We start from the raw sequence: 57,671 nt of genomic DNA, 5'->3' as shown, positions 1-57,671 counted from the left end.
GCCACGTCCACTCGTGGTCTAACGGGCAGCACCCGCGACGAGTCACCGGCACGCGGTGCACTCGTCCGCGCAGGTCGCGGCCCGTCGACCATGACGTGTGGTCCCACGTTGGTCCCAAGAAGGCAGCTAGCGGCGGGCGTCCCCAACTGTCGCCGACCTCGTTCCAGACTGTGTCCACTGCGAAGACGATCTCCGCACAATCGTCGATCCAGCTTTCAAGGTGTCGTGTCGCCGCCGTCCGCGTCGAGGTAGCGGTTCGGGTCGAGCCTCGCTCGGGAGAACGAGTCGGTGCACTTCACCTCAAGCGTGATCAACACCCGTCGACCATCGACGGCCCGCACTACCGCCGCAATGTCGAACCCGCTCCGGTCCCCGGTGTGCTCGGCGCGGGGAGGCGCCCACTCGGCATGCACACCATCGAGCACGTATGGTCCGCCGCCGGCGTCGACGCGGTCGAAGTCGACCAACTCCCGTCCGGACAGATCGGACAGTACCGCGAGCGCCGCCTTCGGATGGGTGCGGAGCTCGCCGACGCTGCTGAACGCCAACGGCTGGCTCGACAGCATGTTGCGCCACAGCCGGTCGGTCTCGACCACACCCTGGGCGGCCTTGATGACCGGCACCCGTTCCCGCGCGGCCGATGGCGTGGTTGCTGACCACGCCCTGCAGGGTTCAGATCGCCGTGTGGTCGGGGCACGCCAGTGTGGCCGGTCGGCGGGGTGTCGGGTCGGGGTGGGCAGCGCGGGTCGCACGACGGGGTGCTCGCACGGCTACGGGGCCTCCACCACGACGACGCTGACCGGTAGGCCCTCGTACGTGCCCTTGGCGTCGCACCAGAGCTTGAGCTCGTGGTCCGCGGCGGCCTGGAGGTCCGCCCGCTCCTGAGACGCGAACGAGCTCAGGCCGGGTACTTCGACGTGGAGCAAGAGGCGAGCGGGATTCTGGAACACCGCCTGCTTGGTGGTGCCGTCGGGCTGCTTCCATTTCTTCGACGCGGACTCCCGGTTGCGGACGGGGTCGTAGAACTTCTTCATGGCGTCGGCGACGTTGCCTGTGACCCGTTCTGTCCAGGTCCCGCGGCCTTCGTGCTTGAGGCGCTTGTACTGGACCCAGGTGCCCCCCGTCACGACGGTCAACGCGTTCGGCCCCGTCGTGCGCGTCACGATGCCTCCGTCGACCGCGTCGGCGCCGGGCTGCTTGAACTCGCCCGGCTCCGCGTTCGGGTAGTAGCGGGCCCGCGTGTCGGGCTCCCGCAGCTCGTGCTCGCTGACATTGCCGGGTGTTCCCGGCGGCCGGGGCTTCGTGGCCGTGCCGGTGGCGGGGGTCGTCGTGGCCGGGATCTTGGCGGGCGGGGCCTTCGCGGGTGGGGGCGGCGGGGGCGTGACCTTGGCCGGAGGCAGCGGCCGCTGGGTCGTCCCGGTGTCGAGCTGGATCTCACCACTGCCGGTGGTGGTGACGTACTGACCGCTGCCGGCCGCGGGGGTCGGGGTGGTCTTCGCGACCGTCGGCGGACCCTTCACGGGCGGGGCCTTCGCCGGCGGTGGCGGCGGGGCCTTGCGGACCACCGTGGCGGCGGGCGCAGTGGAGCCGCTCATGCCCTTGGTGGAGCGCACCCCGCCGGCGGGCAGGCCAGCGGCGGCGGTGGCGAGACCCTCGGCCATCATGCGCCCGGCCTCGGCGTTCGCCTGCGCCTGGAGCTCGTCCAGCTCCGCCGCGGTGCCCCGCACGTACTTCGCGACGGTGCCGCCGTCGGGGTGGGTGAAGTAGATGATCCGCCCGACGATCGGCGGCCCGGTGTACGGGCCGGCCGACGGCCCCGGGTAGGGGGCTTCCTGCTCGGTGGCCGTGCCCGGGGGGACAAACATCTTGCGGTTCAGGAAGGCCACGAGCGTCTCGTCGGAGACGGGGCCCAGCAGGCGGAGCTTGAAGTCGTCCAGGTTGGCCGACTGCCTCCAGATCGCCGCGATCTGGTCCTGCGTCAGCGCCTCCTTCTCTGCGCTGAACCGCACCGCACCGGCCGGGGCCGGCTTGGCCTGCCGTGCGACGACGCCGGGTGCCAGCGTCGCGCCGATGCTGACCGCGCCGCCGCGGGCCACCGTCTCCGCGGCCCGGTGCGCCTCCTGTTCCCCTGCCGCGTCCCGGGACACCTTGCCCGCCCGCGCGCCGTCGGGCGTCGAGGGCCCCTGCTGGGCGACGTGGGCGAGCTCGTGGGCCAGCAGGGCCCGCCCGTCATTCCCCGACGGCCGACCCAGCACGACGTGGCGGCCGACCGTGTAGCCCACCGCGCCCACGCGGTCGGCGGCCTGCTCCGCGGCCGGCCCGTCGTGCACGCGGACGCCGCCGAAGTCGCGCCCGAACAGCGCCTCCATCTCCGTGCGCGTCGTGGTGTCGAGCGGACGGCCGGCGCTGCCACGGAGGTACTCGTCCACCGCCCGGTTGCCGGCGTGCCCCTGCAGGGACAGCATCGCGTCCACCGGGGACGCGACGGGCGACGGGCATAACTCCCGCCGCCGCACAGGGTCATCGACGACCGCCCGCCCCCGCACGCCCGACCTGGTCACGGGGCGATGATGCCGCGTCCTGGTCACCGTGTCGTCCTCCGTCCGCGGGAGACCGCCGTGCCGGATCCTCGCCCCGGCCCTACTCGGTCGTGAACCCCTGCCCGCGCAGGCCCCCGGTGATCCGCGCCGGGTCCTGGCGGAGCGATGTGGTCACGACGCGGTAGACACCGTGCTGCGCCAGGATGGTCCCGATCTCGGCCTGCAGCGCCGGGTCCGCCAGGTCGCCGTCGGGGTGGCCGGCCCGCCAGGCCGCGACGTGGTCGTCGACCGCGGTGCGTGCCGCCTCGATGCGGGGCACGACGACCTGGCCGATCTCCGGCGGCGCGCCGGGCACGGCCGCCGCCCGCCGGGCGTCGTCGACGGCCCGGTCGAGGTTGCTGCGCGGGTCCTTCCTCCCCGGGTTCCGCTTCACGAGGTTCTCCTGCAGCGCGGGGACCTCCCCCACCGGCGCGGCGTACTCCTTGTCGTCGAGGAGCTTGATGCGGTCGGTCACCTTGTCGTAGGCGACGAGGTCGATGCCGGAGCGGTTGGCCCCGCTGGGCGCCGTGATCATGATCTCGCGCTGCCCCCTGGCGAAAGCGTCGGTGTACTCGCCGAGCTCGGGCTTGTCGTTGCTGTCCATCCGCAACCGCACGTACTCCTCGAACGAGCCCGGTGGCCTGCCCTTGCTCGCTCGTTCGGCCGTTTTGGCTCGCCAGTCGGCCCAGAGTTCGCGGAGTCGTGCGGGGTGGTCGGCGGCAAGGTCGGCCAGCACGGACCGGCCGCCGGTCGACGGGGTCGACGACCGCACGGCCTCCTGCAGCGCGGGGTCGTCGGCGAGGGCCGTCACTGCGTCCTGCCGGCGTCGCGTGGCCATCCGCTGCTCGGCCTCGGCGCTGCGCTGCGCCGTCTCGGGGTCGACGGCCTTGGGTGGCGGTCGCTTCGGCAGGGGGCCGGGATCCCGTGACCCCAACTGCTGCCCGGTGACCGGTCCGGTGCCCTCGGGGACGTCCGCCAGCTCGGCCGTCAGCGCGGCGGCCAGGGCGTCGGACTCGTACGTCGACGGCTCCGTCGGCCCCGTCTCGGGCGGCTTGGGGGACTTCGGCTTGGGGGACTTCGGGGGCTTCGGCTTGACGGGCTTCGGTGTGGGCGGCTCCCGTGGACCTTCCAGCGCCGCGGCCTGAAGTGCAGACGGTGCGGCCGGAGCCTTTGGGGCGGGCGATGCCGTGGGGGCGACCGACTTCGGCGCGGCCGGCGCCTCCGGGGTCACCGCCTTCGGGGCAGTCGACACCTCCGAGGTCACCGCCTTCGGGGCAGTCGACACCTCCGAGGTCACCGCCTTCGGGGCAGTCGACACCTCCGAGGTCACCGCCTTCGGGGCAGCCGGCACCTCCGGCGTCACCGGCTTCGGCCCGGCCGGCGTCTCCGGGGCCGGCTGCGGGGCGCCGGCCTTGGGAGCCTTGGCCCCGCGCAGGCCGTGGCCGTGGGTGATCGCCGCGATGACGGCGCCGGCGACGAGTGTGAGCACTTCGTGCAGGTCGTGCGCGAGCACCGCCTCGCGGTTCGGGCCGTGCACCGTCGCGTAGTCGGCACGCAGCTTCTGGACCGCCGCGCCGGTGCCCCACAGGTGCACCCCGAGGTCGATCACCATCGTGACGATCTTGCGCGCGGCCGAGGCGCCGTTCAGGCCGAGCAGGAACACCACGCCCTGCGCCACGCCCCTCCAGAACTCGGCGCGCGTGGAGAAGTCGTCCGGGTGGCGGTCGATCTCCGGGAGGACCTGCTTGAGGATCCCGACGACGGCCACCGCGCGCAGCGCGAGCTGGACCTCCTCCACGCCCACGAAGGCGAGGCCGAGCTGCACGGCGATCGCCGTCTCCAGCTGCGCGATCTCCCGGTCGGTGAGCAGGCCCGTCTCCGGGGCCATCCCGACGAAGACGGTGGTGTCGAGGAATTGCTCGATCGCGTCGGCCCAGCCGGTCACGGCGCGGGCGGCGGCGTCGGTGACGGGGGCGTACGCCGGGGACGGTGCGGCGTCGGCCGGCTGGGCCGCGTCGCCGACCGCCGGACCCGTCCCGTCGACGCCCTCCCACCCGCTGGTCGGCCCGGCGTCGGCGGCCCCGGCCGGGGGCACCGCGCGGCGCGCGGCCCCGTAGGGGGTCGGCTCCTCCATGATCCCCTCGACGGCCCAGGCAATCGTGTCGACGATGTTCGCCGCCTCCAGCGCGACGCCCTCCGCCGTGCCGAGCTCGCGCTTCACCGCCGTCCGCACCGGGTCGAGCGGGCTCTGCGGGCGGCGTGGGAGCACCGTCGCCAGGACGTCCTCGGCCGGAGCTGCGTCGGTCGCCGGCTCGATGGACGGCGCCGCGCCGAGGGCGGGAGGCGGGGCGACATCGATCGTGGGCAACCGCGCGGGGTCCACGAACACCCGGACGTATCCGCGCGCCACGTCCGCGTCCGTGACCGGCGGTGGCAGGACGTCCCACCGCCACACCCCCTCCCGGATCCGGCGGGCGATCTCGGCGTCGTCGGTGAGGTGGTAGCACTGCTTGACGAACGCGAACAGCAGCTCGTCGGCGTCCAGCACCCGGTCCGTCGCGACGCGGAAGGCCCGCAGGTTCGACGGCGCGGCCGAAGTCGCCCCGGGCGTCGGCGCAGACGGCTTCGCCGGCGGCGTGGGCGGCTTCGCCGGTGATATGGGCGGCTTCGCCGGTGGCGCGACGCCCTGGAGGTGGTCGTCGACTGCCCGGTTCCCGGCATCGGCCTGCAGGGACGAGACCGCGTCCGGGGCGGAGCGCCCGGCCGGGGGGCGCCGCCGCGGCGGCGCAGCGCTGTGCGCGACCGGCTGCGCCCGGGCGCCCGACCTCGCCACGGCTCAAGGATGACCGGGCTGCGTCACCGTGCCGTCACGCCGGCCGGGCTACCGGACCCGCGCGCGGCGGGAGTGGAGGTTGCGGCGCAGCAGGCCCAGCAGGATCCGCTCGTCACCCTGGTCGAGGCCGAGCCGGTTGCAGGTCATGTGCACGAAGCTGCGGGCCAGCGTGGTGACCGGCAGGTGCCCCGACCCGTCGGCGTGGCGGCGTGCCAGCTCCGCGGCCGACGGCGCCACCGCGGCCGTCCGCTCGTCCAGGATCGCGCGCACCTCCTCGTCCACCCCGTCGACCCCGCCGTCGTCCACCGCGCCGCCCGGTGTTCCGTGCAGCAGCTCCTCGATCCGGGTGCCGTGCCGGCGGTGCGCCGCGGCCGACTCCTTCGGCGGCGGGGCGTGGCCGCTGTACCAGGACAGGCGCTGCCCCTCGTCGAGGCCGAGCGCGGCGAGCAGGGCGTCCACGCTCGCGGCGGTGAGCGGCAGCCGGGGTTCGCGGGCGGCCGCGGTACCCAGCAGGCGGGCGACGGCGTGGCTGTCGGCGCCGAACACGGCCTCGGCCAGCGCGATCGTCGCCGGTCCGCCGTACCGCTCCACCTCCCGGTCGTAGGTCTCCAGGCCGGCGCGCTGCAGCTCGCCCGCCGCGATCAGGTCGGCGGTCGCGGACACCACCACCGGGAGCACGGCCGCCCGCAGCGTCGCTGGGTCGCCGTGCAGCCGCAGGCGCAGGTGGTGGTCGGGGTCGCGGTAGCGCAGGAAGAACCAGCCGTCGACGTGCCCGCGGGCCACCAGGTCGTCGGTCAGCTCCCGCAGGGGTCCGGCGACGATTTCGTCCTGCCGGCCGACCGGGCCCGTCAGGGTGAGGTAGAGCCAGTCGCTGCCCGGCGGACGCAGCCGGTCGTCGTCGGTGGGCCGGACGGACGGCGCGGCCTCCGCGGGCGGCATGGCCACGGAGGCCGTCCGCGGCGGGCGGTCCGGGACCCGGCGCACCATCGGCACCACGAGCTCGCTCACGTACCGCCCGCCGGGCCCGGGCACCCAGGCGTGCTCCGGCGCGGGCAACGCCTCCTGCAGGACGAGCTCCGGCCCCCGTCCGCGCAGGGTGGTGCGCAGCAGGTCGGCCTGGTCGCGGTCGTCGAGGTCGAGCAGGAGCCGGTTGTCACCGGAGGCCAGGTAGACCCGGCGCGGCAACCCCCAGCGCTCCCGCCACCGCGGCAGCGCCGCCGCGAACCCGGCCGCGTCGCCGACCGGCAGCGCCTCGGCCGCCTGGTCGCGGCCGAACCGCCAGCGCGCGGGCCGCAGGACGATCCGGCCGTGGCGGACCCGCGGCAGGACGGGCAGGGCGTTGGCGGCGCCCCACTCGAAAGGGGCGAGCCCCGTCACGCCGTCCCCACTGACGTCGTGCAGGAACCGGCAGACGTCCGGGGCGGCCCGGGGGTTGAGCATGTGGCCCGCGGTCACCGCGATCTCCTCGCCGGTGCGGTCCCGGTAGACCCGCAGCCGGCCGTCCCGCACGCCGACGGACAGCTCGTCCGGGGCGACGACGCGGTCGGGCGGCACGCCGGGGCTCACCCCGACCGGGATCTCCAACCCGCGCACGGCCCCGCGGACGACGACGTTTGCCGAACGGTGGTGGCGCGGCAGGTAGACCAGCTCCGCGGCGGGCACGCCCGCCCGCAGCCGCTGCTCCCGCTCGCCGATCTCGGTCAGCAGGTCGGCGGCCGAGCGGCCGAGGAGGTCCGCGAAGCGGCCCAGCCCGCGGCCGGCCTCGTGGGCGCCCAGGTTCGGGCCGACCACCACGAGGTGCTCCCCGCGGTCGACGGCCTCGGCGGACTCCGCGACGACGAAGACGCTCAGCTCGACCGACACCGGCAGCGACCGCGGGTCCGGCGTCCACAGTGACAGCGCCGCGAGGTCGTCGTCGGTGAGCACGACCTCGCCGGCCTCGCCGGCAGCGTCCGTCGTGTTCACGGGACGACGGGTAGCCAACTCCCACAGCCGCTCGGCACGGCGCGCGGCCGCCCGCCGGTCCGGCTCGGGCGGGACCGAGTGCCCGGGGTGCCCGGCGTGACCCGCGTGCCCGGCGTGGCCCCGGCCCTGCCCGTGCGCGCCGCCGGACGCGTCGTGCGGGCCGAGCCCGAAGCGGGGGTCGAGCAGCTCCAGCAGCGGCACGCGCCGGTCTGGGCCATAGCGCTGAAGGAAGGCGGTCCGGTAGGCGCCGAGGTGGCGGGGGCCGCCCGGCGCGGGGTGCAGGCGGCACAGCAGGTCCGCGGCGCGGGCCGCGTCGGCCGCGACGGTCGCAGCGACCTTGCCGGCGGCCAGCGGGAGCACGGAGTCGACCTGCAGGACGTCGGCGACCGCGGAGCGCCGGTCCGGCCGGCGGCCGACGGCGCCCTCCCGCACCGACGCGGCCAGCCGCCCGGTCTCCGCGGCCACCGCCGCGAGCCGGGCCCGGAAGGCGGCGACGGCGTCCCGTCCGGCTGTGGCCCCGTCCGACACGACCCCGTCCGACACGGCCCCGTCCGACACGGCCCCGTCCGACACGGCCCCGCCCGCCGCGAGGTCGACGGCCCGGGTCAGCCGGACCACCTCGTCGAGCTGCGCGACGAGGTGGTTTGCCTCGCTGGTCGCGGCCAGCCGAGCGAGCACATGGTCGATCGGGTGACCCGTCATGGGCGGGCGGAGATCGGAGATCAGCAGGTCCTGCCGGCACAGCTCGTCGACCAGCCCGCGAACCATGCCAATGGTGGCCCCGGGCGTGGTGTCGAGCAGGTGAGTGACGAGGTCCTGGTAGGGGCGCGCGGTCCGGGTGGCCGCGAGCGCGCGCCGGACCACCCCGGTGGCACGCACCGAGACGTCCGGGCCGTTGGCCCCGCCGCCCGCCGTCCGATCAGACAGGTGCACCCGGCCGTCGCGCTCGAACGCACAGGTGTTGGCGACCAGGCCGAGCCGGGGCCGGATGAGATCCTCCAGGTCGAGGACGACACCGGTCAGCCAGCCCATGTCGGGCCGGGCGCGCACCGGGCGCGGGCCACCGGCGATCCGGACGTCGGTGGTCGCGCCCCACGCGCCCAGCGCGACGCCCGCGAACATGCCGTAGGGCGTCGGGCGGGTCGAGGAGCGGATGAGGTACCGCAGCAGGGCGGCGGTGGAGCGGGCACCGTCGCGCCCGCTGCGGTTGCGGTCCAGCTCCCCGGCCAGCGAGTCGCTCGCGACCTGCACGGCCAGCCGCACGAGCGGGTCGTCTGCGGGCGCTGCGCCTCCGCTGTCCGCACCGCTTCCGCCGATGGCGAGGTAGCGCTCCACCGGCAGCAGCGGCGCCCGGACCACGACGCCGTCCACCGGCTCGTACCAGCTACCACCCGTCCGGTGTGCCGTGTCGGTCATCGCCCCCGCTCCCGTCGTCCTCACCCCAGCAGGAACAGCCGCTCCCACGGCGGCCGTCCGGGATCGCGCTCACGGTCCGGCGCGGTGGCACCGAGCAGCGCCAGCGCCACGCCCGCGGCCCCGTCGAGCAGGGTGGGGTGGTCGACCGCCGCCCCGCTCGCCTCGACGTCCCGGTAGCCGAGCGCGGCCGCCGGGTCGCGCTGACCGGCGAGCTCGGCGGCAAGGCCCGCCGCGGCCGCGACCAGCTCGGGATGACCGGTGTCGCGCGCGAAGCCGGTGACGATCTGCAACAGCCCGGCGGTCCCGTGGCAGAACGTGGGCGTCGTGATCAGGCGTTCGGGGGCGGGCCGCGCGACGACCGCGCGCATCGTGTCGACGGACAGCGTGCACGTCGCCGGGTCGTCGAGGGCCGTCCCGGCCAGCCACAGCGCGCGCACCACGCCCGGCGTCCCGTAGCACCACGTCGCCCGGCTGGGCCGGTGGGTCGACGCGGGCGGCGGGACGGCGCCGCCGGCGCGGTCCAGGCCGACGGTGGTCGGCCAGTCCGGGCCGTCGACCCCGTCCGTCCGCTGGTCGACGAGCCAGCGGGTGGCGACCCGCAGGCCCTCCGTCGCGTGCGGGGCTGTCACGCCCTCCCGCTGCGCGATCGCGAGCAGAGCGATCGGGCCGGGCACGCCGTGGGCCAACCCGCAGTTGAGGTTGCCGTGCGGGTTCATCCGCTGCATCGACGGGCTCAGGAACCGGTGCGGGGTGTGCCACCGGCGGGGCACGCCCTCGTCACGGAGCAGCCGGCCCAGCGCGGAGAGCAGGCGTTCCAGAACGGCGCGGGCCGCCGGCTCGTCGCGGCGGGTGAGCAGGTATGCCCCGATACCGCTTAGCCCGGAGATGGCGTCGAACGCGCCGACCGACGTGCCGCTCGTGACCTCGAGGCGGTCGACGATCTCGTCGACCTGCCCGATCAGCTCCGCGTCGACCGCGGTGAGCAGCCGCCGGTAGCGGTCTCGGCCCCCGGCCAGCACCTGTGCGGCGAAGCCGATCCCGGCGAGCCCGGTGTAGAGCGACGGGTTGACGTGAGGCTGGGTCTCCGTCGCGGCCACGGCCGCGGCCAGGTGCCGGTGGCCGGCGCGGTCCCAGCCCTCGCCGGGCCACCGGGCGTCGGCGGCGCCGAACAGGATCGCCGTCCCCGCATAGCCGCCCGCGACGGTGTGCGGGCGCCACCGGACGTACTCCGCGGTGCTCTGGCGCGTCGACGCCTCGATCGCCGCCTCGAGGCAGCGCTCGGCGGCGATCCGACCGGCGACATCCCGGGCGGCGTCCCCCGCGCTGTCGCGGCTCAACACGACCCCGGAAGGCAGCTGATGAAGTCGGGATCGCTCGGGCAGTGCACACACGAGTCGGTGCACCCGACGAAGCAGGAGTCGGTGCACACCGCGAAGGGGCAGGTGTTCTGGCCGTCGCAGGTGTTGCACGTGTCGACGGGACAGGTGTTGCCCTCGCAGGTGTTGCACTGCGTGGGCGGACAGGTGTCGTCGGCCCCGCAGGTGAAGTCGTCGCCGCTGAAGCACTCGGCGTCCGGGCAGGTGAACTGGTTCCCACAGGTCGGTGGGCAGGTGAACTGGTCCCCGCAGGTGGGCGGACAGGTGAACTGGTCCCCGCAGGTGGGCGGACAGGTGTTCTGGTCCCCGCAGGTGGGCGGACAGGTGTTCTGGTCCCCGCAGGTGGGCGGGCACGTGTTCTGGTCCCCACAGGTGGGCGGGCACGTGTTCTGGTCCCCACAGGTGGGCGGGCAGGTGTGGCAGTCAGTGTTCGGGCAAGTGTCCTTGTTCCCGCAGGTCTGCGGGCAGGTGTCGTTCTGGGTGTCGCAGGTCTGCCCGTGTAGACCCCGGGTCGGGACGCCGATGGGGTCCGTCGCGGCGTCCACCGGCATCCGCCACCGGCCGCGGGTGAGCTCCCCGAGCCGCACGTCCAGGTCGAACTCGGCCAGCAGCGCCACGTCGACCGGACGCAGCGCCGGGCCCCTGGTGCGCAGCAGGCGCAGGTCGAGGTCGAACTCCTCGTCGACGACAGTCACGGCGTCGCCTCCGAGCGGCGGGCGGTCCCACCCGGTCTCGGGTCGGTCATCGGCTCGGCTCTCGTGTCCCCCGGTGGCTCAGCACGGGAAGGCGGGCGGGCGGGTCGGCCAGGTCGGACAGGTGTCGTCGGGACAGGTGCCGGCGCACGAGAACGCGCAGGTGTCGCGCAGGTCGTCGCAGGTCCGGAAGCAGGTGTCGTTGCGGGTGTCGCACGTCTGCCCGGGCAGGCCCCGGGTCGGGACGCCGAGGGGCTCGGTCGCGTCGTCCGCCGGCGGGCGCCCGGCGGTTGTGAGCACACCGAGCCGCACGTCCAGGTCGAACTCGGCCAGGAGCCCGGCCTCGACCGGGCCCGTCCCCGTCCGCCGGGGCCGCAGGTCGAGGTCGAACTCGTCGTCGATCATCGTCATGGCAGGCCCTCACGGTCGCCCGCGCCGGAGCTCGTCCATCACTCACCCGTCGCCCTCGGCAGCCTCGTCTTCGAGGACGGCGAGCCGCCGGGCGAGGTCGGCGTTGCGCGCGTCCAGCTCGTGCACGGCCGCGACGAGCACGCCCACGAAGCCGCCGTAGTCGACCGCCTTCATGTCGTCCGGGCCGGCGCTGACGACGAGCTCGGGGAACCCCGTCTCGACCTCCTGCGCGACGACGCCGACCCGCGTCCGGTCGTCGCCGTCGAGGGTGGAGCGGAACCGCACCCCGCGCACGGTCGCGAGCCGACCCAGGACGTCGTGCAGCGGCGCGACGTCGCTCTTGAGCCGGGCGTCCGACGGGTTGCAGTACGACTGCGCGCACACCACGCCCTGCACGTCGAGGGCGAAGTTGGGGGCGGCCGGGCCGATCCCGACCTTGCCGTCGGCGGCGACGACGATCCGGTCGACCGCCCCGGCCCCCGTCACCCCGGACAGCCGCCACCGGCCGTCGGTTCGCGACGACATCGTGAAGATGTTCCCGCCGCTGCTCGTGGTCCGCAGCTCGGCGTTCACCTCGACGGTGCGGGCCTTGACGTCCTGGTCCACGGTGAGGTTCCCCCCGGAGACCTTGAAACCCTTGGTCACCTCGAGCTGCGTCCCGGCCGGCGTGATCTGGTCCACGGCCAGGTCGCCCACCACCCGCAGACCCTTCTGCGCATCGAGCAGGCCCCCGGTGACCGCAACGCCCTTCGACACCGTCACCTGCGCGGCCGTCGGGGTGATCTCGTTGACGGTGAGCGCACCGCCGTTGACGGTGAGCGCCCCGGTGACCGTCAGCCCCTTCTGGGCCTCGACGACGCCCCCGCCGACCCGCAGCCCCTTCGCCACCTCCAGCTGCGCCCCGGCCGGCGTGATCTTGTCCACGGCCAGGTCGCCCACCACCCGCAGACCCTTCTGCGCATCGAGCAGGCCCCCGGTGACCGCAACGCCCTTCGACACCGTCACCTGCGCGGCCGTCGAGGTGATCTCGTTGACGGTGAGCGCACCGCCGTTGACGGTGAGCGCCCCGGTGACCGTCAGCCCCTTCTGGGCCTCGACGACGCCCCCGCCGACCCGCAGCCCCTTCGTCACCTCCAGCTGCGCCCCGGCCGGCGCGACCCGCTCCGCCTTCAGGTCGCCGGAGACCGACAGCGCGCCTGTGACCTGCGCCCCCTGCTGGGCGTCGAGGCTCCCCCCGGTGACCCGCAGCCCCTTCGACACCGTCAGCTGCCCGGCGGTCGGGGTGACGTCGTTGAGGGTGAGCGCGCCGCCGGTGACGGTGACCGCCCCGTCGAGCGTCAGCGGCCCGGTGAGCCGCAGGCCCGCCGTGGTGTCGGTCGGGCCGATCGCGGCGGCCGTGACCGTGCCCCCGGTGACGCGCAGTCCCTGCTGGGCGTCGAGGGCGCCGCCCTTGACCGCGAGCCCGTTCGCGACCTCGACCGAGCCCGCGAAGCCGAGCCGGCCCGGGGCGAGCGTCATGGTGCCCGACGGGCCGGTCAGCGCGAACGCCTCGGCCTCGACCGTGAACCGGCCGCCCGCGGTGAGGGTGAGCCCGCTGCCCGCGACGTGGCGCAGCGTGGCCGCGGCGTCGTCGGTGACGGCCAGGTCGGAACCGCTGGGCCCCACCTGCGACCGCGGCACCCTCGTCGTCCCGGCGGACGGTACGCGCTCCCCCACGTCCAGCGCGGTGACCGTCCCGCCGGCGAGGGTCACGCGGGCCAGCACGACCTCGTCCGGACCGGTGGGAGCCCCGCCGGCCGGCCGTAGCGTCAGCTCCGGGGTGTGGTCTTGGACCTGCCGCTCGCCGCCCTCGATAACGCGCACCTCGAAGGTCTCCTTCGGCGACACCCGGAGGACGTGGTCACCGTTGAGGCCCGTCGTCGGCACCGTGACGCCGGTCTCGGGGACCGGGACCCGGGTCCCGCCGACGACGGCCCGGCCGGGAGTCGCGGCCAGCACCACGTGGTCGCCGGTGGCGGTGACGGCGACGCCCGGCCGGACGCGTACCCCCGTCGCCCCCGGGGTCGCGCGCACCTCCAGGCCGCTCGCGACCCCGCGTGCGTGCAGCGCGGAGAGGTGGGCGCGCGTCCAGGGGCGCAGGTACTTCTCGTAGTCGACCAGGCTGTCCGGCATCGTCGTCTGCGTGAGCCGGGGGTCGTGGGTGGCCGGGTCGCGGTAGTCGATCCGCGTCAGCGGTTCCACGACGGTCACCCGGCCCGGACCGGGCCGGCGGCGGGGGTCGCGGCGGGGGTCATCGCCACCACGTCGGCGCACCCGTCGGCGTCCAGGACCTCGCGCAGCACCTGGGTCGCGCCCGCGATGCGCAGCAGGGTGGCCCGCAGTTCCGCGGCCTCGTCCTCCAGGGCCCGCAGCCGCTCCTGCCCGAGCGCAGTCTCCCGCGCCAGCGCGGCCAGCCGCTCGGCGATCCTCGCGCGGAGGTCATCCATCTGGTTGCTCCTGACTCACGTGTCGGTCGATGCCTGCGGTCGGGCGGCCACCACGGAGGCCGGCTTGTGGTGGTCGATGATCGACGCCACGTCGTGGGCGATCCGACGCCGGGTGAGCGCCGTGTCGGGGTCGGTCGGGCGCTGCCGGGAGAAGTGCACCGAGACCCCGAGGAATCCCGGCCGGTTGCGGACGATCGAGGCGTCGTCCCGATCGACGGCCTGCCCGGGGTCGCTGACGTAGACCGTGCCGTCGAGGACGACCATGCCGGTGGGCCTGTTCAGCCGGCCCGGCGCGGTGACCTCCTCGATCCCGGCCACCGCGAGCGTCGCCGCGTCGGCGGTGCCGGTCAGCCGCACCCGGTACACCGACGCCGGCTCGGCCCGCGCCTTGACGAACGGGTCCGCCTCCCGCGCGGTCCGCGGACGCAGGCCGAGGTCGAGCACGAGCAGGGAGTCCGGGCCGTCCACGGTGAGGGCGACCGGCGTCACCAGCGGGTTCGCCTCCGCCGGCAGCGTCGCAAGGAGCCGGCGCTCGGTCCAGGTGTCCGGGTCGGCAGGGTCGTCGCCGCGGTCGACGAGGACGAGGTCGGCCGGGCGGGCGTCGGTGGACTGCGGGTCCCGGGAGCGGAGGTCGACGACGACGAGGTGGTCGCCGAGCGCGACGAGAGGGCCGGGCACGAGGCCCTCGGTCCGGAACGGGTGACGGAACGCCTCGGTCGCGGGCGCGTCGGCGTTCACGGCGACGAGGGCGTCGCGGTCGACGACGAGGAGCCGGGCCGGGGCGTCGACGATCATCTCGTCGGACTCCAGCGGCGAGAGCCCGGTGCTCGCGAGGCCGAGGGCCGCCCGCGTCGCCAGCTGGGTGAGGGTCTCGGGGGTGCCCGAGGAGAGCCGGTATAGGGCGTCGACGTCGAGGACGAAGGCATGCCACCCGTTGCCCTCCACCTCGACCACGAGGGCGCGCGCACCCTTAAGCGGCGCCTCTGGTCTCGGTTCCTCGGCGGTCGGACGCGGACGACCGAGGGGCCGCGGCGTCGGCGGCGCCCCCTCGGTGTCGACGTAGGCCCCGGTGCGGGAGACCCGCCACAGCCCGCGCACCGTGCCCGGGGCGATGGCGCTCTCGCCGAGCAGGAGATCGCCGTCCGGCGTCGCGGCGAGGCAGCCGGGATCGGTGAGCCCCGGGTACACCACCTCGACGGGTCCCGTGTCCGACACGGGGGCGACACGGCCCTCGTCGGGGAGGTCGTCGCGGAACAGCTCGTCGGCGGGATCGTCGTCGGCAGGACCGTCGTCGGCGGGATCGTCGTCGTCCAGGGGCGCCGCCGGGCCGCGGCGCAGGAACGGTCCGTGGGCGAGCAGCGTGTGGAGCGGGGCGAGCCGGCCCGGTGTCGGCGTGCAGAACAGGATCCGTGACCCGTCGTCCAGGGCGATCCGCGGACGGGCGGCCGAGACGGCGTAGTGCTCCAGGCTGCGGAGCAGTCCCTCGAACGTCCCCTGCCCATCCAGGGCGGGCACCGCGGTGGCGACCGCCCGCCGCCGCTGGTGGTCGTCCCACACCGGGGATAGCTCGGTGCCCACCCAGCCGGCCAGCCACGGCAGGAAGCCGGCGGGCATCCGGTAGGGGTCGAACAGCAGGGGCAGCCGGTCGAGGACGGCCTCGATGCCGTCATGGGTGTGGGTCACCCCGTCGACGGTGTGCTCGAGCCCCCCGCCGCGGCGGTCGAGGATCGTCTCGGCGATCCGCAGCAGGACCTCGACTGAGATGCCCTCACCGCCCAAGGCCAGGACCTCGGGGAGGTAGCGCAGGTAGCCGCTGCGCCGGTCGTCACCGACGCTCACGGCGGGGGCACCTGGCCGGTCGGCCCGACCGTCACCCGTCCCGCGCAGACCAGCTCGTAGTCGACGACACGCACCTGGTTCCTGCTGGGGCGGTCACCGATGATGTCGCCGATGGGCCGCTGCTTCTCGAAGACAGTGCCGGAGACGTAAAACAGCCGCTCGGGCGCGAGCACCAGGGAGGTGAGGAACCCGACGGACTCCGGCGGGCGGACGGCCTGGTAGAGGTCGCTGATGAAGACGCTCTGGCCGATCTCCCAGCCGCGTCCGCCGCGGCCGTGCACCGGGTGCAGGTACTCGCGGATCGCCCGCTCGATCCGGTCCTGTTCGGCCTTCTCGTCGGCGACGAGACCCTGCGCTCTGGCCGTTGGGAAGACCTCCACCGTGGCGTGCACTCGGATCGAGATGTACTTCGGGCCGCTGATGTGCACGGCGGTGGCGAGCGAACGGCTGCGGTCGAGCGCCGCGAGGACCTGCTGCACCAGCGCCAGCGACGGCCGGGGGCGGGGGTCGTCGGGCCCGAGGTCGGGCACGACGATCACGTTGACCACGCCCGGGGCGCGCTGCAGGTTCGCGTACGTCCACGGGTCGCCCTCCTTGCCGCCCGGCTCGTCACGCTCGCGCAGGCGCGGCGGGAGGGCGCGGACGATGGCGATGCCGGGGGCGGCGGCTCGGGCGACGGCCTCGTAGTCCTCCGCCGTGACCGCCCGGCCGCGCTGCCGCAGCACCGCAGGCGCGCGCCGCTTGGCCTCCTCGATCGGCTCCTCGTCCACGCCGTGGCGGCCGGGCACCGGGTTGGTCACCCCGCACCCGACGTCGCGGGTCGGCACGAGCACGGTTCCGGCCGGCACGTTGCCACGGGCGCCGGTGGCGACATGCCGGTAGGACGCCAGGATCTCGGCGTCGGGGAGCGGGACGTCGCCGGGCGCCGGGTCGCCGAGGACGACCTCCCCGGTGACCGGGTCGAGCAGGTAGGAGCGCTCGAAGCCGGCGGCAAGGTACTCGACCCTGCTCCAGGGCCGCCCCGCAACGGTGATCCGGACGTGGTCGTAGGGCCGGTCGGCGCCCGGCACGGCGTGCACCGGCCACCGGGCCAGCCGGCCGACCGGCAGCGCGCCCGGGGTGGCCCCGGCGACCGGCTCGAGCCGCTCGTCGACGACTGCGCCTACCGTTGCTGCGGGGGCGGTGTTCGGGTCGAGCCGATTAAGGCGCAGCCGCAGGAAGCGCGGGGCCGCCGGCGGCGTCCCCGCGGGTGGGGCGGGCAGCGGTTCCGGGTCGTAGCCCACCCGCACCCCGACCCAGCGCGGGGCACGCGGGTCGGGGCGTTCCGGGTCGGCGGGCAGCACGACGCCCGGCGCGGGGTCCCGGCGCTCCCACTCCTCCTCCGCGCGCACCGCCAGCCGCACCACGCCGGGCCGGGTCAGGCCCGCGGTGCCGTCGTCGAGCATGTCGAAGGCGGTCCAGCCGCCCCAGTCCGTCAGGCGGTCGAACGGCTGCTCGGGATCCACCAGGCCGGACGACGAGTACACCCACTCGACCCGCTCCCCCGGCTGCCGGCCCTCGAGCCCGCGGAACGGCTCGACGTAGAGGTCGAGCGTGGCCGGCGGCGGGTCGTCCGTGGCCAGGGCGAGGGTGACCTGCGCTCCCGTGTCCTCGACGAGCTTCAGGTCGAGGTGCGCGGGCTCCGGTCCGGCGAACCGGGCGGAGGCGTCGGAGTGGGCCGCGCCGGCGACGACGTCGGTCCGCACCACCCCGATCCGGCGGGCGGCGACGACGGTCAGCGCCGTTTCTGTCGCGAAGATGACGGGTGCGTCGGCCGCGGTGCCAGTGGTCGCCGTGGCCCCGGTCTGGGCGGCGGTGCCGGCCGGGAGGGTCACCGGCGCGCCGGTGCGGGAGAACGTCAGCAGCGTCCACGCCGGCCGCTGCGGTGCGCGGGTGACGCCGAGCAGGTTCAGGAAGGCGACGTAGTGCTTCTCGGGCACCCGGTTCAGCCGGTAGATCAGGCTCTCGACCAGCCACGCGAAAAGCTCGATCAGCGTGATCCCGATGTCGCTGGGGTTGCGGTCCTTCCACTGCGGCGCGAAGCGGTCGATCAGCGCGGTGGCCTCGTCGACGAGGTCCTGCCAGCGGCGGTCGTCCAGGTCGGGGGCAAGGATCCGGCCGCGCTCGGACCGCTCCGGCGGGAGCACGTTGTCGAGGCGCGGCACCGGCCCGGTCATGACGGCCCCTCTAGCGGGACGGGCTGGAGCAGGCTGCGCACGTCGGCCGTGCCGACCAGCCGGTAGGTCACGACGACGAGGAGCGTCGCGTCGGCGACGACGTTGCGCACGTCGACGTCGAGCACCTCGATCCGCGGCTCCCACCGGGCCAGCGCGGACTCCACGAGGTGGCGAGCGAGGTTGGCCGTGGCGGGGGTGTTGGCCGAGAAGGCGAGGCTGCGCAGGTTCGCGCCGAAATCCGGGCGCATGACCCGCTCGCCGTGCTGGGTACGCAGGATCATGCGGATCGACTGCTCGACCAGCGCCACGCCCGCGGCCTCCGCCACGCCGCCGATGGGCGTGAGGGTGAGCGGGTGCGCCGCGCCGCGGCCGTAGAAGTCCCCGAGCATCGCGTCACTCCGCCTGCAGTCGGGTCTGCCCGGCGTCCACGTCGATCGGCACGGGTGGGGGCACCGGCGGCGACACCGGCATCGGCCTCACAGCCGGCGGCACGCCCGTGGTCGCCGCCGCGAACGTCGACGCCAGCAGCACCGGCACACCGTCCACGAACAGCCGAGACGCGGATCCGCCGGACACCGCGACGGGCGGCGGGCACGGCGCCGTCGGCGGGCTGGCCGCGCTCGGCTGCGCGCAGCCGGCGATCGTCGCGACCCCGGCGGCGGTGAGCACGCCCACTCCGCCGACGGTCAGCCGCGTCGACGCAGGGGTGATCGTGATCTTCCCGGGGCCCGGGTGCCCGCACGTGAGGGTGCTCGCCGCGGTGAGGACGGGGGTGGCGGGCATCAGGGGCTCACCCCCGTCACGTCCATCTGCGCGGTGGTGACGGTGACCTTGGACCCTCCCGCGTTCAGCGCGATCCCGGTCTTCGCGTTCACCGTGGCCTGGCCCGCCGTCGCGGTCAGCGTCAGGTCCTTGCCGGCCGTCACGGACACCCCGCCACCGCTGGCGCCGACGGTGACGTCCGTGCCGGCCGTGACGGTGACCCTGCCCGTCGCGCCCACGGTCACGTCCTTCGCCGCCTGCAGGTTCACGGTGCCGGCGAGCGACGTGAACGCGATGTCGCCCGCCGGGGCCTCGAACGTGAGGTCGCCGCCGGTGAGGCCGGCGGTGACCTTGACCGAGCCGTCGGCCGCCATCGTGATCGCCGCGCCGCCGGGGTGCTCGACGGCGATGGTGCGCTGGTTGTCGTCGAGGGTGATCGTGTGGCCGGCCCTGCTCCGCAGGCGCTGCACCCCGGGCAGCTGCGCCGGCTTCGGGCCCGCCCGCCACAGGCAGCCCAGCGCGTAGCCCCGCGTGATCTCGCCGTCGACGAAGGCGAGCAGGACCTGGTCGCCGATCTCGGGCAGGAAGTAGGCGCCACGGCCGTCGCCGGCCATGAACGTCGCGCACGACACCTTCACCTGGTCGGTCGGCGGCGTGTTCGGGAGGTTGACCCAGAGCTTGTAGAGGATCGGGTCGACGGCCCGCACCGTGCCGACTACCACCCCGTGGATGGGCTCGCGCTTGTGCGGCGAGGGGGTGTCGAACGTCGCCTTGCGCAGCAGGCCGAGCACGCTGGCCTCGGCGCGCTGGGTGACGTCGAAGTCCGTGCGGTAGCCCGACGCGTCGAGGGTGTGGCTGACGCGGCTGAGCCGGTAGCGCCCGCTGAACCGCTTACCCACCCCGCTGACCTCGATGAACTGGCCGGCGAGCAGCGCGGGCAGCCCGATGCACGACCCGCTCGCCTCGTACATCCCGTCGAGGATCTGCTGCAGCATCGCCTTCGCCAGCGCGAGCGCGTCGATCGGCGAGGTCACCTTGCCGGTGCTGATCGTGCGGGCGCCCAGCCGGGCGAGCGTCGCGATGCCGGCCTCGCCGAGCCGCTCGAGGACGTCGTCGAGGTCCAGCGTGGCGGCCGCCATCACCCCGACGATGTTCTGCGCGAGGTCGGCGTTGTATCCGCGGACGATCTGGACGCCGGCCAGTCCCGCGTAAGACAGCCGCGGGGAGAACGACGAGAGGTTGCGGCCCCATTCGAGCTCGACCATCTCCGTCTGGGGCCGGGGGAACCGGAAGAACAGCTTGTCCCAGCGGACGAAGACCTCGAAGTAGTTGGCGTAGGCGCGCTCCTTGAGGATCGTCATGTCGGGCGCGGTCCGCGGCAGGGCCTCCTCCGGCGGAAACGGGCTCGGGTCCACGATCGGGATCAGCCCCGCCTCGAGGGCGACCTGGGTGGCCATGAGGCTGTCGTTGGTGAACAGGAACGCGGGCCGGTCGGGGACGCTGTGGCGCAGCCGCTGCGACCGGTCGTAGCCGGACACGGTGATCGTCTGCGCGCCGGACTGCGGGAACGACGGCTCGATCGCGGCGATCTCGCCGAGCATCATCGGGTGCAGGTCGTCGCCGTAGCCCATGTGCAGCTCGACGTCCTTGCCGGGCGCGAACAGCGGCGAGTCGGTGAACCGGTTGCCGGCGTTGTCGAGCACGATCGTGAACATGTCGGCGAGCTCGACGTCGTTGTCGTAGCGCACCGACAGCACGTGCCGGCTGACGTCGGCGGCGAGCGTGACGCCGCTGATGTCGATGCGGGCCCGGGGGGCGAAGAAGGCGGTGGTCATCGGTCGCGCCGGTCCCGGGGCATCACCAGCGTCGCGCCGGGGAGCAGGGCGAGGGGGTCGTCGATGTCGTTGGCCTCGGCGACCTCGCGCCAGCGGCGCGGGTCGTTGAGGAAGGTGGCGGCCAGGTTCGGGAGGGTGTCGCGCGTGGTGACCTGGTGCAGTGCGGGCGGGCCGACGAACAGGCCGGAGCGGACCTCGACCTCCACCCGGACGAACTCCTGGAAGCGCACCGACAGCCGCGCCCGCACCGGGGTGCCGTCCGGCAGGAACATCGTGACCTGCTGGTTGGCCTCCAGCAGCACGCACTGGAAGGAGAACGTGCCCATCAGGAACAGCAGCACCGGCGGGGTGTGGGTCACGGGGTCCGGGTCGAGCAGCCGGATGATCCGGCCGGTGTGCGCGCGCACGTCGGCCCGCTGCTCGTAGGTGTCGTAGAACAGCTCCATGCGCAGCGTCCGGGCGCGGCCGCGGACGTACTGCACCGGGGAGGTCGCGAGGCCCGGGATCCCGATCTCGCTGATCTCGTTGCCCTGGTCGAGCGTGTACTCCTCGGGGTTGAACATCACCGGCACCCGGTCACCGGAACGGGTGTCCACGATGACGGCGCTGGTGACCTGGGCCCGGGCGCGGGGGGCGGGCTCGCGGACGGCGGCGCGGATCGCCCGGAAGGCCGCCGCAATCACCGGGGTGGTCATCACGCCCCCCGTTCGCGGTCGGTGCGGACCCGGCGCATCAGCGCGCGGAGCGCCGCCGCTGCTGAGTCGCCCGCCGGTGCGGCGGGCGGTGACGGCGCGGGCCCCTCGGCGGGCCGGTCCGCGGGGGCCGCCATCGGCGTCGCGGCGGCCGAGGTGGCCGGGGCGGGGGCCGCGGCCGCGGGGACGCTCGGTGCGGGGAGGGCGCCGGCGTGCCCCGGGGCCCCGTCCGCAGGGGACCGGTGCCCGACGGCCGTCGTCGCGGACGTGCCGTTCGGGAAGGCAGCCGGCGTGGACCGGCGCTGGTCGGCCGTCGAGGTCGGCCACGCGCGGCCGCCGACCGGCGGGGACGCGACGCCCGCGGGAGGCGCGGGCCGCCGCGGGTCGCCGCGGCCCACAAGCAGCCGCCGGGCACGGACCACGGGCTCGGCCGCGTCCTCGGCGGCGGGGTGGGCGGCGGGGTGGGCGGCAACGTCGCCGTTCGTCGCGGGAGCGGGCGCGAGCGGCGCCGGGAGGCCGGCCGGCGGCGGGATCGGCCCGTCGCCGCGGGGCGCGGGGACCGGCGCCGGGGCGTCGGGGGACGGCGGCGGCGCGGGCGGCACGGCGGCGGAGGCGCTGCCGGTGCGGTCCCGGTCGGCGATCGTGGCAGCGACTGCGGACGCCGCCCGCTCCTCCCCCGCCCGCCCGCTCGCCGTGGCGCGCCGCCAGGCCGTCCCCGGCCGCGTCGCCTCGGCGGCGTGCATCGCCTCGTGCGCGAGCAGCGCGCGGCCCTGCGGGGTGCGCGGCCGGAACCGGCCCTGCCGCAGGAAGATCTGCTGGCCGACGGTCAGCGCCGCGGCCCCGTGCGCCCGGGCGGCAGCGTCCGCGGCCGGGTCGGCGTCGCCGTCGTGCACCGCGACCCGCTCCAGGCCCGGACCGACCAGCGGCGCCAGCTGCCCGGCCAGGTCCGGGGGGAACACCACCGAGGGGGTGCCCGACGCGGCCGCGACCGGGTCCGGGATCGGCGGGGCGAACGGCGTGGGGGCGGCGGCGCGCGGCATGGGCGCGCGAGCGGTCGCCGTCGGGACCGGGCCCGCCGTGGGCCCTCCCGACGATGCCGGGGAGGCCGGGTCGCCGAGCCGGGCCGGCGCGTCGTCCCAGGCGGGCGGCACGTCGGCCTCGACGCGCAGCCGCCGGTCCGCGGGGGCGTCCCAACGGCGGGCGGGCCGCTCCCGCGCGGCGAGCCGTCGGGCGACTGCGTCGCGGCGGGCCAGCGTGGCGCGGGCCGTGACGTCGAGGCGCTGCCCGAGGGTGGTCGGCTCGGGGGTATCCGCATCGGGGATGTTCACGGGCTCACCTCGCCGGCGCCCGTCGGCCTCGTGCGCCGGGGCGGCCCGCTCACGATCCGTCCTGCGTGTACTGCACCGCCGCGAGCCAGCGGCGGCGCTCCCGGTGGTCGAGGTTCACGATCTCACCGTGGGTCCAGTGGACACGCTGTCCGAGGAGGGCGACCTCGTGGTAGACCCGGTCCACGGGGTAGCCGACGATTCCCCCGGCGGCGGCACCTCGGCCCGGTACGATGCCTGGCACTGCGGGCAGATGACGGCGACCTCCGGCGGGGCCAGCCCGTTGATCCGGTTGTACATCTCCTGCAGGTGGTCCAGATCGCGGGCGAAGAGGCGCTCGATCACGCCGGGATTGATCTGGGTGATCGTGCCGAGCCGCAGCACCACCCGGGCGAGCAGGATGACGATGAGGTACGCGGGCAGGGCCTGCACCCGCGGGTCCTTCATGGGCAGGATCTCGTCGGCCGCGGTCGCCAGGCGCATCACGCCGTGGCGGTGCAGGTTGCCGTCGTCGTCGACGTAGCCCTGGGGCAGCTCGAACTCGTGCTCGACGTTCAGCACGGCGTCACGCCCTCGAAATGCCCTCGTGCGCCAGCACGAGCGACTCCACCGCGACCTCGTTGCCTTGGGCGTTGAACGCCGGGCCCTCCCACTTCGTCGGCCATGCGTTGACGAAGTTCCACCGGACGACCTCCGTGCGGTTGGCGAGGTCGTACACGACGATCGAGCCGTTCTTGCGCTGCACCTGGCCGTCGATGACCTGGCGGCGCCACGTCCACAGCTCGGTGGAGTCGGTGAGCCCCCATTTGAGCATGATGTCGCCGAACGTCGTCTTGCCGGGCAGTTTGTAGACGGTGGTGTTGTCGCCGCCCTGACGGAAGTCGATGACCTCCGTCGTGGCCTCCAGGCCGCCGCACTCGCGGAAGCTGGCCTGGATGATGCCGTCGAGCTCCACGAGGAAGTTGAAGCTGACGTAGGGGTCGACCCGTGCTCCGGTCGTGGGCATCGATCAGCCTTCCTGTACCTGGCCACCGCCGGCCCAGATCCCGATCTGGACCACGACGAACTCGGCGGGCCGCACCGGCGCCACCCCGACCTCGACGACGACCTGACCGAGCTCCGGGTCCGGGTTGTTCGACTGGTCGACCTTGACGTAGAAGGCCTCCGCCGCGGTGGCCCCGAACAGCGCCCCCGAGCTCCACACCCGGGTGAGGAACTCGGTGATCGTGCGGTCCAGGCGCTTCCAGAGCGACAGGTCGTTGGGCTCGAAGACGGCCCAGCGGATGCCCTCCTGGATGGACTCCTCGATGAACAGGAACAGCCGCCGGACGTTGACGTAGCGCCAGTCGGTGTTGTTCGAGGTGGTGCGCGCGCCCCAGACCGTGGGGGTGGACCGGCCCGCGAAGACCCGTAGGACGTTGACGCCGCGGTCGTTGAGCCGGCCGTGCTCGACGTCGTCGAGCACGGCCTCGAGCCCGAGCGCGCCCGCGACCAGCTCGTTCGCCGGCGCCTTGTGCACGCCGCGCTGGGCGTCCACCCGTGTGAAGATCCCGGCGACGTGGCCGGAGGGGGGTACCGCGATCGTCTTGCCGCGGCGCGCGGGGTTCGGCACGGACAGCCAGGGGTGGTAGAGCGCGGCGAAACCCCTCGGCGACTCCAGCCGGGCGCGCTGCGTCAGCACCGCCGCCGCAGGCGCGCCCTTCTCGGCGTCGAGCACGGCGAACCGGTCCTGGGTGGTGATCTCGCAGTGGTCGATCAGGGCGCGCTGGACGTCGGGCGTGGTGACGCCGGGCGCGCAGACGATGCTGACCTCGTCGACCTTGGCCAATGCGCCGAGGGCCGCGGTCCACGCCTTGGCGTCGTCGCCGGCCTGGGCGTCCGCCCCGTCCTTCAGCGCGGTTGCCCCCGCCTTGGCGGGCGAGTCGCGCTCGTCGGGGTCGGCCAGCGTCACCTCCACCGGCGCGTCCTGCAGCACCGAGCCGACGAACCGTGGGTCGGCCGGGTCCATGGACAGGTTCTCGAACGTCTCGGTCTGGCCGTCGACCGGCCCGGTGACGACCAGCGCGAAGTGCGGGTCGTCGGCCGCGGCCGGGCGGGTGACCTCGACCTTGATCTTGTTGCCCCCGGCGCCCGCCCGGCGCGCGGTGACGTTGAGCACGGTGCGCGCCGGCGTGCCGCCCTTGAGCTCGGCGGACGCGCGCAGGGCCGTGGTCCCGACCCGGGTGACGAAGGCGACTGTCCCGCCGTTGTCGAAGAAGCCGGCCACCGCGCGCGCCAGGTTGAGCTGTTCAGGCTCGGTGGCGACCGGCGCGGCAAACCGCGCGGTGAACCGGGCCATGTCGGTGATCAGTGTGGGCTCGCCGATCGGGCCGTCGGCGGTGGCGCCGAGGAACCCCACCGCGCTCGTGCCGACCCCCGCGATCGGCCCGGTGGCGACTTTCTCGTCGATGTACACGCCGGGGGCCGTGAGGTTCACCATGGCAGCTCTCCTTCGTCACCCGCCCGCACTCGGGCGCAGCCTGGCAGCCCGTCGTCTCTCCCGTGTTGCCGCGCCGTCGTCGCGGCGTCACGGCCCCGTCACCGCCGCAAGCGGCGGGGCCGGCCCGGTGACGCCGCGGTGGCGCCCGCGTGACGCCTGTGCACTGTGCTGGTCCCCCGTCCACCGGGGGAGCCCGTCGCGATGATCGATCTGCTCGACCACGCCCTGCGCACCCTGCTGCTGCGCGGGCTGACCGACCTGGACGACGACCTGCGACGGATCGGCTTCCAACCCCCGGACGACGAGTGGCGGGCCGCCGTGGCCAGCGTGTCCGCGGTGGCGCTGAACGTCTACCTCGCCGAGGTCCGGCAGAACCGTGACCTGCGCTCGACCGCGCGGCACCGGTTCGTCCGCGACGACGTGCTCGTCGACCGGCCGGCGCCGACCTGGCTGGAGTGCCGCTACCTGATCAGCGCGTGGAGCCCGGCCGCCGCGCAGGTGGAGCCCACGCCGATCGAGCACGCCCTGCTGTACCGGGCCGTCGCGGTCCTGCAGGACGCTGCGCCGGTGAACCCGACCCACGCCCACGGCGCCGACACGGCCGCGATCGAGGCGTGGCCCGACGGGTTCCGCGACGTGGACCTGCCCACCCAGCTGATGCCGGTCGACGGTTTTGCCAAGCTGGCCGAATTCTGGGGGACGATGGGCACCAACCACCGGTGGCGGCCGGTGGTGGAGCTGGCGGTCGGGCTGCCGGTGCTGTTCACCGAGCCCGTCGTGCGCGGGCCCGCCGCCGTGACCCTCACCCTGCGGACCGGTCCCCGCACGGGAGAAGCGGACGAGCAGGATGTGCGGGTGCAACTCGGCGGTCAGGTGCGCGGCCCCGACGACCGCCCGCCCACCTCGCCCGTCGCGGTGACAGTGGTGGAGGTCGCGAGCGGGCTCGCGGTGCACACGACGACCATGGACCCCGCCACCGGGCGCTTCGTCGTCGACCTCCCGCTCGGCGCAGTCGCCGATCCCGACCGCTTCCGCCTGCGGGCCACCACGGCGGCCGGCATGACCGCCGAGGTCCCGGCGGACCCGCGGCTGCCCGGGCCCGTGATCCGGCTCGGACCGTGAGGGTCGGTGGGCACGCTGGGTACCGGGGGCACCGGGCGGCGCGACCGAACGGGCGTGTTGCTGATCAGGGTGTGGTGGGAGGCCGAGCCGTCGGTGTGGCGGGCCCGCATCACCCACCGGGTCGACGTGACTGGACCTGCCGAGACAGTAACGTTCGCCGCGAGCACGGACGACATCCACACCGCAGTGGGCGAGTGGCTCCGAACGTTCCTCGAGGCCGAAACCCCTGACGGCCCCGCGACGGCCCGGCGACCTCCGTCACCGGGCAGAACGGGTCCGGGCACCGTCGAACCGCACGGCCCGCTGGGAGCCCCATGACTACCTCTGCTCGCGTCGCGGAAGGTGCACGTCGTGGTGGAACGGACGCGGTGGGTCGGGTCGAGCTCAGCCTCATCCGCGGCTTCCGCGTCGTGCACGAGGGCACCATGGTGAGCCTGCCGCTGGGCGCCCAGCGGGTGCTGGCCTTCCTGGCGCTGCACGACCGGCCGGTACTGCGGGCGGCCGTGGCCGGCACGTTGTGGCAGGACGCCGCCGAGCGGCGCGCCTGCGCGAGCCTGCGGTCGGCGCTGTGGCGGCTCAACCAGCCCGGCCTGCGGCTGGTGGACGCGACGGTCACGTCGCTGTGCCTGGCCCCGCACGTCCGTGTCGACCTCCAGCGGGTCGAGGAGCTGGCCCACGACGTCCTCTCGCGGCGCGTCGCGTGCGAGGCGATGGGCCGCCCTGCGCAGTCGTTCCGTGGCGACTTCCTGCCTGACTGGCCGGACGACTGGGTGCTCATCGAGCGCGAGCGGTTCCGTCAGCTACGGCTGCACGTGTTGGAGGCGCTGTGCGACCAGCTCACCGAGGTCGGCCGGTTCGGGGAGGCCGTCGACGCGGGGCTCGCTGCCGTCGCGGCGGAGCCCCTGCGGGAAAGTGCGCACCGCGCCGTCATGCGCGCCTACCTGGCGGAGGGCAACCGCGGGGAGGCGCTGCGCCAGTACGACCTCTACCGCCAGCTCGCGCAGACCGAACTGGGCGTGGCGCCGTCGGCCGTCATGCGCGCGCTGGTCGCCAACACCGCCGCGCCGGACCCGCGCGATGGCTGAGCTGGACGGCTGCTGGGCCCGGCTCGACGAGCGGCTGCTCGGCGCGGTGGCCGCCGCCGAGCAGCGCCTCGGGCCGCCGGGCGGCGACCCGTTCCGGGGGCTGCACCTCTCGGCCCAGGACGTCACGAGCGCCTTCGGCCCGCCTGCCGGCGCCCCGCGGCTCGGGACCTCGCCGGCCGGGACGGTCGAGCCGCCGGCCGGGCTCGCCTGGCTCGTCGACGGCTACGGGCTCACCGCCTTCGACCTGGACGCCCTGCTGATCGGCCTCGCGCCGGAGGTCGACCTGCGCTACGGGCGCGTCTACGCCTACCTGCAGGACGACGTGCGGCGCCGGCGGCCGAGCGTCGACCTGGTGCTGGACCTGCTCTGCGGGTCGGCCGAGGAGAAGCGGCGCTGCCGGGCCCGGTTCGCCCCCCACGCGCCGCTGCTCCACCACCTGCTCGTGCACCTTGACGCGCCGGACGCTGACGCTCCGATGCTCGCCCGCCTCGTGCGGCCGGACCCGCAGGTCGTCGACGCCCTGCTCGGCGTCGGCGGAGTCGACCGCAGGCTGAGGGGCTGGTGCCGCCTGCTCCCTCCGGCGCCCGCGGACGACCCGCGAGTCGACGCGAGCGCGGTCACGGCCGTGACCGCGCTCGTCACCGAAGCCCGGGCGCGCGCTGTCCCGCTGCGCCTGCACCTGCAGGGCGCGCCCGTCGGCGCCCGTCGGCTCGTCGCCGCCGCTGCCGCCACGGCCGCGCGCGTCCCACTGCTCTGCGTCGACCTCGCCACTGCGGGCGAAGAGATCGCGCTGCTGCCGCTCGCCTGCCGGGAGGCCCGGCTGCATGGCGCGCTGCTCCTGCTCGACGGGACCGACGCCGTGGCCGACAATCCGGCCGTCTGGCGGCTGCTGGTGGACGCGGTGGCCCGCGACGGCGGGGTCACCCTGCTGACCGGAACACGGCCCTGGCCACCGACGGCCGACACCCTCGCCGGTGTGGTGACGGTGCCGGTCCCGGCGCCGGGGGCCGCGACGCGCCGGGCGTGCTGGACGGCGGCACTCGCGCGCCACGGCGTCGACCTGCCCGCGGACGAGCTGGACACGCTCGCCACGCGCTTCCACCTCGACGTCGCCCAGATCGACGACGCCGCCGCGGCCGCCGGCCCGACCGCCGCCCTGCGCGGCGCGCCGGCCGCGCGGCTCGCCGACGTCTCGGCCGCCGCCCGCGATCGGTCGGGGCACGCCCTGGCCGTGTTGGCCCGCCGCATCCGCCCGCGGGCCGGCTGGGCGGACCTGGTCCTGCCGCCGGACCCCACCGCGCAGCTGCGGGAGGTCTGCGACCGCGCCCGGCACCGGGAGCAGGTGGTGAACGGCTGGGGCTTCGACCGCGGCGGCACCCCCGGGCTGGGCACGAGCGTGCTGTTCACCGGCGGCTCGGGCACCGGCAAGACCACCGCGGCGCAGATCGTTGCCGGCGAGCTGGGCCTGGACCTCTACGCGATCGACCTGTCGCGGGTGGTAGACAAGTACGTCGGCGAGACCGAGAAGAACCTCGCCCGGATCTTCGACGCAGCCCGCGACACCGACGCCGTCCTCTTCTTCGACGAGGCGGACGCCCTGTTCGGCAAGCGCTCCGAGGTGCGCGACAGCCACGATCGCTACGCCAACATCGAGATCAGCTTCTTGCTCCAGCGCATCGAGCAGTTCGACGGCGTCGCCATCCTCGCCACCAACCTGCACCAGCACCTCGACGAGGCCCTGCTGCGGCGGCTGGCGTTCAGTGTCGCGTTCCCGTTCCCCGACGAGGCGCACCGGCGACGTCTCTGGGAGGTCGTCTGGCCGGAGGTGCCCCGTGCGTCCTGCGTGGACCTCGACCTGCTGGCCCGCCGGTTCCCCCTCAGCGGCGGCAACATCCGCAACATCGCCTTGGCCGCGTCGTTCCTCGCCGCTGCGGACGGGAAGGTGGTGCGCATGGAACACCTGATGCACGCCACCCGGCGGGAGTACCAGAAGCTCGGCAAGGCGCTCGGGGCCGCAGAGCTGGCACTGGTGTCCGGGTAGGGGCGGTGGAGCACCGGGCGCAGCTCGTGGCGGAGCGCCACGGACGAAAGCGTTGGTCAAAAGCACTGAGGGCGGCCCTCGACGACCGAGTATCGCCCTCGTTCGCCGTGTCGGGACGACAGGATCTGAACCTGCGACCCCTTGGCCCCCAGGCTCGGCCTCAGCGTCTGCCAAGCGCTGTATCAATGCGCTGAGCTGCAGAGACTGACTCGGCAGACGTCGGCACATCTCGTCGAATCCGGGGCCGTTGCGGTCAGCGTTGCTGTCATAGGGAGCCGGCAAGACGCCGTAGCTCCAAGCTGCCCTACGTGCAGTGCCTCAGATGCCAACCGGGATGTGCCCACCAGCGCGACGATCACCGCTGCAACGTCATGGCGGCCTCCAGCATCCATCAGCCAGCGATGCCACCGCGCCGTCTCCGCTACCTGCTGGTCGACACTGCTCCATACAGGGTCACTGCTCGACATCAGTGGCACCTCCACGTAGTGTCCGACATATGTCGGATAAGCGCATGACCGACTCCACCCTGCAGGTCCTGCACGCCCTGCTCGCCGACCCCACCCGCGAGCGCTACGGGCTCGAGCTAAGCAAGAGCTCCGGCATCGCCCACGGCACCATGTACGGAATCCTCGTCCGGCTCGAGGACTGGGGCTGGCTGGAGAACCGCCTCGACTACCTCCCGGACCGGGCCACTCCCCCACGCCGCTACTACCGGCTGACCAGCGACGGCGCCGTGCGGGCACGAGCAACCGTCGAACAGGCCGAGCAACGCGCGACCCGTGGGCGGCGACGAGGCTCGCCCCTGCTCGGCAAGAAGGCGGGGTACGCGACATGACCTCCCCCACCCTGCGGCTCCTCGACTGGGCACGCGCACACGGTCCCGAGGTTCTCGACGCCATCGGCCGCGCCCTGGTCGTCGCCCAACAGGCGCACCGCGACGAGCAACGCCGCAGCGGAGACCCCTACATCACCCACCCCGTCGAGGTCGCACTCATCCTCACCGAACAGGGCGCGGCACCCGAAACCGTGGTCACCGCGGTGCTGCACGACGTTCCCGACGCCAAGAGCCCACGATCTGTCCCCGAGCTGCGCGCACAGTTCGGCGACGTCGTCGCCGGCCTCCTCCTCGGCTACACCGGGCTCGACCGACACCCTCACAGCCCCGGACTGCGGCAAGCCGACCGGCGCGCACTGCAGGTCAAAGTCGCCGACCGCCTGCACAACATGCGCACCATCCGGCACCTGACCCTCGCATCACAGCGGCAGAAGGCGGAGCAGACCCGCGAACTCGTCGCGCCGATAGCCCGGTCCCTCGGCATGGTCGAACTCGGCCTCGAACTCGACAGATTGTCCTACGCGACCCTGCGATCAGTCGACGAAGCCACACGTCGCAACCGCGGCGGCACGTCCACACGAAGCATCCGCTGAGCACGACCGCACTGCGCCACACCCTTCACGTCGGCGCGATTGCCCTACCGCCGCACTGCCGCGACCGGTGGCGACAGGACTGGGACGGCGAACTCCACGCCTGCACGACCATCCACGAACGCCTCGCCTTCGCCCGCAACGTTCTCCTCGGCCTTCCGGCCATGGCCCTGCACACCCGACGAACGGATCGTCGATGAACACGACCCTGCTCCTCGCCATCTTCGTGGCGCTCCTCGGCCTCTGCGCGTTCGCAGCCGCTGCGGCCGCCGTCGAACACGCCACCCGCGCCACCGCATGGCGTCAGATCGCGCTCGCACGACGCTGGAACCAGGAGAAACGAGTCAGGTCGCGGCCGCGATCAGTCGTTCCTCAATCACTGACTCTTGCGCGCTGCCCCCCAGCAGCTGACCGAGCCGGATCATCCCGGCGAAGTGCTCCTCGCCTATGCCGGCAGGAGTGGCAGCAACGGCACGTCCGTGGCGTCGGGCGGCGTACGTGCCACGTTGAGGACCATGGACAGCATGGTGAAGTAGCCGATGAGACCGACCAGTTCGACGACGCCGCGCTCACCCAGAGCGGCCACGGCGTCCTCGTAGGTGGCGTCGCTAAGTCCGTGGTGGGCAAGCAGCTCGTGCACGAGGTCGACGACCCGGCGCTCATCGTCGGGCAGCGTGGGCGGGCGCCGGCCGTGGCGCAGCGCCTCGACGGTCTCGGGGGCGACGCCGGCCGCCACGGCGAGCGGGGCATGGACGCACCACTCGAACTGTTGGGTCCAGACGCGGGCGACCACGAGCGTGGCGAGCTCGGTGAGGCGGGCCGGCAGCACGCTGTGGAAGCGCAGCGTCTCACCGACCTTCTGCACGCGGGTCAGCAGCTCGGGGCTGCGCATCAGCGGAATGAACGGCCCCCGCACCGCCTTGCGCGGACCGGCGATCAGCTCGTCGGCGGCGGCCCGCTGGGCGGGATCCAACGTCTCTGGCGGCAGCGGGGGCATCCGTTCCGCGGGCAGGGTCGTCATGACGGTGGTGTCCTTCCGGTCGACGCGCGAGGGTGGCGGCGGTGACGAGCAAGACCGCGGCAGCGACCAAGCTGGGAACCGTGAGGTCATCGCTGCGGACCAGCAGGGGGCCGACGAGCTGCCCGACCGCGAACGCGGTCGTCATCGCGGCGACAAGTCGGGTGCCGCTGGCGGTGAGTTCGCGCGCGGCCCGCATCGCGGCCAGGGTGACGACCATGAAGGTGCCGCCGACGGTCACCGCCGCGACCACGACCCCGGGCAGGCCGGGTCGCAACACCGGCGCCAGCACGCCGACGGCCATCACCGCCTGGGCCAGCGCCCAGACCCGCAGCGGGCCGTGTCGGCGCAGCAGTGGCCCCGCGGCCAGGGTCGAGACGGCGGCGGCGACACCGAAGACCGGCCAGGCCCACCCGAACACGGCCGGGTCGGGTACCAGCGCCCGAGCCGCAGCGGGCAGGAACGTGGCGGGCAGGATGTAGCCCAGGCCCAGGGCGCCGTAGCAGACGACGAGCCGGCGCGGTGTCACGGCGATGTCGGGCCGGCCCGGCGAGGGCAGCGGCTCGACATCCGGCGGATCGGGGCGCAGCGGCGGCCCGCTCGCCGGCCGCCACGCGGCCACGGTCAGCACCGCAGCGAGGACCCCGAGCGCGATCCACGCCTCGGCCGGGACCCGGCCAACTGCCCCACCACCAGGACCAGCAGCCCGGCCACCGCGATGCCGGCACCGACGCCGGCGTAGCTGCCGGCGGCGACCGTGAGCGACGAGACCCCCACGAACACCGCCGCGCTCGCGACCCCGGCGCCGAATCGCAGTACCACCCAGCCGGTGAAGTTCGGCAGCAGGGCCATCGCGGCGGTGAGCACCGCCACCGCGGCGAGCCCGGCGCGCACCAGCACCTTCGGCTGCGGCCGCCCGAGCGTGCAGGCCAGCGCGCCTGCCAGGTAGCCGGCGTAGTTCGCGGCCGCCAGGACGCCACCCGCAGTCAGCGACAGGCCGAGCTGCTGCTGCATCAGCGGCAGTACCGGGGTGAACGCGAACCGGCCGATGCCCATTGCGGCGGCAAGGGCGAGGAAACCGGCGAGGGCGGCGGGCACGACACGATGCTAGGGGCGGGGAGCGGCGGCTCGGCTACTCCGACCGCACTCTCGATGCCGCCTGCGTCGCCGAGCTGCTCCGCCTCCTCCACGCTCGACCACCTGCCGGTGTTCACCGAGCCGGCCGAGTGCGTGTCGGCCTCCGGCCGACCGGCGCAGGTGCGGTGGGGCACCCTGAAGCGCATGAGGCTCGAGCTGGACCACGTGATGGTGTTCGTGCCGGACCCCGATGCGATCGAGCCAGGATGGTTCCCGGGCTGTACCTACGAGCCGGGGCAGCGGCACACCGGCCAGGGCACGCGCAACCGTCGAGTGGTCTTCCCGGACAACTACGTGGAGCTGGTCTGGATCGACGACGCGGACGCGCACGAGCGCACCGGTCTCCGGTTCGGACCGCGCTGTGCGCGCCGGGCGGGTGCCTGCCCGTTCGGCGTCGTCCTGCGCGGTGTGGTCCCGGAGCAGGACCGCGCGCGCTTCGCCGGCTACGTCGTCCCCGCGGGCGGCCCGTCGCTGCTCCTGCTGCGTGCCGCCCTGGACCGCCCGGAGCTTCCCTTCGTCGCGGTGGGGGAGTCCGACGGCGTCCCCACCCCCAGACCGCGCGACCGCTTCGACCCGGCATTCCTGCAGCAACCCGGCGGGGCCCGAGGAATCCGGCGGGCGACGATCCGCAACCAGGTGCTGCCGGACCTCGGCTCGCTGCGCTCGCACGAGGTCACCTTCGCGGACAGTGAGCCCGAGCTGCGGTTGGAGATCGACGGAGTCACCGAGCCGTGGTCGGTTGGAGCGTCGCACTGACCGGTCGACGGCTTCATCCGGGTGGCCGGGCCCTCGTTGGGTCGTGACGCGTAATGCGGCTGCACTGCTCGGCGAGTATCAGCACCACTACAACAGCCATCGGCCACACCGCGCGCTGTGCCAGCCGCTCCCCTACGACCACTTCCCAGCGGACGAGGAGCGAGACGAACATCATCCGACGACGCGACCGGCTCGGTGGACTGCTCCACGAGTATCAGCAGGTCGCGTGACCTGTGCCCCGTTTTCGGCACCCACAGGTTAGGCACGCAGGAAAGGGGCCCCGTCAACAATCTTGACGCGCGACACTCGGGCCGAACCGTCGTCCCCGTCCGACAAGTCATGTGTCGGGCACCGGCTCTGACCGGTCTTGATCGCCATCACGTGCGGGATAGAAGATTCGGCCTGGCGGACCATCCAATCGTTTGACAGACTGAGACCTGATGGACAGTATGCGACAGCGACATCTGAACCAGTCGTTCATGCGGATCCCTCGGCGAGCCGAGAACACTGACCGCAGTACTCTCGCCGCGACTTACGTGAACGCGGGGTCGTTTTCGGCGATGCTGCACTCGACTGATCACCAAATTTTGTACGGTCGGCGCGGTACCGGCAAGACTCACGCACTACAGCACCTAAGCGACCTGGTTGAGCGCACCGGCGATGTGTCCATCTATGTCGACTTGCGGACAATCGGCTCGACCGGTGGAACATACGCGATTGGCGATATGAGTGCTTCAATACGAGGGACTCAGTTACTCGTGGACGTTTTGGAGACTATTCACGACGAGTTGTTTGCGTTCGCGCTTGAGCAGGCAGACGACCTGCTGCAGTCACTTGATGCGCTTGCCGAAGCAGCCACGACCGTTGAGGTGGTGGGCGAGGTCGAGCGCGAGACTACAGTGGGAGATACGAGGCAGTCGAAGTTCGGCTTGGAGCTGAGCGGTGGCCCCTCAGCGAAGCTTACGTCTGAAGATAACACGTCGACGTCCGCTCAGAGCCGATTGCGCCGCACCGGCATTGAGCAGCTTCACATTGTGTTTGGGCCGCTCAACCGCGCGCTTCGCGCAATCAGTCGAGCGCTCGGCACACGAAGACTGTGGCTTCTTTTGGACGAATGGAGCAGTATACCGCTTGATCTTCAACCATTACTGGCCGACCTACTAAGACGGAGTGTTTTACCAGTATCGAAGATAACGGTGAAGATTGCCGCGATCGAGCGTCGCTGCAGATTTAGTATACCAACGGCACCAGGAGATTACGTTGGGATCGAGCTTGGAGCCGACGCTGCGACAGCCGTCAGCCTGGATGACGCGATGGTCTTCAGCGACGAAGGGAAGGGAGCGCAAGACTTCTTCGCCCAGCTATTTTACAACCATTCTCATGCAATGCTTCGCAGACTGGTCGATCCGCCGTGCGATGCCGCACAATTTATCTCGGAAGCCTTCCGGGGAGATGCGTTCTTAGAACTAGTCCGTGCAGCCGAGGGCGTACCCCGAGATGCGATCAATATTGCCGCACTCGCGGCTCAACTCGCTCATGAAGACCCCGTAGAGCCGCTACACATTCGCAGAGCGGCACGTGACTGGTATCTTCGGGACAAGCAGGCTGCCATAGATAGTGATGAAGAAGCTAGAATCATCTTGAGCAAGCTCGTGAACGAGGTGGTGGGCAAACGTCGGTCCCGCACCTTTCTTCTCGAGCACACCACCAGCGCGGCACACCAGGTGATCGATACGCTATACGACGCACGGCTACTCCATGTGCTGCGTCGAGGCATCGTGGACCGAGAGCAGCCCGGAACCCTCTATGACGGGTTTGCTATTGATTACGGCTGCTATGTTGCCCTCATGCTTGACGGTAAACTGCAATGTCGGCCACGACATCGCGTGGGTTGGCTAAACTCGGTACACGCCGTTCCGCCCGACGGCTTCGACTTCCACAAAGAGGCGATCGATTTGAATACCCTCAACTAACGCCGACGTCGAGGAGATCATCGCCATGGCCGCCGAGCGGATGAGCATTGCCGCGAGATCGCGCTCGCGTCAGAGAGCCTCGCCATTTGGGGGACGTCGACGTCGTGCGGCAATTCGTCTGCGACATCGAGCTCGAGGCAGAACCTGGAGGATGGAGTAGGACGCGAGCCGCTACCCGATCTATCGACCGGGCAGCGCTTTGATCTGCGTCTCAGGCAAGCGACTCAAGTATGAGGTGGCCAAGCTGCGCCGGACCAATGAGATCTTGAAGGCGGCTTCTGCTTTCCGCGGCCGAGCTCGACCGCCATCCCACGCTCGTGAGGTTCATCGCCTACACAGCCTTCTGGCTGTTGGTGGAGCTCCGGGCAAGGACGCTGTATGTCGCGGCCGACGATGCGATGTCGCGGCCGACGATGCGCTGCCGGGGTCAGCACCGGCGGTGCCGACTCCCGCGGTGGCACGGGCGTACCGCTGGGTTGCAACTGGTGAACGCGACGGCGCTTCGGTGAGCAGGCAGGAGCACGACACCGGGAAGACGATGTGGCCGAAGGCAGCCTCAGACCGCGCCGTGCGACCCGCTCCGCGATCAGGGAGATTATGAGTCGCCGGGAGATGATGATGTCGAGTGATGCCCCATGTCGTCGAATCCCATCCTGTGCAGGTCAACGGCAGGCGGGACAGGTGGCGCAGAATCCTGCCACCACGGCGGAGACTAACGGCCTCGTCGAAGCCGTTGTACCGCTGGTGATCCTATTCCTGGCCTATTACTGCGGCGGTTACGTGGCGGGGCGGACGGCCGGTTCAGCGGCGTCAAGCAGGGCGTGGCCGTCTGGGTATGGGCGGTCCTCGCCGCGGCGGCCGTCGCGATCTTAGCGGCGATCGCGGGCGCCCGGCTCGACGCGCTGACCGACCTCGGCGGTCTGCCCCGGCTCCCGATCGGCGGGGATCAGCTGACCAGCGGTGGGGTGGTCACCGCCCTGCTCGCGCTCGCCGCCGCCCTCGCTGGGGCCGTGCTCGGCGGACTGGCCGGGATGCGGTTCCACCGCAAGGTCGACCGCGTGGATGTTGGGGATGTTGGGGATCGAACCTAGCCCTTGCCCGAACGACGTATTCTGGCCGCCGGCTGGCGGCCGGCGGACGTGTCGACCTCGTCGTCCGCAGCGAGCCGCAGGTTTCGACCCTCGCTTCGATGCGCCGCGCGGACGTTGCGGGCGCCGCGCACTCGCCCGGAAGAGCCGGGCCGATCCGCAAAATTTGGCAGGACGAGGAGGGAAAGGGCCTTTTCGACCCGGGTCAGATCCGTGACCGTCGGCCCCGCGTCTGCGTCGCGATGTACACCGCCCACGCCAGTGCGGCGATCGCGGCGATGATGCCACCCCACATGAGCAGCATCGCGAGGGTGCCGTCGCCGACCCGGGGGGCGAGGAACAACCACGCCAGCAGGCCGACGACGAACAGGACAGCGGGACCGATGAACGCGCGCATCGCAGCCTCCTAGGCCAGCGTCAACCGCAGGATGCCGTTGACCTTCTCCAGGATCCCCCTAGTTCGCGGCTGTCAGGACGGCGATCTCGTAACACTTGACCGCCGGTCTCAGCGGCCCAGCCTTGGCGCGCCACCGCGAGCTTGGTCGTGTCCCGCCCTCGACCGTGTGCTTGACGCCGGGGCTACTTGGCCGCCCCGCCCGCGGCCTTGCCCCCTGAGATGCGCTCACGCTGCGACGTCGAGCGCAAACGGCACCGCAAACCCGGCTGGTCCCCCGACGACCAAGGCCTTTGGGTACTCGGGCCAGATTCTTGAAGTTGGCCACGTCGAGCGCCTTCGGCAGAAGTCGAACGACCGCTGGACGAACCAAACGGCGTGTCCCGCCACCGGGCCGGCATCGTGGACCTCGACCGCCCACCGTCAGCGCCGGGATGGACGGCGACGCAGGGGCGTCCGCGGGGAGCGGGCGTATCGGCTCAGCGTGGGCCGGTCGGGGTGAACGGCCGCGACGGGTGGTCCCGGCGGTAGCTGGTGGACCCCGCTGGCCTTCATGACCGACAGGTTCGCACCGGGATGGCGGCGGCGACGCCGGCGGTCTCGACCATCCGCCGGACCGGACCGTCGCCGGGGATGAGGAGCTCGCCGGCAATCTGAAGCGCCTTCAGATGTGTACCGAGCCGGTACAGCACCCACAGGCCGGCGCTGTCGATGTAACGCAGGCCGGTGAGATCGAGTGTGACCGCGGCGGGTTCTCCGGTGATCGCCGCCAGGATCTGCTGCTCGGCGACCGCGGCGTTCGCCAAGTCGACCTCACCGGTGATGGTGATACGGACTGTGTCACCGCAGCGCTCGACCTCGACGACGACCTCGGTCGCAGGTTCGTCGTCTCGTCGGGGTGATGCCGCGCCGTCCCCGCCCGCGGGCCGCATCCGACGCTCGTCCACGCGGACAGCCAACACCGAGTGCACCGTCCGGTACAGGTCGGTGGGCGGGGGATATTCGGCGGGAGCCGCGGCGTTGCTTCGTCGACGCCGGCGCAGTGGCCTGGGCAGGGCGGGCGCTTCATCGGCCGCTTGGTTCCAGTCCCGGAAACAGCTCGCCAAAAGTAGCGGTGCGCGGCCGGCATCGCAGGTGCTGTCCTCGCTCGCCTCGGGTGTCTCGCGGGTGCGAGCGCGGGTCAGGCGCGGTGGGCCCCCGCGGGCCGGGCACCACGGGTGGGTGGGCTCGGCGAGCGGTCCGGGGCGGGGCTGCGCATGGGATGGCGCAGCAGCACGTTGGTGCCGCGGTGATCGTGGTGGATCAGCACGCAGTCGATGAATCGACGCATCAGCACCAGGCCCAGGCCCTGCCCGCGTGGTCGCGGCCCGGGCGGCGGTTCGCGCCAGCGGCCCTGGTCGCGGATCTCGACGCACAGCGCGTCGGACTCGACCCAGTACGTCACGTCGATGACCCCGGGCTCCGGCTGATGTTGATAGGCGTGTTCGACCGCGTTCGCCGCCGCCTCGCCGACGGCCAGAACGACCTCGTCGCGGCGGTCCCGCGACAGCGGAAGCGGCCGGAGGTACTCGTGCATCGCGTGCCGCAACCGGCCGAGCTGCGCGGGTTCGGCCGGCAGCGTGAGACGAACGTACTCAGTGCGCTCCGAGCGCGGTGTGGTCACGGACCCTCTCCCCAGGCTGCGCAGCTGAGTCCCGGTACCCGAATGATACGAGGCAGCGGAAGCCCCAGCTCCAAGCCGAAACGGGCGGCAGCGCGGAAAGCGGGCGGCAACGCACGACGAGGCACCCGGCCCGTATCGCGTCGCTATCTGCCGATGGCCCGAACCCTGCGACCACCACCGCAGCCCACACACCCCATGTAGCGGACTGTGGCCAGGTTCGACGGATGCGGCCCGACCTCGGACCCTGGACTGCGGGGCCCCCGGAGGGCTTCAAACCCAGACCGGGACCTTCTAAGCTTGATCTTTAACCCGACCGCTTCTGATGCGCGGTGATGGTCATGTGGCGTTTGACGGTCTTGCCGACGTCGTAGCGGGGTGCGGGCTGCCGGTTGTGGGAGCCGGGTGGGCGTCCGGGGCCGGGTCGGCTGGGTTTCGGCGCCTTGGCCAGGAGGGCGGTGGTCGGGCGGAGGCTCGGAGAAGCCGCGGCGGGCCCGGGCCGGGGTCAGGCGGGCCGGCCGGGCGGGTTTCTCCCAGGGGCCGTCGCAAATCCTCGGCGAGCGGGCGGGCGAGACGCAGCTGCACGTTGCCCAGGTCGTAGGTGGCCCTGATCTGGGGAGCCGCCCGCATTTCCCGGCCGGGCGGGGCTGACGGGGCACAGGTCTGGGTCAGTCAGCTGTAGTAGTCGTTGCCTCGGGAGAACTCCACGAAGATGCACGGCTCGCCGCCGACGGTCCAGGCATCGTGACCGGGCGGCAGCAGCATCACTTGGTTCGGGCCGAACTCCTCCTCGCTGCCGTCGTCCATTACGACATGCAGGCGCCCACTGAGCACGAGCGCGACGTGCGGCAGCTCGCAGCTCTGCGTTCCCGCGTAGTCTTTTAGGTCGTTCGACCACTGGGCTCCGACGTCGAAGCGCACCCGAGTGACGGAGACACCGTCGAGTTCGGCGGTCTGCTTGCTGATCAGGCCATGGACGTTGGGCGACACGGTGTCCAGGTCGGCCTTCTGCATGGCCGGGGAAGCTGTCGAGGTCATGGATCCAGTCTTGCTCGCCACCGGAGGAGCAGGCGACCGCCGATCGGCGAAAGAAAGACGATCAAGTTGGGGTAGCCTCCGTCAGCGAACGATCGGTCACCGGCCGCGGGCGGCCCCCGACGACCCCGACGGCGCAGCCAACGGCCGCCAGGTCGGACCAGTTGCACCGGATCCAGTCCTGGTCACCGAACTCGATCGAGAACCAGCTCGGCCGCGTGCGTGATCAGGTCCGGTTGGGAGAACTGAATGTAGTGGCCGCTGCCAGTAGCGATGAGGTGCGGGGTCGTGGGCGCCAGAGTCACGAAGCTGCCTTGCGCGCGCTGGTACTCGTCGTTGAGCAGGGACGCGGGCAGTCCCGGGAGGTCGGAGAGACCGGCGAACGGCTCGGTCTTGGTAAGCACGGCGAGTGGGAGTTCGCGAGCGCGTCCTGTACCGGTGGCCCCGCCGGGGGTGGGGCCAGTGTCAGCACGTCGGTGCTGTTCCAGACGTCGGAGGAGTCGTGGTAACCGGAGACGAGGACCACTGTCGGCTCGCCCGGGGTGGCGGGGCCACGACAGTCGATGTAGATCGTCCGACCTGCGACGTCTACTGAATGGGCGAACGGCTCGGGCCCGGCGGCTGGCGAAGCAGTCGAGGATAGCGACGGCGTACTGTCGGCGGCCGAGCCTCGGACCGAGTCGGTCGAGCAGGCCGACGTGAGGAGCAGTGCACACGCCGCAACCGCGGCAGCGGTCCTCGCTCCACCCGCCATCTCCATGTCCCCGTCCCCGCTTCTCCTGCGCGGCTCGAGCAGCCACCCATCGCGGCCCAACTCGTCCATGCAGGCAGTGGTCGTCGCCGATGTATCGAGGGTGCAGCAAGAGGAGCCGCTTCGGTCCCGACAGCACGAAACCGGGCCGTCGTACCGCCGCGAGATGAACCGGTGCGGAGTTCTGGAACCAGGTGTAAGCACATCGGCTCGTCGCGACTGGAAACGGAGCGCGTCGCCTCCTCGCCGCGCACGTGCCACCGGGACACCTCAACTTGACAGGACAGCTAAATGGCCGTGTCGTTGAACGTGACAACCGCCCAGTTGCGGCGACTCGCGGGGCCGCTCTCGTGTCGCCATTGGTTGATGCCCGTATTGAGGGCGCGCGAAGGAGACGCGGTCTGCCGTGCCGCCGAGTCCGCATCCCCATATTTACGCGGTCTTGAAGGGCGGCGCTGTCACCGACCGCAGGCAGCTGTCGTCGTAGGCACTTTGGGGCTGGTTGAGGAAGTTCCGCATGATGGTGACTGCGCAGTCCGGGGACCAGATGAGCACGTCGTGCGCGGCTCCCGGGAAGACCAGGACGCGTGAGTTCGCGAGCCCGGACGCGGCGGCTTCGGCCCAGTTGGCCGGGGTGATGGCGTCGAAGCTGCCTGTGAGCAGGAGCGCCGGGACGTTACTGCGGGTCTGCGTCCTGAGCGACGCATCGGCGGGGGGCACGTTCCAGATGCCGCAGTCGCGGAAAATGGTCGGGACTTGAGGGACTAGTGCGAGCACGGCGTCGGGGAAATCGGGCAACGCCTTCTTTGCCTCTGCCTGGACGCGGTCCGGACTGGTGAACGGTGCCCATTCCCGGCATACCACACCAAACTGCAGGCCATAGCCGGTAAGCCCGGCCGGCGGCCGGGTGTCGAGCAGAGCGGCGGCCGCCTGCGTGCCGTCGCCAGTGGCCAGGTTGTGGACCCATGCCGGCACCGTGGACAGGTCACCCGGGCTGAGACTGCCGAGCACGATCAGGTTGGCCAGGGTGTAGCCGTCGAAGACAACGTTGATGTTCTGACCGCTCGTCGGGTCGGTGATCGGGATGGTGCGCGGCTGGGCGGTCAGCTGGTTAACCAGCGTTCGGAACTCGCTTTCGACATCCGGGAACGCGGTATGGCAGGCAGCGTCGGCGGCGCAGCCGTCGAACAACGCCCGGTAACCGGCAGCGGCGTTGGGCCAGAAACCATCGAGCAGGTTGAGTTGCGGTGGCACGACTGAGTCGAGCACGACGCTGCGGATTCCGTCCGGGTGATCGCGCAGGGTCTGCAGCACGAGGTCGGTGCCGTAGGAGACGCCATAGAGGTTCCACTCCGGGAGGCCGAGTGCGACCCGCAGGTCGGCGACGTCGGCCGCGTTCTCCGTGGTGTTGTAGGCAGACAGGTCCCACCCCTCGGCCATCAGGCGGTCGTGGCAGGCCTGCGTGGCGGCTGCGCTGCGGGCGGCGAACTCAGGACCGGTGGGAGCGAGGGTCACTGCCACCGCGTAGAAGGCGTCGATTTCGGGGCAAGCGAGCAACGGCTGCGCCTTGAGCGCTCCTCTCTGATCGATGAAGATCACATCGCGGTCGGCGTTCCATCCGGCCCGGACGCGGGCGACGGCTGAGGCAAGCCCGGTCCCACCCGGGCCTCCCGCCAGGTAGACGAGGGGGTCGGGAGCGGGATTGGACGATGTGGCCTTGGCACGCGCGACCGGGATCCTGACGGTACGACCGTCCGGCTTCGCTCGGTTCTCCGGTGCGATGAGCGAGCCGCATTCGAAGTCGGGGCCGAGGTCAATCTGCGGCACGCCCTCCACGATCGGGTTCGGGCACGGACCTACCTCGTATCGGGAGCCGCCAACCGCTGGGGAGCCGGTCGCGCTCATGGTTCCGGGTTGCGCACCGGTGGGCGCTGTCGAGGTACTCGGTCCGCAAGCGCTCAACAGGACGGTCGTGATGGCCAGGCCGACGAGGACCCCTCGGTGGGCACGACGGTGTCCCCTCATGGTGTTGCCCCTTGCTGTTGTCGGCCGCGATGCGGCCGTGGGAACCGCAACCTCGGGATGACGTCGACGATCCTGGCCCGTTGACCGCATGTCAACGACCAATGTCGGCCCCCGCTCGGTCACGACACGCCTACTCAAGTCGAAGCATCAAACCGACCTGTTGATACGGATTCGAATGAAGTCTCTATGTATTCATCAGGCATAGGCGATCAGCCACGAGCATTAGCTTACCGACCAACATCGGCAAGACGATCAAGGCCTGTCCGTGAGGCCACTGGATCACCGTAGACAGCGCTGGAGCGGCCGTCGGAGTGCGATTCTTTATAGACAGGGACGGCGCGTCAGAGAGGACCACACGAGCTCTGACTCGTAAACTGAATCAGCGCGATGCTGCGACGTCGGTCACAGCCTACTGGCTGCGGCAAGATCGAGAGCTGATCATCCTACAGCTGCCAACTTTGCCCTACGCGAGTACCTGACGTGCAAAGACGCAGGTCAGCACAGCGCTGCAAGCGATCCTCCTCTTAATCAGCGGGTTATAGGTTCGGTTCGATTCCTACGCGGCACTACGCGGAGCACCAGTTCTCGCAGGCTAGAGCGTTGGCGACCAGCGGAGCGAGCTCTCAGGCCTGATCGAACTACCGGATTGGTGAGCGGAAACCTGGAGCACGTGGCGCCTCAATGCGTCGGCGGTAGCCGCGGGTGAGGATGCTGCAGCGGTTTGAGACTGGCGGTGGATCTGATTATCGGCTGCGGCAGCCCCACGGCTCGGCAACCTGGCCGCCACCTCGCTGACGCCGACACCTGGGTCTGGCAAACCAACCCAGCTCGCGGATCTCGGCGTAGTGAAGCGGATCAAGGCGCGGTACCGGTCGGAGGGGCGGGAGCGGCCACCACCGGTCCGCCCCGTTTGGCTACGTCGGCGAGGATTGTTGGAAGCTGCTCACTAGGATTCGATCATCTGCGGGGTGTACGGTCCGGGCCCGGCGTGTCGAGACGACGTGCCTCCGTTGCCGGAGGGCTGGGCGTGCTTGTCCTCAATCGTGCGCAGGTCGAGTCCCTGCTGGACCTCGATGCGTTGATCGATGCGCTGGCCGCGGCGATGGCCGACCTCAGCGCCGGGCGCGCGTCGGTCCCCGATCGGACCGCGGCGATGGTCCCGGAGCGAGATGGGTTCCTGGCCGCGATGCCGGGATATGCGCCGTCCACCGGCGTGCTGATGAGCAAGCTGGTCTCGCTGTATCCGCAGAATGCGGGCGGCCCGCTGCCGACCCACCAGGGGGTGATCGTCGCGTTTGATCCCGACAATGGTCGTCCACTGGCGTTGCTCGATGGGACCTGGATCACCGCCATCCGCACCGGGGCATGCTCGGCGCTGTCCGCGCGGTTACTGGGGCGGGAGGACGCGGTGACCCTGGCCGTGCTCGGCACGGGTGTCCAGGCGCGAACGCATGCCCGCGCGATGTGCCGGGTACGACCGATCCGCCGGATCCGAGTCGCCGGGCGCGACCCGAGCAGGGCAGCCGCGCTGGCCGCCGAGTTGGCCGCGGTCCTCGCCGTGGAGGTCGAGGCCGCTTCGTCGTATCAGGAAGCGCTGGACGGCGCGGACATCGCCTGTGCGACCACGCACGCAGTCGAGCCGGTCGTGCGCCGCGCCTGGCTCACCCCGGGGGTCCACGTCACGTCCGTCGGATACAACCGATCTGGCCGGGAAGTCGACGATGCGACGGTGGCCGACGCACTGGTATTCGTTGAGTCCCGGCACGCCGCCCTTGCACCGTTCCCGGCTGGCAGCAACGACCTGACGATCCCCATCCGGGACGGCGTCATCGGTCCGGAACACATCCGCGCCGAGCTCGGCGAACTCGTCGCGAACACCAAGCCAGGACGCAGCTCCCCCGAGCAGATCACGCTCTACAAATCGGTCGGCGTGGCCGTGCCGGACGCCGCCGCCGCCGCCCTGGTCATCCGCGCTGCCCATGTTCAGGGCGTGGGCCAGGAGGTGCAGGTGTAGCAGGACGCGCGGGACGCCCGCCGGTTGGTCAGCGGGCCCGGAGCCAATCTGCGGGTCGTCGGCGACACCACCCGAATGATCATCAGCGTGCCCAGGGCGTCCTCCACCCGCGCCACGGTCATCACACCGGGCGGCTGGATCGTTGCCGCCATCTCCGCCGCCCCGCCCCGCGACGGCACACGCCACCGCCTCCAGCGGCCCCGTCATCACTACACCTCGTCCGGGCGCCGGTGCTCCAGGCGGGGTCGCGTCCCGCAGAGTGGTGTAGCTCGGTCAGGGTGAGGCTCTGCGGTTCAGATCATGCCGTCATCAGTTCCGGGGTGGCCACTCCTTCCGCAGATGGGGTCGGAGTCGTGGGCAGTGCCATGGTGGCTTCGCCGAGGTAGCGACGGTCGGTGGCCTGCCATTCGTCGTGGGCCTCGACCAGGACGGCGCCGGCCAGGCGGAGCAGGGCTTCGGGGTTGGGGAATACCCCGACGACGTCGGTGCGGCGTTTGACCTCCTTGTTCAGTCGTTCCAGCGGGTTGGTTGACCAGATCTTCTTCCAATGCCGGGCGGGAAGCTGGTGAACGCGAGGAGGTCGTCGGCGGCGTCACGCAGCATCGACTCGACCTTCGTCGACTGGCGGCCGAGCATCCCGGCGATGACCCCGAGCTGTTCACGGACGTGCGCGGCGTCGGGTTGAGCGAAGATCGTGCGGATCGCCGCAGCGACCATCTCCGCAGAGCCTTTCGGAACCTGCGCCAGGACGTTGCACAGGAAATGCACCCGACCGCTGCCAGGCCGCGCCGAGCAGCACCGCGGCAATGGCCTGCTTGAGCCCGGTATGGGCGTCGGAGATGACCAGCTGCACCCCACCGAGCCCACGCGCCTTGAGCGAGCGCAGGATCGCGGTCCAGAACGCGCCGTCCTCCGAGTCGCCGACGGCGAAGCCGAGGACTTCGCGCCAGCCGTCGGTGCGCACCCCGGTGGCGATCACCACGGCTTGGGACACGACGCGGTGGTTGACCCGGCCCTTGCAGTAGGTGGCGTCGAGGAACACGTAGGGGAACTGCTGGTCGACCAGCGACCGGTCGCGGAACGCGCCCACCTCTGAAACAGCCGGTGGTAGGCGCCGATCACGAACTCCGCGACCGCGTTCGGGTTTCGGTTCCTCGTCCGCGATCGGGCCGGGCAGTTCGCGGCCTCGTTCGACGCGGTCCTGGCGGACGCGGGCATCGAGGTAGTCAAGATCCCGCCCCGGTGTCCTCGCGCGAACTGCTTCGCCGAACGCTTCGTGTTGACCGTCCGCACCGAGATCACCGACCGGATGCTGATCTTCGGCGAGCAGCAGCTGCGCCGGGTGCTTGCCGGGGTACGCCGCCCACTACAACGCCCAGCGGCCGCATCGGGCACTGCGGCTGCGCCCGCCGCGCCCGACATCACCGGTCCCCGAGCCGGTTCACGGCAGGATCCGGCGGCGACCGATCCTCGGCGGGCTCATCAACGAGTACGAGGCGGCGGCTTGAAACCGCTGATCAGGCGGTATGACCGTGTTCTGGAACCCGACAGCCCTTGGCGCCAGCGATACGGGCCAACTCGCGGTTGGCGAAAAAGCCACCGGTGCGCCCTTCTTGCCGCCGATCGCGCCGATCCTTCCGTAGAAGTCCGCCCCATACTTAGCTTTGTTCGTTGCAGCAGCGCTCTTCGCGCCCTCTTTCGTCCCGGCCATATGGCTTATCCTTGTTTACTGCAATAAGCATAACGTAAACGGGTAACATGAAGGTCCGCAATGCGATGGCGTTATAGCTGATGCAGGATCTACACAGTCTTAGGTGCAGCGTTCAGTCGTCTAACAGGTGCACCTTCATTTCCACCAGCCTCTTCAGCACCAAGTGCGCTTCTTCGCGCATAAACGCAACGCCGGATACCGTCGCGTCTGGCCGTCCCTCGTATTCCGTGACTAGCTGCTGCAGCTGAATAGCAGCGGTTTGAATGATCGCGTTCAGTCTAGCTTCGACAGTACCCCGTGCTTCGATATCATCCACCATGGGGCCAGTTAGTCGTCAGCCTGACGCCCTCGTCGGTCTTCGTCACGGGTGGAGTCTACCTCCGCCAACCTGGCGGCGTTATTAGCGATAGGACCAGGATGGCACTCAAGCCTCACCTAGGAGCCGCCTCTTCTCCTCCGAGAGCGTCTCCAGCGTCACTATCGCCGGCTCACCTAAATGTGCCAGACCTGCCACCGTCGCACTGGGGCTGTTCTGATACTCGTTGATGAGCTGCTGCGCCTGCACCGCGGTAGTCCGGATGAGAGCGTTCAGGCGGACCGCCATGTCTTCTCGCCCTTCAAGCTCGTCCACTAGTTTGCCACCAACCCCGCCACGAACGCACGCAGCTGCTCGTTGCCGCATAGCTCCTCGGCCAGGGCCTCCAGGACTTCCTCCGGCGTCACCTGCAGCTCGAACACCGCCCAGCCGGTTAGCATCTCCGCGACGTACGGTGGCAACGACAGTTTGACTCTGGTCGCGCGGTCGGTCTGCAGCATGCCGGGAGCGTCGCTACGGACGGGTGAATGACGAAGCCCCGCCACGGCGTGTCTGCTGTTACGGGGCTTTGATCTTTTTGCGGTGCTTCTGACGACGGCCGTCCTGCTTATTCAAGTGGCCGGTCGTTTCCCAGTTGCTGCCACTGCCAGCGGATAAACTCGTCCGTAATATCGAGTAGCTGGCGCATCCTCGCCTCGGCCTCGTGCCGGTCCGCCGCGCACTCCCGTCGCATCTGCTCGAGGATCGCCGCCACGCGCTCGTTCCAGGTGCGCTCGTCCATCAATCGGGAACCAGCCCAGCTACGTAGGCCGGAAGCTGCCCGTTACTGCATAGCTCTTCATCAAGCGCTGCCAGCACTGCATCCGACTCTTCGTTGAGGTCACTCAGTGCCCAGCTCGTGGCGGTATCGCGGACGTGCGCAGGCACAGTGAGTTTGATCGTTGCTTCCTGCTTGGTCAGCATGGGCGGAGGCTACTGCGCCACCGTGATCCTGACTAGCTACGCGCGGCCGCTTCAGCAACGAGAGTCCAAGCGACGTGACGGATGCGGCGAATGCTGCCGTGATCCAGTTCGCCGGCCAACCCTTAGCATCGTTGTATGCGAGGACCCTGAAGGCAACAAATGATGCTGTAACCAGGTACGCGATGACAATTAGCATCGTCACGCGCTGCAGCACGTCGGTGCCGGCGTGGTATTCGCTCCGCTTCTCAATTGCAAAGCCAACGACAGCACGGGCAAGGCTTGTGCCGCGGCTTTATAGTACTCGATGTCCACATCGTGGTCAGCCCTCAAGGTCACCACAGCCCCATGACGCTGACGGCGACGAACTGTACCCGGCTATTACCACCATCGAGCAAACTCGTCGGCGATACGCCACGCCAGGTCCCTGAAACGCATTAGAGTCGCCGATCGTCAGCGCGAGTCAGTACTGCGGCGGCCCGCCCAGCCACTCCGCTGCCGCGTCGACGAGCTCGGGAGGCATCGAGGCGAGGCCGTCGGTGCCGTCTGCCACACCAACGACATCTGTGACGTCAGGGCCGACGTCGATGATCCAGCTCTGCCCGGAGGGTCCCTGCAGCGCGTCGAACTGGTTCAGAAGCCATGCGATCTGATCGGGTGGGACCTGGGTTTTCGAGAAGACGCTCACCGTGGTCGGCACGATTCGACCATATGCAGCAGCCGTTCGTGATCGCAGCCTCCGGGAAGGCAGCGGCGGGCACAGGTGCCACCACCGCTGCCACCGGCTCAGTTGGCGGCCTGGTACGCCTCCATCACCGACTTCGAGATGCGCCCGCGGTCGCTCACCTCATGACCGTTCTGCCGGGCCCACTCGCGGATCGCGTGCGTCTCCTCGCGGTTCGAGCGAACGGGCGTCTCGGTCATCGGCGCCTGCCCCTGGGTGCGGCCTCGCCCACCGGAACGTCCGCCGGCCTTCCGACCGTGCTCGATGAAGGGAGCCAGGGCCTCGTGGAGCTTGTCGGTGTTCTCGTCCGACAGGTCGATCTCGTAGGCACGGTTGTCCAGCGAGAAGGTCACCGTCCCGACCGCTTCCGAGCCATCGATGTCGTCGATGAACCTCACGGTCGTCTGCTGTGCCATTGCGCACTTCCATCCATGGTGGAGAGGTTGAAGGAGTCACGACCGATTCTCCGGGCGATGCTGAGCATCCGCAACTTTCCTGCCAAGAATCGCCGAACAAGGTACGGGCGGTCACGCACCGCCACGCCTCCGCAACCGCAACGCCTGGACGAGTGCCCGAGCCGCAGCGCGTCGCTTCGGGTCCCTGGAAAGCATCGCAAGCAGCCCGGCGATACACAGCAGCAAAGCGTGCACGACGGGCAAAATGAGGGTTGCGCAGGCAGCGGGAACCACAAGCAGAACCAGGTCGAGCAACAGACACACTCGTCCTTGTGCCACACATACCCGCGCCTGCCGTTCTCGACACGGGCCCGAGTCGGCAAACCCGCGGCGACTGCCGGAGCGTGCAGCGCGGTGATCAATGGTCCGAGGGCCAGGTCGTACTCCCCCGGCCCCGTTGAGGCGGGCTGCCAGGCGGCGTCGAGCCCGTCCCACGAGGCGATCACCCGCGGCGCCCGATGCTCCTCAGCTGTGCCTGGGCCGAGCAGGTAGGCCAACAAACCGGCCGGGCGCCACCCGTGCACCACCTTGGTGATCACGACTGGCCCGAGCGCCCCGCGGGTGAGGAACGCCGCGCACCAGACGACATCGCCTCCACGACCGCTGCGGTCACCGCGTCGATCCGGCGCAACACCTCGACCACAGCTGCCCGGTCCGACAAACCCGGAATGCCGAAGAAAGACTGGCCGGGCAACTCCTTGGCCGCAGGCGCAGCGGCATCGACCTCCACGACCGGCACGCGCCGCAGGGCGGCGACCTCTGCGCGCAACGCCACCAGCGCCGCGACCAGCTCCCGCCCCGACCACAGCCCTGCCCCGCCGACCTCATCGAGTTCGTCTCCGACCGCTTCCATGCGGGCCCGGCCGACCGCGGTGTCCCCCACCCACGCCCCCACCGACATTCCTGCTCGAGCCGCCGCCTCACCGATGACCGTCGCTTCGTCCAAGGTCAACGGCACCCGCACCGACTTGCTACGCGCCACCCCGGCCCGAGCTCGCCGCCGCGCATGGGACGCACCAGTCGGAACCGGGTCGCTGCTCGACACGACCCCGAGCCTCACCCACGTCGATGCCGACCCCGTTCCCCGCCGCTCCCTGCCTGCCCTCCCGTCGCGGCGATACACGCCAGGCACCGGCCGCCAGACGGCTCGTCCAGCAACGACACCACCTGCACCCGCCGTCCACACACCGCCATCGGCCCGTCCTCCTCCGGAGGCAGCTCCCACACCGACACCGCATGAAACAGCCGGTCAGTCCCATCGCGTAGCCACACCCACCGCGACGGCTCAACCGGCGACACAACCCACCACCCCGACCACGACTGCCCTCCGCCCGTCCGTTCTACGAGCTCGAAGCGCAGCAGGAATGACCGGCCCGTGGGGCCGAGGATCGGAATCTGTGGACAACACGCGCGAGAAACGCGCCGGTGTGGACAACAAACGGAACCCCCCGGTTCCGCACCACCTCGACAGCGGGAAGTTCCACTTCCCGCATATCTTGCTCCGCCGGGGGCACAGCAGGGCACAGCCCGTTCGAGCAGCGGAAACGGTGGTGAACCGGCTCGAGGGGGAACGACTCGGGACCACCGGTCGATGGCGAGTCGCGATCCACAGCCAAACGCCGATGGCCATCTGATCCACAGATTGCTGCCCGGGCCACTTCGGGCCGAGGAACTGTGCCCAAGCTGAGTCATGCAGACGAACGTGAAGGCGCGAAGCGCGCGGGGTAAACTGCCAAACCCGCCGTGGGGGGAACGGCAGGGAACGGGGCAGGCACTGGCGCCTCTGCAGCGTGAGCAATGGAGCACGTCGCCCGGACGGCTTCACGACGTTCACCGATGCGGAGACACAACCATGGCCGAGCGCTGGTACTCCACCGAGGAACTCGCCGAACTCCTCGGCCTCGATCCCTCCTCCCTGCGCCGCTGGCGCACCGCCCAGCCGCTGCAGGGACCCCCGTTTGTGCGGCTCTCGGCCCGCAAGACGATCTACAGCGCGACCGATGTCGACCAGTGGCTGCGCACCCGCCGCACCGACCCCTCGACGGCGGCGTAGATGCCACCCGTCGATCCTTCGAAGCCGGTCGTGCTCCACACCGACATCGAGGAACGCCGCGGTCCACGAGTCACAAGCCACCGTGCTCGCGTCCGCTGGTACGACGAGGCCGGTCGACGCCACTCCCAGTCACGCAGCTTCGCCGACCGGCAGACCGCACTCGACTGGCTCACCGAACTGACCGACGCCGCGGAACAAGGTCTCAACCCTGACCGGTTCGCCCAAACCCTCGCGGACTACGGCGAATCGGCACTCGAGCTCGCCCTTCGCGGGCTGGAACCCAAGACGACCGTCCCCTATCTGGCTGGCTGGCGCCACCGGATCGTCCCTTCGCTGGGACACCTCCCCACCCGGCTCATCAGAGCCGGAGAGGTCGACCGCGCTGTCGCCGGCTGGATCGCCGATGGCGCGAGCCGCTCCACGGTCAAGAACACCCTGGCCATGCTCGTACGCATCATGGAACAGGCGCTGCGCGACGGCATCGTCGATCGCAATCCCGCCCGCATCAGCGGCTGGCAGCACGAGTACCAACGCATCGAGGACGAGCTCGACGACCCTCGCAGCCTCGCCCTGCCCGACTGGAGCGCGCTGCAGACCCTCGCCGACGCCCTCGTCGCCCGCTCGGCCGACCAGTACCGCGGCTGGGGCGACATCGTCATGTTCGCCGCCGCCACCGCCGCCCGCATCGGCGAGGTCTCCGGCTGCCGCGCAGTCGACATCGACACCAAGCGCTGGTTCTGGACCGTCCGCCGCCAGACCACCACCTCGCCCGGCGGGCTGGTCGACAAAGGCACCAAGGGCAAGCGCGCCCGCGTCGTGCCCCTGATCCCCGAGGTCCGGCCGTTGATCGAACGCCGCCTCGCCCTGGCCGCCGCCCGGCCCGACGGCCGGCTCTTCGTCGGTCCGCGGGCGGGTCTCCACCGCGATCCTGCGCGTCGCCACCCACTGGGACGACGTCGTCGCCTCGCTGGGCTTCGACCGGCTCCGCCGCCACGACCTGCGCCACACCGGGCTGACCTGGATGGCCGACGCCGGCGTCCCCCTGCACCACCTCCGCAAGATCGCCGGACACGGCTCGCTCACCACCACCCAGCGCTACCTGCACCCCGACCACGAGTCGATCACCGCAGCCGGTCACCTGCTGTCCACGCACCTGAACGTTGGTCCCGACCGTGCACGGCTCCGCGTGGTCTAGCAGCGCCTGGTCCCAAATTGGGTCCCAAGCAGCCTTCAGAGATCATCTAGGACGATCTTGCCCGAGATATCGGTGGCCGGACCCACGGTCAGCTCCGGCGACATAACCGCTGGTAGAACGACTGAAGCCGGCGCCACGAAGATCGCGACACCGGCTTCAGAACTCTGTCGGGACGACAGGATTTGAACCTGCGACCCCTTGACCCCCAGATGACTCCTCGGCGTCCACCTGGTGTTCCCGACTGCTGTTTCAGCAGCTCAAGGCGGGTGCAGTGTCCAACGAATAGTGGCCAGTCCCGGGTGATGCCGGGTGTCGTGCGACCACCATGCGACCACCGATGTCACTGTCTATAGGACGGTAAGATCTGCTTTTGGCGTCGAAGGTGCTCGTCCTGGACCCCAGCGCGGCTGCCCGCCCCGTCTCCCATCGGTGCGGCACCGGTTCAGGGCACGGCAATCTCTGTCATCTGTGGCGGCAATACCTGGTTCGCATCACCGATACCGTGCGTGAAGGCAACAGACGGGAAGAGGCGATGGACCCCGCTACGCTCGCTGTCGTCGGCACGCTCTCCGGTGTAGTGATCACCGCCGTAGCCGCACTGCTAGGGAACCTCCTGGCCGCCCGACATCAACGTGCAACTACCGAACGCCAACTCCTCCACGCCGTCAGCGAACGCCTCCGCACCGAACGGCGAACAACGTTCGTCGACTACCTCAGCGCCTACAGCGACCTTCGCGAGAAGATCAATGCCAACGCCGGGAGCCGCCCCGCCGAAACGGCTGCTGCGCTCCCCCACACCGCGCAAGCGGCGAGCGGGCGGCGACGGGCATCTCGCGTCGACGAGTACGCCGCAGAGGAGGCGGCCCGGTTCAGCAGGGCCTATCACACCCTTCGCATCACCGGTAATAACGCCGTCGGCGAGGCCGCCCACCGCTGCACATCCGACCTTTGGGTACTCGCCGACCTCGCCGCTATCGGTGATCCGCGCGAGTTCGAGGAGGGCTGGCAGACAGCACAACGCTCACGTCGCGACCTACGCGAAGCGATGCGCGCCGAACTTGGAGTCACGGAACCACAACTTCGACTGCCAGGAGCAGGTTGACGCGGTGTTGACGCCGGACGCGTCCACGCGGATGTAGTTCACCAGCCGGTCGAGCCGAGTCCAGACCGAGCCACATGTCCGTGCCAGGCCCGGTCTAACGTTGCATGAACTCGTTGGGTGTCTCTGAGCACGCTCGCTCGTCGGCGCGGAACTGGGAGACCGTCGAGTGCTGTCTACCCTCCTCACCCATGGAGTGGTTCACGCTGGTGAGCACGGCCGTCGGTGTGGTCCTTGGCATCGGCGCGACGAACGTCAACGAGCGCGTGAAGTGGAAACGCGATCGTAGGAAGGCGCTCTACGAGTCGCGCAGCAAGCTCTACGCCGAGTACCTGTCAGGCTTGACGAAAACACGGGACGCTATCCGCATCGTCGCCCGAGGTTCTTACCCGGCCGGCGCCACTCGAAGCGAGGCAGCTGACGCCGCGTTCGCCTCCCAGAGCATCTACGCCGGCCGGTATCAAATTCGGATCATTGCGTCGGGCGATGTAGCCGAAGCGGCGGCGCAGGCGCTGCGTCGACTAAGAGATATGCGGTCCGTCATCAGCTACCCCGCTCATACCCACCTCACGTTTGGCGGCCCGGCCGCCGGCCACGGCGCTTTCGATGGACACCTTCCGTTACTACCGTCGGACACAGAGAAACCTTCCTTAGCCGCATGCCGACTCCCTCACCCCCCGACGGTGCCCGTCGCAACCCCACCAGATACCTGCGCTCCTGCAGGTAGGCGACGAATCCGTCGACGTCGGTCGCGGCCTGGGGGAACGGCAGGAACGACAGGGAACGGCAACGGAACTGCACTGCACGAACTCTGACGGCATCCGCAGCAGCGATACCGTGCGCCACGACAACAGCTGGGAACAGGTAATGGACCCCGCCGTGCTTGCTGTGCCCGCCGGCTCGGCGACGAGCCCGGCCCAATTGCCAACCCTGATCTCACCAGGCCGCTTCCAGGAGTTCTTCGAGGCTGTAGTTCGCGAGGGCGACGAGCAACTCTTGGCCGGCCCGGGCCGGCTGATCGCACTCGCCTGTAGATTCGGCTCGGACACCCTGGGCGACATCCCGGCCTGTAGGAACAGCCCAGCGAGCTAACGAAGCACGCGGAACGGGGAACGTCGGTCGGATCGGCGTGGCGGGTCAGGGAACAGCCTGTGCCGAGTCGGCGCTGATCTGCAGCCGGATGGTGTCGCGGACCCAGCACCTGTACTGGTCGGGCGACCACCCTCGTTCAATGACGAGGTTCCGGTAGGTCCCGATGTTCATCAGGCCCCACAACATGTCCGCGAACAGCCCGACCGGCATCGTCGGCGGCAACTCGCCCTCCCGCTCAAGCCGCCGGCCCACCTCGAGCAGCCCGTCGTAGTGCTCCTCCTCGCGCGGGAGCAGGGTCCGATCGACCTCCGGATGCTGCCGTCGGGCCGTCGTGAGGGACTCGTGTATCCGCCACACCCTGGCCACGATCTCGACGTCCGCAGCGATCGTCGCGTCGAGCACCTCCAGGGCGGTCATCGCATCGGTCACTGGATGTCGCCGGAGGGCCGGGACGACGTCGGTGTCGAAGACGTGCAGATGCAGAGCGGTCAGCAATTCGACCTTGGACGGGAAGTGCAGGTAGATCGCCTGGCGAGAGACCCCGGCCTTCTTCGCGACGGCCCCGAGGCCTGCCCCGTAGTAACCGAGCTCCTCGAACATCGCGCGCGCCGCCTCGAGGATCTGGCTCCGCGTCTCCGCACGTCCACTGCTTGACACCCTGTAAACCCTAGCCTACTTTACAGGCTGTCAAGTTCCGCATGACGGGGAGGGGTGCCCCATGAGTCGCTACCTGATCGCAACCTGGGACGGCGCAGGCAACCTCGCACCGACTCTGGGGATCGCCCGCACACTCGTCGAGCGTGGCCACGACGTCCGGCTGATGGGGCACCGCACCATCGCCCAGCGGTGCGGCGACGTGGGCACCCGCTTCATCGCGTTGAACCAGGGCAAACTGTGGGACGCGATGGACGACCCGGGCGACTTCGAGGACGAGATCCGGCTCCTGATCGACGAGCTGTGCTTCAGCTCGACCATCGCCGCGGACCTCGCGAAGGAACTGGACCGCGAGCCCGCGGACGCGGTGCTGGTCGACTGCATGCTGTTCACCACGATCGACGTCGCGCTGGCGTCCGGCAGCCCGACCGCCGCGTTGTTCCACACCGCATACACGATCTTCCGAGGTGGACCGCTGGTGGAGATGTTCGCCCCGGGCGTGGCGATCGCGAACCGGCGCCGCGCGAAGCTCGGCCTTCCCGCGGTCGAGACGCTCGGCGACATCCACGACTCCTGCGCATGCGCGATCGTCGCGGTGCCGAAGGAGTTCGAGCCAGACGTGCCGGATGCGGCCAACGTCCTGCGCATCGGACCCGTGCTCGACGCTCCCCCGCTGTGCTGCGAGACCGACGAGGTCGACGTCCCCGCCGGGTCGACACCGCTCGTCCTGGTCAGCCTCAGTACCAGCGAGCAGGGCCAGACCGACCTGCTGCAGCGGTGCGTCGACGCCGTCGGACAGTTGCCGGTGAACGCCATCGTGACGACCGGACCGTCGATCGATCCGAAGTCGGTGACCGCGGCGGCCAACACGCAGGTAGCGCGGTACGTACCGCACACCGAGATCCTCCCGTCGGCATCACTGGTGATCACCCACGGCGGTCTCGGCACCACAATGGCCGCCCTCGGCCACGGTGTGCCGCTGCTGTGCACCCCGCTCGGCCGAGACCAGTTCTTCAACGCCGAACGGGTCCAGGACCTCGGCGCGGGCCAGATGCTGATGCCCGACGTCGACAGCGATGCGATCGCGCTCGCCGCAAAGGACATCCTCGGCGACAGCCGCTTCACCACGGAGGCCAAGCACATGGCCGACGCAATAAGCGGCTACGGCGGCGCGACACAAGCCGCCACAGCGCTCGAAGCCCTCGCCTGACGAGCGAAACGCGCCAACGATTGCCACGCCGTCTCGCGGTCGGCGATCCTCAATAAACGGGCGAGGCAGGACTCCGAGGTCCCGAAGCGGCACGCCACCGCGCGAGACTGGTCGCCCTGGTCAGCTACCGCGACGACGTCACGGCGGAACTCCTCGGATGCGGCGTGAGCACCATGTCCATCCTTCCAAGTGAGGACGCATCCTCACCGGAAGGAGTCAACCAAAGCCGGGCCAGACCCCCAAGCCGATTACCGCGGCAGGTTCACCGGCAGCATCGGCTGGTCCGGTCAGCGCAGCTCATTGGTGGACGTCGCAAAGTGGGCGAGGGTGCCGGCCAGTGCTCGCAGATAGTGGTTGAGCACCTCTTGGTTGACGTTGTCGATGCGGTCACAGGCCTGGTGGTAGCACCCGTCATAGGGTTGGCCAGCTTGTCCGCCCCAGGCATTGGCCTGCCCGACCGTCTTCTCTTCAGCGTCGCCGTTCTCGGCGCCGCCGACCGGGATTCCGGCCTCGATGAACGGAGATTCGTCGTCGCCGACGAACTCGACGATCTCCGGGGCGGTCACGCCGGCAGTAGCCAGCTGGGCGACGAGCACCTGCGCGATGTCGGCTGAGCCATCCGGGCCAGCCATCTCCGAGTCGCCACCTTTTCCACCTTGGACGAAGTAGCCGGCGTTCGGGGATGCCACCATGTCGACATTCAGGTACATCTGGATTTTCTGGCGGTCATCGTCGGACAGGCCCTCGACGTACCCGGTCGAACCGAGGGCCCCAGCTTCTTCGTTGCCGAAGAACGCGAACCGTACCGAGTTCTGCACCGAAGGGTCGGGACCGAGCCGTGTGGCGATCTCGAGCAGGCTTGCCACGCCGGACCCGTTGTCGACGATGCCGGGTCCTTCTGGCACCGAATCCAGGTGAGCTCCGATCATGACGACACGGCCGGGGTCGCCAGTACGGGTCTGCGCCAGGACGTTGCGGTCCGTCCCGGGCGCGAACCCGTCTTCGTCGTCTCCCGATGTCTGATAGGTCGGAGTGTTGACCTCGAAGCCTGCACCTCGAAGCACGCCGACCACGTAGTCGACACTGGCGTTGTAGCCGGGGGTTCCGACTGCCCGATTCCCGCCATTCGCGTCGGCGATCTTCTGCAACGCTTGCAAATGCTCTAGAGCCCCGCTGTCGGTCACTGTGCCGGCAAGCTCTCGGACCAACGGCGCACTCGACATCGTGACCGAGGGGCCAGGCACACCCGCGACGAGCGGAGATGCCGGCGTCTCCACCGCTCCAGATCCGCATGCCGCCACGGCGAGCACCACTGGAATTCCCATAGCTGCACGTGTTATCCGGCATCGAGCCAGCGTTGACGCCAACTTCATTCAGGAACCTTTCAACTTAGCTTCGCCTGCCGTGCACCGCGGCTCGTATATGCCTGCCCTCGTCCGACCGAATGGCCTAGCGGCCGGGAGCGATGCAGCCACCGAGCTCACCACCGGCACTCCTTCATGCCCGCAGTCAGGTCACGCGAGGTCATGGTTCCAGGCTGATGCTGTGGTGACGCTGAGTTCGAAGTTTGTGGCCGCTCGCACGAACACAACCGGGACAGCCATCGACTCACGACGAGTCCGATCGGTGAGTTGAATGGAATGGCTGTCAATGGCCAGTTCGTTCTCCCCGCTGGCGGCCAGGAGTTGTCCCCACTGGTGGCCAGATAGTTCTCCCCGACGGCGGCCAGATAGTTCCCCGCCTCGGGTCGTTCGGGGTCAGGTCAAGGCCGT

52 protein-coding genes and 1 pseudogene are annotated in these 57,671 nt (G+C 71.1%); 13 read left to right on the top strand and 40 right to left on the bottom strand.

The annotated features are described in order from the left end of the window. Nucleotides 1-215 precede the first annotated feature (215 nt). From RM445_RS26900 to RM445_RS26810, 19 genes are all read right to left on the bottom strand, one after another. Entirely contained in the window at nucleotides 216-752 is a 537-nt protein-coding gene (locus tag RM445_RS26900; RefSeq protein ID WP_397469407.1) for a hypothetical protein, read from the bottom strand. Between the two features lie 18 nt (nucleotides 753-770). Further along, nucleotides 771-2,561 carry an eCIS core domain-containing protein gene (locus RM445_RS26895; RefSeq protein ID WP_311559660.1) on the bottom strand — a complete coding sequence of 597 codons (1,791 nt, stop codon included), beginning with the start codon at nucleotides 2,559-2,561 and terminating at the stop codon, nucleotides 771-773. A 79-nt stretch (nucleotides 2,562-2,640) separates the two neighbouring features. Next, complete coding sequence (locus tag RM445_RS26890; RefSeq protein WP_311559659.1) at nucleotides 2,641-5,412, bottom strand: hypothetical protein; 2,772 nt, start codon at nucleotides 5,410-5,412, stop codon at nucleotides 2,641-2,643. A gap of 48 nt (nucleotides 5,413-5,460) precedes the next feature. Then, complete coding sequence (locus RM445_RS26885) at nucleotides 5,461-8,793, bottom strand: lantibiotic dehydratase (RefSeq protein WP_311559658.1); 3,333 nt, start codon at nucleotides 8,791-8,793, stop codon at nucleotides 5,461-5,463. Nucleotides 8,794-8,813: 20 nt separating this feature from the next. Then, nucleotides 8,814-10,133: a lanthionine synthetase C family protein gene (locus tag RM445_RS26880; protein WP_311559657.1), complete on the bottom strand. Its 1,320-nt coding sequence runs from the start codon at nucleotides 10,131-10,133 to the stop codon at nucleotides 8,814-8,816. Next, the gene (locus RM445_RS26875) at nucleotides 10,127-10,864 is read right to left on the bottom strand and encodes a hypothetical protein (protein WP_311559656.1); all 738 of its coding nucleotides are present in this window, start codon (nucleotides 10,862-10,864) and stop codon (nucleotides 10,127-10,129) included. Before RM445_RS26875 ends, RM445_RS26880 begins: the two co-directional genes overlap by 7 nt. A 78-nt stretch (nucleotides 10,865-10,942) precedes the next feature. Then, the gene (locus RM445_RS26870) at nucleotides 10,943-11,272 is read right to left on the bottom strand and encodes a hypothetical protein (RefSeq protein WP_311559655.1); all 330 of its coding nucleotides are present in this window, start codon (nucleotides 11,270-11,272) and stop codon (nucleotides 10,943-10,945) included. Between the two features lie 42 nt (nucleotides 11,273-11,314). Then, nucleotides 11,315-13,513, bottom strand: a complete 2,199-nt coding sequence (locus tag RM445_RS26865) for a tail fiber domain-containing protein (protein ID WP_311559654.1) — start codon at nucleotides 13,511-13,513, stop codon at nucleotides 11,315-11,317. 5 nt (nucleotides 13,514-13,518) lie between these two features. Next, nucleotides 13,519-13,758: a hypothetical protein gene (locus tag RM445_RS26860; protein WP_311559653.1), complete on the bottom strand. Its 240-nt coding sequence runs from the start codon at nucleotides 13,756-13,758 to the stop codon at nucleotides 13,519-13,521. Nucleotides 13,759-13,773: 15 nt separating this feature from the next. Then, nucleotides 13,774-15,597, bottom strand: a complete 1,824-nt coding sequence (locus tag RM445_RS26855) for a phage tail protein (protein ID WP_311559652.1) — start codon at nucleotides 15,595-15,597, stop codon at nucleotides 13,774-13,776. After that, nucleotides 15,594-17,813, bottom strand: a complete 2,220-nt coding sequence (locus RM445_RS26850) for a baseplate J/gp47 family protein (protein ID WP_311559651.1) — start codon at nucleotides 17,811-17,813, stop codon at nucleotides 15,594-15,596. Before RM445_RS26850 ends, RM445_RS26855 begins: the two co-directional genes overlap by 4 nt. Next, nucleotides 17,810-18,202 carry a GPW/gp25 family protein gene (locus RM445_RS26845; RefSeq protein ID WP_311559650.1) on the bottom strand — a complete coding sequence of 131 codons (393 nt, stop codon included), beginning with the start codon at nucleotides 18,200-18,202 and terminating at the stop codon, nucleotides 17,810-17,812. The genes RM445_RS26850 and RM445_RS26845 overlap by 4 nt, the downstream gene beginning before the upstream one ends. 4 nt (nucleotides 18,203-18,206) lie before the next feature. Continuing rightward, the gene (locus tag RM445_RS26840; protein ID WP_311559649.1) at nucleotides 18,207-18,596 is read right to left on the bottom strand and encodes a hypothetical protein; all 390 of its coding nucleotides are present in this window, start codon (nucleotides 18,594-18,596) and stop codon (nucleotides 18,207-18,209) included. Next, nucleotides 18,596-20,410 (bottom strand): phage baseplate assembly protein V, encoded by a 1,815-nt coding sequence (locus tag RM445_RS26835; protein ID WP_311559648.1) that lies wholly within the window; start codon nucleotides 20,408-20,410, stop codon nucleotides 18,596-18,598. The genes RM445_RS26840 and RM445_RS26835 overlap by 1 nt, the downstream gene beginning before the upstream one ends. Beyond that, a complete protein-coding gene (locus RM445_RS26830; protein ID WP_311559647.1) occupies nucleotides 20,407-21,105 on the bottom strand; it encodes a CIS tube protein in 699 nt (232 codons plus the stop codon). The genes RM445_RS26835 and RM445_RS26830 overlap by 4 nt, the downstream gene beginning before the upstream one ends. Then, nucleotides 21,105-22,430 carry an eCIS core domain-containing protein gene (locus RM445_RS26825; RefSeq protein WP_311559646.1) on the bottom strand — a complete coding sequence of 442 codons (1,326 nt, stop codon included), beginning with the start codon at nucleotides 22,428-22,430 and terminating at the stop codon, nucleotides 21,105-21,107. The genes RM445_RS26830 and RM445_RS26825 overlap by 1 nt, the downstream gene beginning before the upstream one ends. A gap of 114 nt (nucleotides 22,431-22,544) precedes the next feature. After that, nucleotides 22,545-22,988 carry a hypothetical protein gene (locus tag RM445_RS26820; protein WP_311559645.1) on the bottom strand — a complete coding sequence of 148 codons (444 nt, stop codon included), beginning with the start codon at nucleotides 22,986-22,988 and terminating at the stop codon, nucleotides 22,545-22,547. A gap of 4 nt (nucleotides 22,989-22,992) precedes the next feature. Beyond that, a complete protein-coding gene (locus RM445_RS26815; protein WP_311559644.1) occupies nucleotides 22,993-23,433 on the bottom strand; it encodes a phage tail protein in 441 nt (146 codons plus the stop codon). A 3-nt stretch (nucleotides 23,434-23,436) separates the two neighbouring features. Beyond that, nucleotides 23,437-24,906 carry a phage tail sheath family protein gene (locus RM445_RS26810; RefSeq protein ID WP_311559643.1) on the bottom strand — a complete coding sequence of 490 codons (1,470 nt, stop codon included), beginning with the start codon at nucleotides 24,904-24,906 and terminating at the stop codon, nucleotides 23,437-23,439. 201 nt (nucleotides 24,907-25,107) lie between these two features. Between RM445_RS26810 and RM445_RS26805 the strand changes: the two genes are divergently transcribed. From RM445_RS26805 to RM445_RS26785, 5 genes are all read left to right on the top strand, one after another. After that, nucleotides 25,108-26,028, top strand: a complete 921-nt coding sequence (locus tag RM445_RS26805) for a Pvc16 family protein (RefSeq protein WP_311559642.1) — start codon at nucleotides 25,108-25,110, stop codon at nucleotides 26,026-26,028. 314 nt (nucleotides 26,029-26,342) lie between these two features. Then, nucleotides 26,343-27,113, top strand: a complete 771-nt coding sequence (locus RM445_RS26800) for an AfsR/SARP family transcriptional regulator (protein ID WP_311559641.1) — start codon at nucleotides 26,343-26,345, stop codon at nucleotides 27,111-27,113. Beyond that, the gene (locus RM445_RS26795) at nucleotides 27,106-29,154 is read left to right on the top strand and encodes an ATP-binding protein (protein WP_311559640.1); all 2,049 of its coding nucleotides are present in this window, start codon (nucleotides 27,106-27,108) and stop codon (nucleotides 29,152-29,154) included. Before RM445_RS26800 ends, RM445_RS26795 begins: the two co-directional genes overlap by 8 nt. 511 nt (nucleotides 29,155-29,665) lie before the next feature. Beyond that, the gene (locus tag RM445_RS26790; protein ID WP_311559638.1) at nucleotides 29,666-29,989 is read left to right on the top strand and encodes a PadR family transcriptional regulator; all 324 of its coding nucleotides are present in this window, start codon (nucleotides 29,666-29,668) and stop codon (nucleotides 29,987-29,989) included. Further along, nucleotides 29,986-30,582: an HD domain-containing protein gene (locus tag RM445_RS26785; RefSeq protein WP_311559637.1), complete on the top strand. Its 597-nt coding sequence runs from the start codon at nucleotides 29,986-29,988 to the stop codon at nucleotides 30,580-30,582. The genes RM445_RS26790 and RM445_RS26785 overlap by 4 nt, the downstream gene beginning before the upstream one ends. A gap of 442 nt (nucleotides 30,583-31,024) precedes the next feature. Here the strand turns inward: RM445_RS26785 and RM445_RS26780 are convergent, their stop codons facing one another. Genes RM445_RS26780 through RM445_RS26770 form a run of 3 tightly spaced genes read right to left on the bottom strand, consistent with a single transcriptional unit; the run spans nucleotide 31,025 to nucleotide 32,695 of the window. Continuing rightward, entirely contained in the window at nucleotides 31,025-31,471 is a 447-nt protein-coding gene (locus RM445_RS26780; protein WP_311559636.1) for a carboxymuconolactone decarboxylase family protein, read from the bottom strand. Then, the gene (locus tag RM445_RS26775) at nucleotides 31,428-32,219 is read right to left on the bottom strand and encodes a YbfB/YjiJ family MFS transporter (protein ID WP_311559635.1); all 792 of its coding nucleotides are present in this window, start codon (nucleotides 32,217-32,219) and stop codon (nucleotides 31,428-31,430) included. Before RM445_RS26775 ends, RM445_RS26780 begins: the two co-directional genes overlap by 44 nt. Nucleotides 32,220-32,221: 2 nt before the next feature. Continuing rightward, a complete protein-coding gene (locus RM445_RS26770) occupies nucleotides 32,222-32,695 on the bottom strand; it encodes a YbfB/YjiJ family MFS transporter (RefSeq protein ID WP_311559634.1) in 474 nt (157 codons plus the stop codon). Between the two features lie 183 nt (nucleotides 32,696-32,878). On the opposite strand from RM445_RS26770, the gene RM445_RS26765 reads away from it, so the two are divergent. The 3 genes from RM445_RS26765 to RM445_RS26755 all read left to right on the top strand — a co-directional run bounded on the left by RM445_RS26765 (nucleotide 32,879) and on the right by RM445_RS26755 (nucleotide 36,554). Beyond that, on the top strand, nucleotides 32,879-33,490 hold the full coding sequence (locus RM445_RS26765; protein WP_311559632.1) for a VOC family protein: 612 nt from the start codon (nucleotides 32,879-32,881) through the stop codon (nucleotides 33,488-33,490). Nucleotides 33,491-33,930: 440 nt separating this feature from the next. After that, nucleotides 33,931-35,463 carry an ORC-CDC6 family AAA ATPase gene (locus RM445_RS26760; RefSeq protein ID WP_449619192.1) on the top strand — a complete coding sequence of 511 codons (1,533 nt, stop codon included), beginning with the start codon at nucleotides 33,931-33,933 and terminating at the stop codon, nucleotides 35,461-35,463. Nucleotides 35,464-36,284: 821 nt separating this feature from the next. Further along, nucleotides 36,285-36,554 (top strand): hypothetical protein, encoded by a 270-nt coding sequence (locus RM445_RS26755; protein ID WP_311559630.1) that lies wholly within the window; start codon nucleotides 36,285-36,287, stop codon nucleotides 36,552-36,554. A 202-nt stretch (nucleotides 36,555-36,756) separates the two neighbouring features. Here RM445_RS26755 and RM445_RS26750 read toward each other — a convergent pair whose 3' ends face one another. The 6 genes from RM445_RS26750 to RM445_RS26725 all read right to left on the bottom strand — a co-directional run bounded on the left by RM445_RS26750 (nucleotide 36,757) and on the right by RM445_RS26725 (nucleotide 42,218). Next, on the bottom strand, nucleotides 36,757-36,948 hold the full coding sequence (locus RM445_RS26750) for a hypothetical protein (protein WP_311559629.1): 192 nt from the start codon (nucleotides 36,946-36,948) through the stop codon (nucleotides 36,757-36,759). Nucleotides 36,949-37,496: 548 nt separating this feature from the next. Next, on the bottom strand, nucleotides 37,497-37,907 hold the full coding sequence (locus RM445_RS26745; protein WP_311559628.1) for an STAS domain-containing protein: 411 nt from the start codon (nucleotides 37,905-37,907) through the stop codon (nucleotides 37,497-37,499). 218 nt (nucleotides 37,908-38,125) lie between these two features. Further along, nucleotides 38,126-38,608, bottom strand: coding sequence for an ATP-binding protein (locus tag RM445_RS26740; RefSeq protein WP_311559627.1), 483 nt, complete (start codon nucleotides 38,606-38,608; stop codon nucleotides 38,126-38,128). A 669-nt stretch (nucleotides 38,609-39,277) separates the two neighbouring features. Next, nucleotides 39,278-39,619, bottom strand: a complete 342-nt coding sequence (locus RM445_RS26735; protein WP_311559626.1) for a cupin domain-containing protein — start codon at nucleotides 39,617-39,619, stop codon at nucleotides 39,278-39,280. A 206-nt stretch (nucleotides 39,620-39,825) separates the two neighbouring features. Further along, a complete protein-coding gene (locus RM445_RS26730; RefSeq protein ID WP_311559625.1) occupies nucleotides 39,826-40,044 on the bottom strand; it encodes a hypothetical protein in 219 nt (72 codons plus the stop codon). A gap of 779 nt (nucleotides 40,045-40,823) precedes the next feature. Then, a complete protein-coding gene (locus tag RM445_RS26725; RefSeq protein ID WP_311559624.1) occupies nucleotides 40,824-42,218 on the bottom strand; it encodes an alpha/beta fold hydrolase in 1,395 nt (464 codons plus the stop codon). A 1,225-nt stretch (nucleotides 42,219-43,443) separates the two neighbouring features. Here RM445_RS26725 and RM445_RS26720 point away from each other — a divergent pair. Continuing rightward, nucleotides 43,444-44,430, top strand: a complete 987-nt coding sequence (locus tag RM445_RS26720) for an ornithine cyclodeaminase family protein (RefSeq protein WP_311559623.1) — start codon at nucleotides 43,444-43,446, stop codon at nucleotides 44,428-44,430. Here the strand turns inward: RM445_RS26720 and RM445_RS26715 are convergent. The 9 genes and pseudogenes from RM445_RS26715 to RM445_RS26675 all read right to left on the bottom strand — a co-directional run bounded on the left by RM445_RS26715 (nucleotide 44,400) and on the right by RM445_RS26675 (nucleotide 49,542). Further along, nucleotides 44,400-44,582, bottom strand: coding sequence for a hypothetical protein (locus tag RM445_RS26715; RefSeq protein WP_311559622.1), 183 nt, complete (start codon nucleotides 44,580-44,582; stop codon nucleotides 44,400-44,402). The two genes, RM445_RS26720 and RM445_RS26715, sit on opposite strands and share 31 nt — an antisense overlap. Before the next feature lie 146 nt (nucleotides 44,583-44,728). Continuing rightward, nucleotides 44,729-45,526, bottom strand: a pseudogene (locus RM445_RS26710) (IS256 family transposase); the annotation flags it as partial. A 345-nt stretch (nucleotides 45,527-45,871) separates the two neighbouring features. After that, nucleotides 45,872-46,141, bottom strand: a complete 270-nt coding sequence (locus RM445_RS26705; protein WP_311559621.1) for a hypothetical protein — start codon at nucleotides 46,139-46,141, stop codon at nucleotides 45,872-45,874. A gap of 630 nt (nucleotides 46,142-46,771) precedes the next feature. Continuing rightward, nucleotides 46,772-46,957 (bottom strand): hypothetical protein, encoded by a 186-nt coding sequence (locus RM445_RS26700; RefSeq protein WP_311559620.1) that lies wholly within the window; start codon nucleotides 46,955-46,957, stop codon nucleotides 46,772-46,774. Nucleotides 46,958-47,064: 107 nt separating this feature from the next. Continuing rightward, entirely contained in the window at nucleotides 47,065-47,238 is a 174-nt protein-coding gene (locus RM445_RS26695) for a hypothetical protein (RefSeq protein WP_311559619.1), read from the bottom strand. Then, nucleotides 47,238-47,420, bottom strand: coding sequence for a hypothetical protein (locus RM445_RS26690; protein ID WP_311559618.1), 183 nt, complete (start codon nucleotides 47,418-47,420; stop codon nucleotides 47,238-47,240). Before RM445_RS26690 ends, RM445_RS26695 begins: the two co-directional genes overlap by 1 nt. A 460-nt stretch (nucleotides 47,421-47,880) precedes the next feature. Further along, nucleotides 47,881-48,117 carry a hypothetical protein gene (locus RM445_RS26685; RefSeq protein WP_311559617.1) on the bottom strand — a complete coding sequence of 79 codons (237 nt, stop codon included), beginning with the start codon at nucleotides 48,115-48,117 and terminating at the stop codon, nucleotides 47,881-47,883. An 86-nt stretch (nucleotides 48,118-48,203) separates the two neighbouring features. Further along, on the bottom strand, nucleotides 48,204-48,557 hold the full coding sequence (locus tag RM445_RS26680; protein ID WP_311559616.1) for a histone-like nucleoid-structuring protein Lsr2: 354 nt from the start codon (nucleotides 48,555-48,557) through the stop codon (nucleotides 48,204-48,206). Nucleotides 48,558-49,131: 574 nt separating this feature from the next. Beyond that, nucleotides 49,132-49,542, bottom strand: coding sequence for a hypothetical protein (locus RM445_RS26675; RefSeq protein ID WP_311559615.1), 411 nt, complete (start codon nucleotides 49,540-49,542; stop codon nucleotides 49,132-49,134). 906 nt (nucleotides 49,543-50,448) lie between these two features. Between RM445_RS26675 and RM445_RS26670 the strand changes: the two genes are divergently transcribed. Beyond that, on the top strand, nucleotides 50,449-50,649 hold the full coding sequence (locus RM445_RS26670) for a helix-turn-helix transcriptional regulator (protein WP_311559614.1): 201 nt from the start codon (nucleotides 50,449-50,451) through the stop codon (nucleotides 50,647-50,649). 129 nt (nucleotides 50,650-50,778) lie between these two features. Here RM445_RS26670 and RM445_RS26665 read toward each other — a convergent pair whose 3' ends face one another. After that, a complete protein-coding gene (locus RM445_RS26665; protein ID WP_311559613.1) occupies nucleotides 50,779-51,570 on the bottom strand; it encodes a hypothetical protein in 792 nt (263 codons plus the stop codon). 4 nt (nucleotides 51,571-51,574) lie between these two features. Between RM445_RS26665 and RM445_RS26660 the strand changes: the two genes are divergently transcribed. After that, a complete protein-coding gene (locus RM445_RS26660) occupies nucleotides 51,575-51,844 on the top strand; it encodes a tyrosine-type recombinase/integrase (RefSeq protein ID WP_311559669.1) in 270 nt (89 codons plus the stop codon). 370 nt (nucleotides 51,845-52,214) lie between these two features. Continuing rightward, complete coding sequence (locus RM445_RS26655; protein WP_311559612.1) at nucleotides 52,215-52,946, top strand: hypothetical protein; 732 nt, start codon at nucleotides 52,215-52,217, stop codon at nucleotides 52,944-52,946. A gap of 1,134 nt (nucleotides 52,947-54,080) precedes the next feature. Here RM445_RS26655 and RM445_RS26650 read toward each other — a convergent pair. Next, nucleotides 54,081-54,692, bottom strand: coding sequence for a TetR/AcrR family transcriptional regulator (locus RM445_RS26650; protein WP_311559611.1), 612 nt, complete (start codon nucleotides 54,690-54,692; stop codon nucleotides 54,081-54,083). 61 nt (nucleotides 54,693-54,753) lie between these two features. On the opposite strand from RM445_RS26650, the gene RM445_RS26645 reads away from it, so the two are divergent. Beyond that, nucleotides 54,754-55,899: a glycosyltransferase gene (locus RM445_RS26645; RefSeq protein ID WP_311559610.1), complete on the top strand. Its 1,146-nt coding sequence runs from the start codon at nucleotides 54,754-54,756 to the stop codon at nucleotides 55,897-55,899. Nucleotides 55,900-56,186: 287 nt separating this feature from the next. On the opposite strand, the gene RM445_RS26640 is transcribed toward RM445_RS26645, so the two are convergent. After that, nucleotides 56,187-57,083, bottom strand: a complete 897-nt coding sequence (locus RM445_RS26640; RefSeq protein ID WP_311559609.1) for a M20/M25/M40 family metallo-hydrolase — start codon at nucleotides 57,081-57,083, stop codon at nucleotides 56,187-56,189. Nucleotides 57,084-57,671: the final 588 nt, after the last annotated feature.

The organism is Pseudonocardia charpentierae, assembly GCF_031845345.1.
In the GTDB taxonomy this organism is placed as follows: Bacteria; Actinomycetota; Actinomycetes; order Mycobacteriales; family Pseudonocardiaceae; genus Pseudonocardia; species Pseudonocardia charpentierae.
This window is presented reverse-complemented; position numbering and strand designations above follow the sequence as displayed.

Bases quoted from the DNA above. Each gene is read 5' to 3' on its own strand.
- RM445_RS26885 (WP_311559658.1), bottom strand. From the start codon at position 8,793: ATGACCGACACGGCACACCGGACGGGTGGTAGCTGGTACGAGCCGGTG.
- RM445_RS26870 (WP_311559655.1), bottom strand. From the start codon at position 11,272: ATGACGATGATCGACGACGAGTTCGACCTCGACCTGCGGCCCCGGCGG.
- RM445_RS26860 (WP_311559653.1), bottom strand. From the start codon at position 13,758: ATGGATGACCTCCGCGCGAGGATCGCCGAGCGGCTGGCCGCGCTGGCG.
- RM445_RS26850 (WP_311559651.1), bottom strand. From the start codon at position 17,813: ATGACCGGGCCGGTGCCGCGCCTCGACAACGTGCTCCCGCCGGAGCGG.
- RM445_RS26845 (WP_311559650.1), bottom strand. From the start codon at position 18,202: ATGCTCGGGGACTTCTACGGCCGCGGCGCGGCGCACCCGCTCACCCTC.
- RM445_RS26840 (WP_311559649.1), bottom strand. From the start codon at position 18,596: ATGCCCGCCACCCCCGTCCTCACCGCGGCGAGCACCCTCACGTGCGGG.
- RM445_RS26835 (WP_311559648.1), bottom strand. From the start codon at position 20,410: ATGACCACCGCCTTCTTCGCCCCCCGGGCCCGCATCGACATCAGCGGC.
- RM445_RS26830 (WP_311559647.1), bottom strand. From the start codon at position 21,105: ATGACCACCCCGGTGATTGCGGCGGCCTTCCGGGCGATCCGCGCCGCC.
- RM445_RS26815 (WP_311559644.1), bottom strand. From the start codon at position 23,433: ATGCCCACGACCGGAGCACGGGTCGACCCCTACGTCAGCTTCAACTTC.
- RM445_RS26810 (WP_311559643.1), bottom strand. From the start codon at position 24,906: ATGGTGAACCTCACGGCCCCCGGCGTGTACATCGACGAGAAAGTCGCC.
- RM445_RS26805 (WP_311559642.1), top strand. From the start codon at position 25,108: ATGATCGATCTGCTCGACCACGCCCTGCGCACCCTGCTGCTGCGCGGG.
- RM445_RS26800 (WP_311559641.1), top strand. From the start codon at position 26,343: ATGACTACCTCTGCTCGCGTCGCGGAAGGTGCACGTCGTGGTGGAACG.
- RM445_RS26795 (WP_311559640.1), top strand. From the start codon at position 27,106: ATGGCTGAGCTGGACGGCTGCTGGGCCCGGCTCGACGAGCGGCTGCTC.
- RM445_RS26790 (WP_311559638.1), top strand. From the start codon at position 29,666: ATGACCGACTCCACCCTGCAGGTCCTGCACGCCCTGCTCGCCGACCCC.
- RM445_RS26785 (WP_311559637.1), top strand. From the start codon at position 29,986: ATGACCTCCCCCACCCTGCGGCTCCTCGACTGGGCACGCGCACACGGT.
- RM445_RS26780 (WP_311559636.1), bottom strand. From the start codon at position 31,471: ATGCGCAGCCCCGAGCTGCTGACCCGCGTGCAGAAGGTCGGTGAGACG.
- RM445_RS26765 (WP_311559632.1), top strand. From the start codon at position 32,879: ATGAGGCTCGAGCTGGACCACGTGATGGTGTTCGTGCCGGACCCCGAT.
- RM445_RS26760 (WP_449619192.1), top strand. From the start codon at position 33,931: ATGGACAGTATGCGACAGCGACATCTGAACCAGTCGTTCATGCGGATC.
- RM445_RS26750 (WP_311559629.1), bottom strand. From the start codon at position 36,948: ATGCGCGCGTTCATCGGTCCCGCTGTCCTGTTCGTCGTCGGCCTGCTG.
- RM445_RS26735 (WP_311559626.1), bottom strand. From the start codon at position 39,619: ATGCAGAAGGCCGACCTGGACACCGTGTCGCCCAACGTCCATGGCCTG.
- RM445_RS26715 (WP_311559622.1), bottom strand. From the start codon at position 44,582: ATGGCGGCAACGATCCAGCCGCCCGGTGTGATGACCGTGGCGCGGGTG.
- RM445_RS26705 (WP_311559621.1), bottom strand. From the start codon at position 46,141: ATGGCCGGGACGAAAGAGGGCGCGAAGAGCGCTGCTGCAACGAACAAA.
- RM445_RS26700 (WP_311559620.1), bottom strand. From the start codon at position 46,957: ATGCTGCAGACCGACCGCGCGACCAGAGTCAAACTGTCGTTGCCACCG.
- RM445_RS26695 (WP_311559619.1), bottom strand. From the start codon at position 47,238: ATGGACGAGCGCACCTGGAACGAGCGCGTGGCGGCGATCCTCGAGCAG.
- RM445_RS26690 (WP_311559618.1), bottom strand. From the start codon at position 47,420: ATGCTGACCAAGCAGGAAGCAACGATCAAACTCACTGTGCCTGCGCAC.
- RM445_RS26680 (WP_311559616.1), bottom strand. From the start codon at position 48,557: ATGGCACAGCAGACGACCGTGAGGTTCATCGACGACATCGATGGCTCG.
- RM445_RS26670 (WP_311559614.1), top strand. From the start codon at position 50,449: ATGGCCGAGCGCTGGTACTCCACCGAGGAACTCGCCGAACTCCTCGGC.
- RM445_RS26645 (WP_311559610.1), top strand. From the start codon at position 54,754: ATGAGTCGCTACCTGATCGCAACCTGGGACGGCGCAGGCAACCTCGCA.